The organism is Sorangium sp. So ce1153, from assembly GCF_051521595.1.
Lineage (GTDB): Bacteria > Myxococcota_A > Polyangia > Polyangiales > Polyangiaceae > Sorangium.
In genome coordinates this window covers 6501256-6558926 of the sequence record NZ_CP150361.1, presented here as the reverse complement: position 1 = coordinate 6558926, position 57671 = coordinate 6501256, and the positions used below count along the sequence as shown (strand labels likewise).

47 protein-coding genes and 1 tRNA gene (2 of these 48 only partly in view) are annotated in these 57671 nt (G+C 72.1%); 29 read left to right on the top strand and 19 right to left on the bottom strand.

The window, feature by feature from the left end:
* Together WME85_RS23520 and WME85_RS23515 are read left to right on the top strand one after the other, a co-directional pair.
* Window positions 1–1774 carry the 3' portion of a transglycosylase SLT domain-containing protein gene (locus WME85_RS23520; RefSeq protein ID WP_437841109.1) on the top strand. The gene continues 1007 nt to the left of window position 1, outside the view, so only the last 1774 of its 2781 coding nucleotides appear in the window; the start codon falls outside the window, past its left edge; its stop codon occupies window positions 1772–1774.
* Window positions 1775–2070: 296 nt separating this feature from the next.
* Window positions 2071–3330, top strand: a complete 1260-nt coding sequence (locus tag WME85_RS23515) for a hypothetical protein (RefSeq protein ID WP_437841107.1) — start codon at window positions 2071–2073, stop codon at window positions 3328–3330.
* An 81-nt stretch (window positions 3331–3411) separates the two neighbouring features.
* Here WME85_RS23515 and WME85_RS23510 read toward each other — a convergent pair whose 3' ends face one another.
* Complete coding sequence (locus tag WME85_RS23510) at window positions 3412–7836, bottom strand: protein kinase domain-containing protein (RefSeq protein ID WP_437841106.1); 4425 nt, start codon at window positions 7834–7836, stop codon at window positions 3412–3414.
* Between the two features lie 292 nt (window positions 7837–8128).
* On the opposite strand from WME85_RS23510, the gene WME85_RS23505 reads away from it, so the two are divergent.
* A complete protein-coding gene (locus WME85_RS23505; protein ID WP_437311671.1) occupies window positions 8129–8548 on the top strand; it encodes a response regulator in 420 nt (139 codons plus the stop codon).
* Between the two features lie 111 nt (window positions 8549–8659).
* Complete coding sequence (locus tag WME85_RS23500; protein WP_437841104.1) at window positions 8660–9427, top strand: carbon-nitrogen hydrolase family protein; 768 nt, start codon at window positions 8660–8662, stop codon at window positions 9425–9427.
* A 93-nt stretch (window positions 9428–9520) separates the two neighbouring features.
* On the opposite strand, the gene WME85_RS23495 is transcribed toward WME85_RS23500, so the two are convergent.
* Together WME85_RS23495 and hemW are read right to left on the bottom strand one after the other, a co-directional pair.
* Window positions 9521–10462: a pyridoxal-phosphate dependent enzyme gene (locus WME85_RS23495; protein ID WP_437841103.1), complete on the bottom strand. Its 942-nt coding sequence runs from the start codon at window positions 10460–10462 to the stop codon at window positions 9521–9523.
* A gap of 82 nt (window positions 10463–10544) precedes the next feature.
* Window positions 10545–11789, bottom strand: coding sequence for a radical SAM family heme chaperone HemW (gene hemW / locus WME85_RS23490; RefSeq protein WP_437841102.1), 1245 nt, complete (start codon window positions 11787–11789; stop codon window positions 10545–10547).
* A gap of 182 nt (window positions 11790–11971) precedes the next feature.
* Between hemW and WME85_RS23485 the strand changes: the two genes are divergently transcribed.
* On the top strand, window positions 11972–14146 hold the full coding sequence (locus WME85_RS23485) for a RelA/SpoT family protein (RefSeq protein WP_437841100.1): 2175 nt from the start codon (window positions 11972–11974) through the stop codon (window positions 14144–14146).
* 79 nt (window positions 14147–14225) lie between these two features.
* Here WME85_RS23485 and WME85_RS23480 read toward each other — a convergent pair whose 3' ends face one another.
* The gene (locus WME85_RS23480; protein WP_437841098.1) at window positions 14226–14816 is read right to left on the bottom strand and encodes a YkgJ family cysteine cluster protein; all 591 of its coding nucleotides are present in this window, start codon (window positions 14814–14816) and stop codon (window positions 14226–14228) included.
* Window positions 14817–15089: 273 nt separating this feature from the next.
* On the opposite strand from WME85_RS23480, the gene amrB reads away from it, so the two are divergent.
* Window positions 15090–16355 carry an AmmeMemoRadiSam system protein B gene (amrB, locus tag WME85_RS23475; protein ID WP_437841097.1) on the top strand — a complete coding sequence of 422 codons (1266 nt, stop codon included), beginning with the start codon at window positions 15090–15092 and terminating at the stop codon, window positions 16353–16355.
* A 115-nt stretch (window positions 16356–16470) separates the two neighbouring features.
* Here amrB and WME85_RS23470 read toward each other — a convergent pair whose 3' ends face one another.
* A complete protein-coding gene (locus WME85_RS23470; protein ID WP_437311664.1) occupies window positions 16471–17700 on the bottom strand; it encodes an FHA domain-containing protein in 1230 nt (409 codons plus the stop codon).
* A gap of 411 nt (window positions 17701–18111) precedes the next feature.
* Between WME85_RS23470 and WME85_RS23465 the strand changes: the two genes are divergently transcribed.
* Window positions 18112–18183 (top strand) — tRNA-Gly (locus WME85_RS23465).
* Window positions 18184–18364: 181 nt separating this feature from the next.
* Window positions 18365–19528: an AAA family ATPase gene (locus WME85_RS23460; RefSeq protein WP_061614937.1), complete on the top strand. Its 1164-nt coding sequence runs from the start codon at window positions 18365–18367 to the stop codon at window positions 19526–19528.
* Here WME85_RS23460 and WME85_RS23455 read toward each other — a convergent pair.
* From WME85_RS23455 to WME85_RS23445, 3 genes are all read right to left on the bottom strand, one after another.
* A complete protein-coding gene (locus tag WME85_RS23455; RefSeq protein WP_437841095.1) occupies window positions 19440–20639 on the bottom strand; it encodes a pseudouridine synthase in 1200 nt (399 codons plus the stop codon). The two genes, WME85_RS23460 and WME85_RS23455, sit on opposite strands and share 89 nt — an antisense overlap.
* A 232-nt stretch (window positions 20640–20871) precedes the next feature.
* The gene (locus tag WME85_RS23450; RefSeq protein WP_437841093.1) at window positions 20872–21648 is read right to left on the bottom strand and encodes a hypothetical protein; all 777 of its coding nucleotides are present in this window, start codon (window positions 21646–21648) and stop codon (window positions 20872–20874) included.
* Between the two features lies 1 nt (window position 21649).
* The gene (locus WME85_RS23445) at window positions 21650–22525 is read right to left on the bottom strand and encodes a hypothetical protein (RefSeq protein WP_437841091.1); all 876 of its coding nucleotides are present in this window, start codon (window positions 22523–22525) and stop codon (window positions 21650–21652) included.
* A gap of 310 nt (window positions 22526–22835) precedes the next feature.
* Between WME85_RS23445 and WME85_RS23440 the strand changes: the two genes are divergently transcribed.
* The 11 genes from WME85_RS23440 (at window position 22836) to WME85_RS23390 (ending at window position 36084) form a co-directional block, all read left to right on the top strand.
* Window positions 22836–23045, top strand: a complete 210-nt coding sequence (locus WME85_RS23440) for a ribbon-helix-helix domain-containing protein (RefSeq protein WP_437311660.1) — start codon at window positions 22836–22838, stop codon at window positions 23043–23045.
* Between the two features lie 311 nt (window positions 23046–23356).
* Complete coding sequence (lepA, locus tag WME85_RS23435) at window positions 23357–25159, top strand: translation elongation factor 4 (protein WP_437311659.1); 1803 nt, start codon at window positions 23357–23359, stop codon at window positions 25157–25159.
* 73 nt (window positions 25160–25232) lie between these two features.
* A complete protein-coding gene (locus WME85_RS23430) occupies window positions 25233–25871 on the top strand; it encodes a hypothetical protein (protein ID WP_437841089.1) in 639 nt (212 codons plus the stop codon).
* Window positions 25872–25894: 23 nt separating this feature from the next.
* On the top strand, window positions 25895–27340 hold the full coding sequence (locus WME85_RS23425) for a M16 family metallopeptidase (RefSeq protein ID WP_437841088.1): 1446 nt from the start codon (window positions 25895–25897) through the stop codon (window positions 27338–27340).
* Window positions 27337–28701, top strand: coding sequence for a M16 family metallopeptidase (locus WME85_RS23420; RefSeq protein ID WP_437841087.1), 1365 nt, complete (start codon window positions 27337–27339; stop codon window positions 28699–28701). The genes WME85_RS23425 and WME85_RS23420 overlap by 4 nt, the downstream gene beginning before the upstream one ends.
* Window positions 28702–29045: 344 nt before the next feature.
* A complete protein-coding gene (locus WME85_RS23415; RefSeq protein ID WP_437841085.1) occupies window positions 29046–30032 on the top strand; it encodes a collagen-like protein in 987 nt (328 codons plus the stop codon).
* Window positions 30033–30092: 60 nt separating this feature from the next.
* The gene (locus tag WME85_RS23410; RefSeq protein WP_437841083.1) at window positions 30093–30626 is read left to right on the top strand and encodes a hypothetical protein; all 534 of its coding nucleotides are present in this window, start codon (window positions 30093–30095) and stop codon (window positions 30624–30626) included.
* 72 nt (window positions 30627–30698) lie between these two features.
* Entirely contained in the window at window positions 30699–32081 is a 1383-nt protein-coding gene (locus WME85_RS23405) for a tetratricopeptide repeat protein (protein WP_437841081.1), read from the top strand.
* Between the two features lie 188 nt (window positions 32082–32269).
* Complete coding sequence (locus WME85_RS23400; RefSeq protein WP_437841080.1) at window positions 32270–33859, top strand: serine/threonine-protein kinase; 1590 nt, start codon at window positions 32270–32272, stop codon at window positions 33857–33859.
* A gap of 36 nt (window positions 33860–33895) precedes the next feature.
* Complete coding sequence (locus WME85_RS23395; RefSeq protein ID WP_437841078.1) at window positions 33896–34879, top strand: hypothetical protein; 984 nt, start codon at window positions 33896–33898, stop codon at window positions 34877–34879.
* 26 nt (window positions 34880–34905) lie between these two features.
* Window positions 34906–36084, top strand: a complete 1179-nt coding sequence (locus WME85_RS23390; RefSeq protein WP_437841076.1) for a lipoprotein receptor — start codon at window positions 34906–34908, stop codon at window positions 36082–36084.
* A gap of 45 nt (window positions 36085–36129) precedes the next feature.
* Here WME85_RS23390 and asnB read toward each other — a convergent pair whose 3' ends face one another.
* The 7 genes from asnB to WME85_RS23355 all read right to left on the bottom strand — a co-directional run bounded on the left by asnB (window position 36130) and on the right by WME85_RS23355 (window position 44759).
* On the bottom strand, window positions 36130–38145 hold the full coding sequence (gene asnB, locus WME85_RS23385) for an asparagine synthase (glutamine-hydrolyzing) (RefSeq protein WP_437841075.1): 2016 nt from the start codon (window positions 38143–38145) through the stop codon (window positions 36130–36132).
* Window position 38146: 1 nt separating this feature from the next.
* Window positions 38147–39736 carry a class I adenylate-forming enzyme family protein gene (locus WME85_RS23380; protein ID WP_437841073.1) on the bottom strand — a complete coding sequence of 530 codons (1590 nt, stop codon included), beginning with the start codon at window positions 39734–39736 and terminating at the stop codon, window positions 38147–38149.
* A gap of 19 nt (window positions 39737–39755) precedes the next feature.
* A complete protein-coding gene (locus tag WME85_RS23375; RefSeq protein WP_020736522.1) occupies window positions 39756–40016 on the bottom strand; it encodes an acyl carrier protein in 261 nt (86 codons plus the stop codon).
* Window positions 40017–40495: 479 nt separating this feature from the next.
* The gene (gene nadE, locus WME85_RS23370) at window positions 40496–41470 is read right to left on the bottom strand and encodes an NAD(+) synthase (RefSeq protein WP_437627550.1); all 975 of its coding nucleotides are present in this window, start codon (window positions 41468–41470) and stop codon (window positions 40496–40498) included.
* 260 nt (window positions 41471–41730) lie between these two features.
* Window positions 41731–42696 carry an aspartate carbamoyltransferase catalytic subunit gene (locus WME85_RS23365; RefSeq protein ID WP_437841071.1) on the bottom strand — a complete coding sequence of 322 codons (966 nt, stop codon included), beginning with the start codon at window positions 42694–42696 and terminating at the stop codon, window positions 41731–41733.
* Between the two features lie 8 nt (window positions 42697–42704).
* Window positions 42705–43268 (bottom strand): bifunctional pyr operon transcriptional regulator/uracil phosphoribosyltransferase PyrR, encoded by a 564-nt coding sequence (gene pyrR / locus WME85_RS23360; RefSeq protein WP_437841070.1) that lies wholly within the window; start codon window positions 43266–43268, stop codon window positions 42705–42707.
* Between the two features lie 156 nt (window positions 43269–43424).
* The gene (locus tag WME85_RS23355; protein ID WP_437841069.1) at window positions 43425–44759 is read right to left on the bottom strand and encodes a hypothetical protein; all 1335 of its coding nucleotides are present in this window, start codon (window positions 44757–44759) and stop codon (window positions 43425–43427) included.
* Window positions 44760–45014: 255 nt separating this feature from the next.
* Between WME85_RS23355 and WME85_RS23350 the strand changes: the two genes are divergently transcribed.
* From WME85_RS23350 to ribD, 9 genes are all read left to right on the top strand, one after another.
* The gene (locus WME85_RS23350; protein ID WP_437841067.1) at window positions 45015–45749 is read left to right on the top strand and encodes a YceD family protein; all 735 of its coding nucleotides are present in this window, start codon (window positions 45015–45017) and stop codon (window positions 45747–45749) included.
* A 4-nt stretch (window positions 45750–45753) separates the two neighbouring features.
* The gene (gene rpmF, locus WME85_RS23345; protein ID WP_020736516.1) at window positions 45754–45948 is read left to right on the top strand and encodes a 50S ribosomal protein L32; all 195 of its coding nucleotides are present in this window, start codon (window positions 45754–45756) and stop codon (window positions 45946–45948) included.
* A gap of 100 nt (window positions 45949–46048) precedes the next feature.
* Window positions 46049–47044 carry a beta-ketoacyl-ACP synthase III gene (locus tag WME85_RS23340; RefSeq protein WP_437841065.1) on the top strand — a complete coding sequence of 332 codons (996 nt, stop codon included), beginning with the start codon at window positions 46049–46051 and terminating at the stop codon, window positions 47042–47044.
* A gap of 163 nt (window positions 47045–47207) precedes the next feature.
* Complete coding sequence (gene fabD / locus WME85_RS23335) at window positions 47208–48149, top strand: ACP S-malonyltransferase (protein WP_437841063.1); 942 nt, start codon at window positions 47208–47210, stop codon at window positions 48147–48149.
* Between the two features lie 6 nt (window positions 48150–48155).
* On the top strand, window positions 48156–48902 hold the full coding sequence (locus WME85_RS23330; RefSeq protein WP_437311641.1) for a 3-oxoacyl-ACP reductase family protein: 747 nt from the start codon (window positions 48156–48158) through the stop codon (window positions 48900–48902).
* A 140-nt stretch (window positions 48903–49042) separates the two neighbouring features.
* Window positions 49043–49291, top strand: a complete 249-nt coding sequence (acpP, locus tag WME85_RS23325) for an acyl carrier protein (protein ID WP_437311640.1) — start codon at window positions 49043–49045, stop codon at window positions 49289–49291.
* Window positions 49292–49419: 128 nt separating this feature from the next.
* Complete coding sequence (gene fabF, locus WME85_RS23320; protein WP_437311639.1) at window positions 49420–50664, top strand: beta-ketoacyl-ACP synthase II; 1245 nt, start codon at window positions 49420–49422, stop codon at window positions 50662–50664.
* A 24-nt stretch (window positions 50665–50688) separates the two neighbouring features.
* Window positions 50689–51150, top strand: a complete 462-nt coding sequence (gene nrdR, locus WME85_RS23315) for a transcriptional regulator NrdR (RefSeq protein ID WP_437841061.1) — start codon at window positions 50689–50691, stop codon at window positions 51148–51150.
* A 16-nt stretch (window positions 51151–51166) separates the two neighbouring features.
* On the top strand, window positions 51167–52312 hold the full coding sequence (gene ribD / locus WME85_RS23310; protein WP_437841059.1) for a bifunctional diaminohydroxyphosphoribosylaminopyrimidine deaminase/5-amino-6-(5-phosphoribosylamino)uracil reductase RibD: 1146 nt from the start codon (window positions 51167–51169) through the stop codon (window positions 52310–52312).
* A gap of 69 nt (window positions 52313–52381) precedes the next feature.
* Here the strand turns inward: ribD and def are convergent, their stop codons facing one another.
* Both def and WME85_RS23300 read right to left on the bottom strand, forming a co-directional pair.
* On the bottom strand, window positions 52382–52894 hold the full coding sequence (gene def, locus WME85_RS23305; protein WP_437760375.1) for a peptide deformylase: 513 nt from the start codon (window positions 52892–52894) through the stop codon (window positions 52382–52384).
* Between the two features lie 51 nt (window positions 52895–52945).
* Entirely contained in the window at window positions 52946–55024 is a 2079-nt protein-coding gene (locus WME85_RS23300) for an ATPase, T2SS/T4P/T4SS family (RefSeq protein WP_437841057.1), read from the bottom strand.
* 990 nt (window positions 55025–56014) lie between these two features.
* Between WME85_RS23300 and WME85_RS23295 the strand changes: the two genes are divergently transcribed.
* Window positions 56015–56221 carry a cold-shock protein gene (locus WME85_RS23295; protein ID WP_061613859.1) on the top strand — a complete coding sequence of 69 codons (207 nt, stop codon included), beginning with the start codon at window positions 56015–56017 and terminating at the stop codon, window positions 56219–56221.
* Window positions 56222–56482: 261 nt separating this feature from the next.
* On the opposite strand, the gene WME85_RS23290 is transcribed toward WME85_RS23295, so the two are convergent.
* A complete protein-coding gene (locus WME85_RS23290; RefSeq protein WP_437841055.1) occupies window positions 56483–57415 on the bottom strand; it encodes a metallophosphoesterase family protein in 933 nt (310 codons plus the stop codon).
* A 68-nt stretch (window positions 57416–57483) separates the two neighbouring features.
* On the bottom strand, window positions 57484–57671 hold the 3' portion of the coding sequence (locus WME85_RS23285) for a formylglycine-generating enzyme family protein (protein ID WP_437841053.1). It continues 775 nt past the right edge of the window; 188 of the gene's 963 nt are visible here — the last part of the coding sequence; its start codon lies beyond the right edge, outside the window; it ends in the stop codon at window positions 57484–57486.

Here is a 57671-nt window from a genome sequence, read left to right as displayed (position 1 = left end):
CCCCGAGCTCCTGCGCGACCGCGTCCCGCCGGGCCGCGTCGACCATCTGGTCTCCCTGCCCGCCGATCGCGTCGCGCGCGCCATGGCCCTCTTCCCCGCCTACCTCGAGCACGAGGAGCTCGACGAGGGCGAGGCCGACGCGCCGTCCAGCGCGGCCGCCGCGCTGGGCGCCGCGCCGTCGCCGGGCGGCGCGCTGGCGCTGGACGGCGCGTCGCTGCCGCCCCGCCCCGTGTCGCTCGGCCGGAACCGGCTCCCGCTCTTCACCCCGCCCGGCCAGGCGCCCGCGCCGATGCCGCTCCTCGGCAACCCGGAGGCGCTGGAGGCGAAGCTGCCGATCGTGATGATCGGCGGCGGCGTCGGCTGGCGTCCTGCCTTCGAGGACGATCCGCTCGGCATCCGGAGCGGCCGCCTCGTCGGGGCATCGCCGTTCGACGGCGTCGACGGCGCCGACCTCGCCACGCGCCGCGCCCTCAAGGGGCGAGAGGCGGAGATCGAGAAGCAGATCAGCCTCCTCGCGGGGCTCGGCCGCGAGCAGGTGCAGCGCTTCCGCCTCCCGAACGGCATCGCGGTCGACCTCCGGGAGGATCCCGCGGCGCCGCTCGTCTCGATCAGCGCCGCCGTCGCGGTCCCGGCGCCGTCCGCGGGCGAGGCGTGGGCGGCAGGGCCCGCGCTGGCCAGCGAGGCGCGCGTCGCGATCACGGTCCCTCCGCGCGACCTCGAGGTCGGGATCGACCTCGTCGCGGCGCGGCTCCGGATGCTGCTCGGCGAGGCGAGCGCGTCGCGCGTGGCCGAGCTCCGGAGGCAAGCCAGCGAGGCCTCGCGGCGCGCGCTCGAGCGGACGCCCTACGGTCCTTCGTGGATCGCGCTCGGGGAGGCGCTGTTCCCCGTCGGCCACCCGCTCGAGGGCACGCTGATCGGGGCCCGCGGCGACGCGAGCGCGGCGAGCGAGCTCCTGCTCACCGAGTCGCTCCGACGCGAGCGCGGCGCGGCCCAGGCGACGATCGCGCTCTCCGGCGACGTCTCCCGCGCGGCGGTCGAGCCGGCGCTCGCGCGCGCGCTCCAGCGCGTCGCGGCGGAGCCCGAGCGGCCGGTCGGGCCGCACCCGCGCGAGGAGCGGCTCGTCGTCGAGGACGCGGTGCCGGCGCCGCGCCTGCTCTACGGCTGGCTCGCGCCGCCGGAGGGCGGCGCGGACGAGGCGTCGCTCCGGGTGGCGATGGAGATCCTCACCGGCCCGCGCGTCGCGCGGCTCGCGAAGGCCCTTGCGACCGAGGGGCAGCTCGCGGCCGAGGTGACGGGGCGGCTGTCGCTCGGCGCGCACGCGAGCGTGGCGGCGGTGGAGCTCACGCCTGCTCCCTCGCGCAGCGCCGCCGAGCTGGAGCAGCGCCTCGACGCCGAGCTCGCGTCGCTGGCGGCGTCCGGACCGACCTGGAAGGAGCTGTCCCTCGCGAAGGCCCTGCTCAGGGTCGACCTCGAGAAGGAGCTCGCGCGGCGCTCCGCCGTCGCTCCGCCGCCCGCGTCCGCCCGGCCGATCACGGATCTGCGGCTGCGCGCCGCGCTCGATCCGGGCAGCCTGCCGCGGCTGCTGCGCGCGCTGGAGGAGGTCGATCTGGCCGACGTCCGCGCCGTCGTCGCGCGGACCTTCGGCCGCGAGCGCCGGGTGGTCGTCACGACCTGGCCGCGCGGCGCGGCGGCAGGGAGCGGCCTCGCGACCGCAGCCCCCGCCTCGCCCGTGCCTTCAGCGCCCCCCCTGCTGCCCGCGCCGACTGCGCCCTGACGCCGGCGCGAACTGCGCGGACTTCACGACGGCGCTGCGCCCCCGCCGAAATCAAGGGGAGCCGCGCGTTCAGGAGATTTACAGGCACACCACGTGCCATTCCGGCTTTCTTACCATGGACTTATGGACAGGTATGGACAGCTGGCATCAGTTGGAGATAGCACGGGAGAATGACGACCCCTGCAAAGCCGCTGATGTCGGCGGCGCCAGCGAGCGAACATGCCGCACATTTCCAGGACACCGCCTATAGGAACTCGCGCTCGTTGCCGTCGGAGGGCGCCAAGCAGGCGCCTCCCATGACGCGAAGCGGCGTCGTGGACCGCTCGGCGCGGGCCGCCTCCAGGGCGACTTCCGCGGAGGTGCTCTTCGAGACATCCGAGCTGCCTTCGCTGCTCGACCATGTGCACGCGGTCATCGCGCTGCAGGATCAGCCGGTGCTGCGCAACCTGCTCATCACGCAGTGCTACCACGAGCTCTCCACGGAGCTCGTGCGGCTGCTGGGCGGGCGCAACGCCCACTGGTGCACCTTCGCCACGTGGGCGTCCAAGACTGCAGGGCGTTTCATCCGCAACGAGGAGGTGCCGGCCGTGCTCCGGCGCGTGATCCTCGCGGACGAGGACGAGCGGGAGAGCTTCCCGCCGCGCGTCAGCGGGGTGAGGCTGCGCGGCCAGGGCGAGCCCGAGCGGGAGGGCGCGCCGCGCATCAGCGCGCTCGACGCGCTCGCGCCGTGGTGGGGCCACGGGCTCGGGCTCATGGACATCCCGGAGCGGATCCTGGGCGAGCTGAGCGCGGACGTCGCCCTCGGCAACCTCAAGGTGTTCGCGGAGCTCGGGCCGCTGTTCGCCCGCATGATCCAGCTCTACCGGGACTGCCCGCGGCCCGGCGACGCGCAGCTCGCGGCCCTGATCGAGGGCCTGCAGCCGGGGTCGTCGCCGGAGGGCGGGCAGGGGCTGCTCCGCAGCGCCATGGCCCATTACCACGAGGCGATGCTCACGGAGGATCGCGACAAGAAGGCCGAGCTGATCCTCCTCGCCAACGCGCGCGTCGGGCTTCACGAGCAGGTGCGGCTCCAGCCGTACATCGCGCGGTCGCTCAACGCGCCCCTCCGCTGCATGCTCGACACGGTCGGCTCGCCCGGGCGGCGCCTGCCCGATGCGCTGCGGTCGATGATCCAGGACAAGATCGAGAAGGTGCACGCCATCTGGCGGCTCGTGGCGACGAAGGAGATGATGAACATGCGCCTCCCGGACGAGCTCCTGGAGCTCGGCCACGATCTGCCCGCGCCCCCCGGGTCGCCGCTCCACTGCCCGGAGCTCGCGACCATCGAGGACCGCGAGCTCTACGAGCTGCTGCGCGAGTACGACGCGCACGACCACACGACGTCCGGGTGCGGCGCCGAGGACTGGGCGTCGCTGCGCGAGCGCATGAGCTACATCCTCGAGCTGTTCCGCTCGCGGCAGTGCTGCCCGCGGCTCCTCGATCGGCCCTTCACCCGCGCTCAGCACGTCGAGATCGTCGCCTGGCGCGTGCCGGCGCCGATCCACGGCGATCTCTAGCCCCGCGCGTCGCTCACGCGCACCTGGCCGCCGCGCGTCGCTCGCGCGCCGCCCCTTCTCTTCCAGCGCGTCGCGCGCCCCCTACGCGCGCGCTCCGCGGCGCTCCGAGAGCTGCGCCACGAGGCCGAGCGCGCCCTGCCGCTCGGCGATCTCGCGCCCCTTCCGGAACGCCGCATCGGCCTGCGCGCGCGCCTCCGCGGCGGTCGGCGCGCCGCGCGCGAGGGCGAGCTCGCCCTCGAGCCGGTAGAGCTCGGGCTCGAAGTAGCGCTCGTCGCTCCGGTCGACGAAGGCCAGCGTGTCGGCGAGCAGCGCGCTCGCCTCGTCGACGTTGCCCGCGCCGAGCTCCGCCTCGATGAGCGCTGATCGCCAGTAGGTCAGCGACACGCGGCTGCCGATGCCCATCAGCAGGGTCAGGCCTCCGCGGATGCGCGCGGCGCCCTCCGCGTAGCGCGCGCGCGCCGCCTCGCCGGGCGGCCCCTGCGCGGCGCGCGCCGCCGCCGCCCAGCCGAGGTCGATCTGGCTGAGCGCCGCCCAGTGCGGCATCCCCACCTCCTCCGAGAGCTTGCTGAGCACGAGCGCGTGCGCCTCCGCGCCCGCGACGTCGCCGAGCAGGCAGCACAGCACCGCCGCGAAGTGCTCGACGAAGCCGCGGCTCACGGGCTGGTTCAGCTCCTCGCAGAGGGCGATCGCCTCGTCCACCGAGGCCTTGGCGCGCTCCGGCTCGCCGAGGTGGAACGCGATCCAGGCGAGGTGGGACAGCGAGAACGCCGCGGCGTCGTGGCCGAACAGGAAGGCGAGCGGCAGGTGGTGCGCGGGGTCGTAGATCGAGAGCACCTTGTTGAAGTGCTCGCGCGCCTCGCCGAGGCGCCCTCGCAGGAAGCGCGTGGCGCCGAGCGCCTGGTGAGCGCCCAGCGCGATGCCCGCGTCGCCCGTGCTCTCGGCGAGCGCGAGCAGCTGCTCGCCGTGCTGCTCCGCCAGCGCGTAGTCGCCGCGGACGTGGAAGAAGATCCAGAGCCCCCACAGCGCGGGGAAGAGCTGCGGCGATGAGCCCGCCTCGCGGCAGAGCGCGTGCGCGCGCACGTACGTCGCCTCGACCTCCGGGGCGGCGTAGCCGCGCGTGATCATCAGCGGGACGCCGAGCGTCGTCTGCAGCGTGATCTCGTCGCGCGCCCGCTCCTTCGTGTCCGGGAGCTGCTTGAGGAGCTCGAGCCCGCGGCGGAGCTGGCTGATCGCCTCGGCGTGCGCGGAGGAGATGAGCGACGCCTCCCCCGCGTGCTGCCAGGCGGCGATGGCCGGGCCGATCAGCGCGGCCTCGGTGTAGTGGCGCGCGAGCAGCTCGGGCGGGGTCTCGGGGAAGCGCTCGGCGAGGACGGCGGCGATGCGCGCGTGGTAGACCTGCCGGGTGCTGCGAAGCAGCGACTGGTAGGCGGCGTCCTGCACCAGCGCGTGCTTGAACGTGTACGTCGCGCGCGGGGGGCGCCCCCGCTGGAAGAGCAGCTCGGCGTCGACGAGCTGCGCGAGCGCCTCGCGCAGCGACGCGGGGCTCGACGCCATGAGGAGCGGCTCGCCGAGCGCGCCGCCGGCGCAGAGCTCGAGCGCCTCGTAGCCGAACGAGCGGCCGAAGACGGCGCCGAGCTGCGCGACCTCCTTGGCCGGGCCGAGGCGATCGAGGCGCGACGTCAGCGAGTGCTGGAGCGTGGTCGGGATCTCGAGCGCGCCCACCCACGCGGGCGAGGCGCTCGGCGAGCCGGCCGGCTCCCCTGCGGCCGCGTTGGCGGCGGCCGACTCGAGGACCATGCGCGTCAGCTCCTCGGCGAACAGCGGGACGCCGTCGCTGCGCTCGGCGAGCGTCCGGATCACCTCCTTCGGCAGCGGGGCCTGCGCGGCCGGGGCGCCGCTCGTCGCGTAGGCGCCGGCCAGCTGCTGGACGAGCGCCTCCATGCGCTCGGCGTTGAGCGGGGCGAGGTAGATCTGCGTGAAGTGCGAGCGCACCGGCCACGGCGGCGCGAACGTGGGGCGGCCGGTCAGGAGCAGCAGCAACGGCGACGGCCGCCCCTCGTCGATGAGCCGGCCGAGCAGCTCCAGGGTCGACGGGTCGGCCCAGTGCAGGTCCTCGGCCGTGAGCACGAGGGGCTGCCGATCGGCGAGCCCGAGGAAGAGCTGGAGGAGCGAGGCGATCGTCTCCTGCCGCTGGCGCTGCGGGCTGAGCGCCGGCGCCGCGTGGCGCCCCTCGGTCGGGATCGCCAGCAGCGAGGCGAGCAGCGGTACGGCGAGCGGCCCCGCCTCCGCCTCGGCGAGCAGCTGCTCCAGCCGATCGAGCCGATCTTCGACCTTCTCCAGCGCCGCGCCGCGCTCGCTCGGCGCCGCCGCGCCGGTCAGCGTGCTCGCGCGCTCGCGATCGCCCTCGAGCAGCGCGTTGAGCAGCTCGATCACCGGATAGAACGCGCTGTTCTGGAGCTGCGGCGAGCAGCGCGCCTCGAGCCAGCGGTGCGGCGTCCCGGCCAGCCGGCCGCGGAACGCGCGCACGCTCCGCGACTTCCCGATGCCGGCCTCGCCCGTCATCAGCACGACCTGCCCGGCGCCGCCCACGGCCAGCGCCCACCGGGCCGCGAGCTGGTCGAGCTCGCTCTCCCGTCCGACGAGCGGGGTGAGCCCCTGCTGCATCCGCGCGTCGAGCCGGTCCCGCGCGGTCGTGCGCCCCTGCACCGCGAAGACCTCGATCGGCTGGCGCGCGCCCTTCGGGCTGATCTCGCCGAGCGCGTCCACGTAGTAATAGCCCTCGATGAGCTTCTGCGTGGCGCGGCTGACGAGCACCGTGCCCGGCTCGGCGTGCGCCTTCAGCTGCGTCGCGGCGTTCAGCGTCGGCCCGGCGAGCGAGGGCACGGCGTCGCTGTCCGCGACGACGACGATCCCGGTGTGCACGCCGACCTGCACGGACAGCGGCAAGGACGTGATCTCCCGCGCGTTCAGGCGAGACATGTGCTCGACCAGATCGAGCGCCGCCTGCACGGCGCGGAGCGCGTCGTCCTCCCGCGCCACGGGGTGGCCGAAGTAGGCGACCGTCTCCTCCCCGGGGGAGCGGAGGAACACCCCCTCCTGCTCCCCGATCACCTGGGCGCACGCGGCCTGGTACATCTGGACGAGCTCGTGGAACGCCTCGCTGTCGACCGTGTCCGCGATGCGCTCGGCGCTGGCGAGCCCGCAGACCAGCACGGTGAGCTGGCGGCGCTCGCCGCGGCCGGTGGCGGACAGCTGGCGCGACGCCGGCGGGGTGCTCGGGCGGGACGTGAGCCTCGTGGCCACCGGCGTCTGCTGCCCGTCGGCGGGGCCGGGGTGGATGGACACGTTGCGCATCGGCCTCGCCGGCGGCTCGGCCTGCGCGATGTTGCGGCCGGCCATCGCGAGCGTCGGCGCCGCGCCGAGCCGCGCGTCTTGCTGCTGCTGCTCGATCGATCTCGGCTCCGGGGGCTGCGGAGGACCGAACTCCTCGGACGGCACGAGCACGGTCTCCTGGTTCGCCTCGGCCTGGTGCGCCGGCCGAGTCACGATGCCCCGCTGCTCCAGCCAGTTGCCGCGCTCCTTCGCGGCGGCGGCGCTGTCCGAGTCGCGGGGCAAGGGCCACGGGATCCCGGTCACGTCGCACGCCTCCAGCAGCTCGTAGGCGTCGCGGGCGGACCGGAAGCGGTGCGCCGGCGACTTGGCGGTCGCCTGCGCCAGCAGCGCGCCGAGGGGGTGGCCGCGGAGGGCGCGGGGGATGGGCACCGGCTCGGGGCTCAGCTGGCGGAAGATGACCTCGGCGACCGTCGCTTCGTGCATGACCGGCGCGCCCATCAGGCACTCGAGGAAGGTGAGCCCCCATGCGTAGATGTCCGCCGCTGTGGTCGGCGTGGACTGCACGAGCTGCTCCGGGGCCATGTAGGCCGGGGTCCCGTTGAACTCCCCGGTGGGCGTGAGCGCGCGGTAGTCGGCCGCGCGCGCGTCGCCGATGAGCGCGGCGATGCCGAAGTCGAGCACCTTGGCGTGCGTCCGCTTGCCGGACGCGGCGACCATGATGTTGTGCGGCTTGAGATCGCGGTGGATGACGCCGCGCTCGTGGGCGAAGCCGATGGCGTCGAGCACCTGCAGCATCAGCCGCTTCGCCTCGTTCGGCTCGATCCCCCTCGTGCGCTGGCAGCGCGCGGTCAGCGTCTCGCCGTCGACGTACTCCAGCGCCAGGTAGAGCTCGCCTTCGGGCAGGCGCCCGGCGTCGAGCAGCCGCACGATGTGCGGGTGGCTCAGCTGGGCGATGACCTGCATCTCCCGCTCGAAGCGCGCCTCTTGCGAGCCGGTCTCGCGGGAGCGACGCAGCGCCTCGGGCCGCAGCAGCTTGAGCGCCACGCGCTGCGTGGTCACGAGCTGGCGCGCCTCGTAGACGACGCTATGACCGCCGCTGCCGAGGTGGCCGAGCACCTGATACCGGCCGTCCACGAGCGCGCCGACCTCGAGCAATCCATCGCGAGCGGACATCTCCCTGATCTCTTACCGCCGAACGCCGCCGGAGTGGTCCGCGAACGCCGCGGCCGGCCCAGGTTGATCGCTCGCGGCGGCCCAGGGCTGCCCGGAGCGACAGCGGCGCCGGCGGACCCCGATCGGCTCACGAGGCGCCCACCTCCGCCCTGGCGCGGCGTGGCGTGGTCCGCGTTTCCTGCGCTGGCTTCCGGCTCAGGCGACCGGGATTACTTCGGCGGGAGCGCGTGGTACGCGGGGACGAGGTCTGATACCCTCGCGCTCGATGGGCAATGCCCCGCATTCCGGCAGCATGCCGCCACCTTCGAGTGGTCGGGGCCAAGGGACGCTCCTCTACGCCGTCGACGACGAGGAGAGCAACCTGGACCTCATGGAGCGGGCGCTCCGCTCGGGCTACCAGGTCCGCACCTTCGGCGATCCGCGCCGCGCGCTGGCGGCGGCGGTGAAGGAGCCGCCTGCCGTGGTCGTCGCGGACTACCGGATGCCTCACTTCAGCGGGCTCGCGCTGCTGCGCGAGCTGCGCCGGCAGGGGCTGAGCTACGTGCCGGTGCTCGTCTGCGCGCCGACGGACGTGGAGCAGATCCAGAAGATCTCCCGGGAGAGCGCGAGCTTCCGGATCATCACGAAGCCCTGGATCGCCTCGGATCTCCGCCGCCAGGTCGACCTGGCGGTGAGCCTGCACCAGCTTCAGGCGGCCCGGAACCTCCGCTGAGCCGGGGGCGCTCGGCGGCCTCGCGGCGCACTTCCCGCGTGGCGACGCGCCGGATCGCCGCCGAGCAGAGCGGGCTCATTGGTCGCGGCGCGGATGCGCTAAGCAGTCCTGGTGATCGCCCGCTCCCTTGACGTTGTCGCGCTCGAGCTGCCGCAGCGCTTCGGCGACCGGCGCGGCTCGCTCGCCGAGATCGATCGCCTCCTCGGCTCGCCCGCGGTGGAGGGCGCCGCGCTCGCGCTGCTGCCCGAGCTCATCGTCACGGGCTACGTGTCGCCGCGGGGCGACAGCGACCTGCGCCGCTTCGCGGAGCCTCTCGATGGAGAGTCGGCCCGGCGGCTCGCCGAGCTCGCGCGCGCGCACGGGATCGCCCTGGCAGGCCCGCTCGTCGAGGAGGACCAGGGTCGCTTCTACAACAGCCTGCTCGTCTTCGACCGCGACGGGCGGCGCGTCGGCCATTACCGCAAGCGTCATCCCTGGTTCCCGGAGCGCTGGGCGACGCCGGGCGATCTCGGGACCCCGGTCCTCGGTCTGCTCGGCGTGAAGGTGACCGCCGCGATCTGCTTCGACGTCCACTTCGTCTCCGCGGACGCGGGCGGCGCGCTCGACGAGGCCGACCTGCTGCTCTTTCCGACGGCCTGGGTCGATCCGCCCGGAGAGGACGACGCGCGCGCCGACCTGCTGCCGGCGCTGGCCCGGCGCCACCGCGTCGCGATCGTGAACGCGAACTGGGGGCCGTCCAGCCCCGCGCTCCACGGCCAGGGCGGCTCGCGCATCCTCGACGCGCGCGGGCGCACGGTCGCGGCGGCGTCGGCGGGCCCGGGGCCGCGCGTCGTGCGCGCCGCCTTGCGCCTCGAGAAGGACCAGCCGAGCGGCGCCTGAGTGAGCTCGGAGAGCGCGTGCGCGGCGTGGGAGGTGCGCGTGCGCCCGCGCGCACCTCCCACGCCGCGCGCGTTCAGGGAAGGGGAGGCGCGCTCAGGCGAAGGGGAGCGCGCTCAGGTCGACGTTTCCGCCGCTCAGGATGACGCCGATCCGCGCTCCCTGGACCTTGCGCAGGAGGACCGCTGCCACGGACACCGCCGCGCTCGGCTCGATGAGGATCTTCATCCGCTCCCAGACGAGGCGCATCGCCTTGACGGTGTCCTCCTCGCTCACGGTGACGATCTCGACCCCGCGCTCGCGCAGGACGGCGAAGGTGCGCTCGCACAGCGAGGCGCGGAGGCCGTCCGCGATCGTCTTCGGGTCGTTCGACGGGAGGATCTTGCCCTCGCGCAGCGATCGCGCGGCGTCGTCCGCCGCCTCGGGCTCCACGCCTACCGTGCGCGCGCGCGACAGCGCGCTGGTCGCGATGGCGGTGCCGGAGATCAGCCCGCCGCCGCTCACGGGCGCGACGACGGCGTCGAGGTCCTCCACCTGGCTGGCGAGCTCCAGCGCGGCCGTGCCCTGACCGGCGATGACGTGCGCGTCGTCGTACGGGTGGACGAGGATCGCGCCCGTCTCGGCCAGCACGCCGGCGATCGTCTCCTCGCGCGAGCGGAGCGTGGGGGCGCAGGCCACGACCCGGCCGCCATAGCCCTCCACGGCGGCGCGCTTCACGGCGGGCGCGTTCGAGGGCATGACGATGTGCGCGGGGATGCCGCGGATGCGGGCGGCGAGCGCGAGCGCGGCGGCGTGGTTCCCCGACGAGTGGGTCGCGACGCCGCGCCGCGCCTCCTCGTCCGGGAGGGCCAGGACCGCGTTGCACGCCCCGCGGAACTTGAACGCCCCGCCTCGCTGCAGGTTCTCGCACTTGAAGAAGACGCGCGCGCCCGCCATGCCGTCGATCGTCCGGCTGGTCAGGACAGGGGTCACGTGGGCGTGCGGCGCGATGCGCCCGGCGGCGCGGCGGATGTCCTCGATGCTGGGCAGAGCGCTCATGGCAAGCGCATCGGAGCGCGGTCTGCGCCCGACGTCCACTGCGAGCGCGCTGCGGGCTACCTGGTCGGCGCGCGACGGCGCCTCAGAAGAGATCGGCCGCGATGCCGTCGGCGAAGACCCAGGAGGCCCGCGGGACGCTGAGCCGCCCGCCGTTCATCGCCAGGCGGCCGGCGCGCCCGAGCCGCTCCGCGGCCCTCCGCCGCGCGGGGCTCCACGCGGGCACCCCGAGCGCCGCCGCGGCGGCCTCGAGATCGAACCCCTCGCGCAGCCTGAGCCCGAGCATGATGCGCTCGGACAGCCGCGTCTCCGGGGCGAGCCGCTCCTCGCTCTCCACGGGGATCGCCGGGCCGCCCTCGGCCATGGCGGCCATGTACCGCTCCGGGCTCGCGATGTTCCGGTACCGGACCGCGAACGCCTCGCCGCCGTCCTCCGCGCCGGCCGACCTCAGCCCCCAGCGCGGATCCGGGCGCGACACGGTCCCGAAGGCGGCGCAGCCGAGCCCGACATAATCGACGCCTTGCCAGTAACCGAGGTTATGGCGCGCCTCGTGCCCTGGCCTCGCGTAGTTCGAGACCTCGTAATGGGCGAGCCCTTCGGCCTCGAGCGCCTCGTCGATCGCGAAGAACGTGTCCGCCACCCCGTCGTCCGCCGCGAGCGGCAGGCGCCCGCGCCGCGCGAGCTCTCCGAACGACGTCCCGGGCTCGACGGTGAGGCTGTACGCAGAGATATGGCTGACGCCGGTCGCTGCTACTGCCCGCGCCTCGGCGGCGGCGTGCTCGGGGCGCTGCTCCCGCGCCTCATCGGCTGTCCCCACCGCGACTCCGTAGATGAGATCGCCGCTCACGCGCGGCATCCCGGACCGGAGGGCCGCCGCGAGCGCGCCGAGCCCGCCGTCTGGGTCGTGCAGGCGGCCGAGGAACCGGAGGCGCTCGGCGTCGAGCCCCTGCACGCCGACGCTCAGCCGGTTGACGCCGACCGCTCGGAACGCGCGGGCCCGCTGCTCATCGAGCGAGGTGGGGTTGCACTCGACGGTCACCTCGAGGTCCGGCGACAGCCGGCCGGCGGCCGAGGTGATCGCCGCGAGCACCCTGCCCAGCTCCTCCGGCTCCCACAGGGATGGCGTCCCGCCCCCGAAGAACACGCTTCGGAGCTCGCGCTCGCCCAGCGCATCCGCTCGCCTCCGGAGCTCGGCCAGCACGGCGTCGGCATAACCGCGGTGATCGATCGCTTCCCGTGCTTTCGCGAACGAAACGAAGTCGCAGTAGGGACACTTCTTGAGGCACCACGGGAAGTGGACGTAGACGGTGATCGGCTCCATGGAATTCATGAAAACGTACGAAACCAGGTACGAAACCAGGTACCAAACCAGGCACAAAACCACGCACGAAAACGGAGGCGGCGGAGCGCGCGCCCGGCGCCGAGCACGCGCATGGTGACACAATTGCGGGGTCTAGATCGCGGTGTTAGCGTGCGAAAGGGAGGGGGCGCATTGCGCCCGCCGAACTCTTCATGCTGACGTTGACGGAGCTTGTCGATCGCGTTCGGACCTATCAGCCCGCTGCAGACGTCGATCTCATCGCCCGGGCTTACGCCTATAGCTCCGACGCTCACAGGGGGCAGACCCGCAAGAGCGGCGACCCGTATTTCTCCCACCCGGCGAGCGTCGCCGCGATCATCACCGAGCTCAAGCTGGACACGGCGAGCGTCTGCGCCGGGCTCCTGCACGACGTCGTGGAGGACACCCTCGCGACGACCACCGACATCGAGAACAGCTTCGGCCAGGAGGTGGCTTTCCTCGTCGACGGCGTGACGAAGCTCTCGAAGATCAACTTCGCTTCCAAGGAAGATCGGCAGGCCGAGAACTTCCGCAAGATGCTGGTGGCGATGGCGCGCGACATCCGCGTGCTCCTCGTGAAGCTGTGCGACCGCCTCGACAACATGCGGACGCTCGAGTTCATGAAGCCCGACTCGCAGGACCGGATCGCGCGGGAGACGATGGAGATCTACGCCCCGCTCGCGAACCGCCTCGGCATCGCGCGCTTCAAGAGCGAGCTCGAGGACCTGTCGTTCCGGTACATCGAGCCGGAGGCGTGGTCGGATCTCTCGCAGAAGGTCAAGACGACCGCGAAGGAGCGCGACAGGTACATCCACGACGTCTCCAAGGTGCTCGCGGCCAAGCTCGCCGAGCAGGGCTTCGCGGTCGACGTCACCGGCCGCGCGAAGCACCTCTACTCGATCTGGCGCAAGATGCAGGCGCAGCAGTGCGACTTCGACCAGGTCTACGACGTCATCGCGTTCCGCGTGCTCGTCGAGTCGGTCGCCGACTGCTACGCGACGCTCGGCGTCATCCACTCGCAGTGGACCCCGGTCCCGGGCCGCTTCAAGGACTACGTCGCGCTGCCGAAGCCCAACATGTACCAGTCGCTGCACACGACGGTCATCGGGCCCGGGCGCGAGCGGATCGAGATCCAGATCCGCACCCACGAGATGCACCGCGTGGCGGAGCAGGGCATCGCGGCGCACTGGAAGTACAAGGAGAGGAACTCCGGCGGCATCGACCCGAAGGACGCGGCGCGGTTCGGCTGGCTCCGCCAGCTGATGGAGTTCCAGAAGGAGCTCAAGGATCCGGCCGAGTTCCTGGAGAGCGTCAAGGTCGACCTGTTCCAGGACGAGGTGTACGTCTTCACGCCGAAGGGCGACGTGCGCGTCTTCCCCCGCGGCTCGACGCCCATCGACTTCGCGTACGCGATCCACACGAAGGTCGGCGAGCACTGCTCGGGCGCGCGGGTCAACGGGGCCATCGTTCCGCTCCGCTCGAAGCTCCGGAACGGCGACGTTGTCGAGGTGATGACCAACCCGAGCCAGAACCCCTCGAAGGACTGGCTCGATTACGTCACCACCAGCCGCGCGCGCGCGAAGATCCGCAATTACCTGCGCACGGAGCAGCGGGAGAAGTCGCTCAAGCTCGGCCGTGAGCTCCTCGAAAAGGAGATGCACCAGCGGAGCATGAGCCTGAGCCGCCTCACCAAGAACGAGGCCGAGCTGCGCAAGGTCATGGAGCGCTTCGGCGTGGCCTCGGCCGACGAGCTGTTCATCGCGGTCGGCTACGGCAAGGTGAGCGTCCGGGCGGTGTGCGAGTTCCTCGCGCCTACCCCGAAGGAGAACGACAAGGGCACGCCGACGCCGCCGCCGGAGTCAATCAAGGAAGGGCGCATCGAGTCGCTCGTCCGCAAGGTCACAGGGCGCGACAGCCACGGCATCCGGCTGAACGGCATCGACGACGTCCTCGTTCGCTACACGAAGTGCTGTAACCCGCTCCCCGGCGACGAGATCGTCGGCTTCATCACGCGCGGCCGCGGCATCACGGTCCACCGCCGCAACTGCGCCAAGGCGTTCGACACGGATCCCGAGCGCCGCGTGGAGATCTCGTGGGACTCGCGCGCGAAGATCAACCGTCCGGTGCAGATCAAGGTGATGACCGCGAACCGTCCGGGCATCCTCGCGACGGTGGGCCATACGTTCCACGAGCAGGGCATCAACATCAGCGAGGCGACCTGTCGTGCGGGCGACGACGGCCGGGCGATGAACACGTTCACCTTCCTCTGCTCCGACCTCGCGCAGCTGAAGAGCGTCATCCGGCGTCTCCAGCGCATCCCTGGCGTCATGGCCGTCGAGCGGACCTGAGCCGGGCGCTCGGCGCCCGCGGCGAGGTCAGCGCCCGCGGCGAGGTCAGCGCCCGCGGCGAGGTCAGCGCCCGCGGCGACTAACGCCCGCGGCGAGCGCGCGCCCTGGACGGCGCACCGGCGGCGCCGGGGCTGGCGTCCGCCAGGGCGCGGGTGAGCGGACGGCCGAGGTCGCCGCTCGGCTCGTGGCGCGCCGCGATCTCCTGCACCTTGCGGACGAGCCGCGTCACGTCGTGGTGGCGCACCGGGGAGCCGGCGGAGGCGCGGTCGCAGAAGAACGTGCGGCACCCGAGCGGCCTCGCGGCGTAGATCGCGCAGCGGCCGGCGTCGGTGAGCATCGGGCACCGCCGCTCCGAGGCCTGCGGCAACGCGCGCCGCCGGCTCGAGTCGCCGCCGGACGCTGCCGGCTCGGGCGCCCCGGTCCCGCCGGCTCGCACGATGCCCTCGAGCGCGCGGGGCCCCCCCCGGGACGCGACCGCGCGCCGGATGGCAGCGAGCTCGATGGAGGTGACGTACGGCTCGCGGCCCGTGATGCCGAACCGACAGCATTCGGTCGAGGCCTGGCAGGTCCAGCCGTGAAAAGCGTCTTCCGCCTCGCGGTAGACGGCCGAGAGCTCGGCGAGCAGCTCGGCTTCGGGGACGGGGGGTCGAGGGGTCGCGGTTCGGCGCATTCGTCGAGAGATCTCTCGCGCTGGTTGCACGAGGTGCGGCCGGCACGAGGCGGCCGCGGCGCAGGGGTGTGGTCTGTGGTCCGGCGCGAGCAGCCTAGTGCCGCGCGCCTCCGCCGCGAAGCGGCGAGGAGGATCTTGCAGGGAGCTCTGACGCGCGGCACAAGCCCGGTCCGTTCTGGAGCGAGCTGCCCCTGCGACCGCGGAGTACGTCGGCGCCGTCGTGGACCCGCGCGGCGCTGGGCGGCGAGCGCGCACGCGCTATCCTCGCGATGGATGTCGGTTTTGCGCCCGAAGCTCCGAGCTCTAGAGGTCGTCGTCATCCAGGACGAGCACCACGGCCGCGCGCTGATGCTGCGCGACACCGAGGGCATCGCGCCGTCCGCCGTCATCGTGCCGGCCGCGAGCTCCGCGGTGCTGGCGCGCTTCGACGGGAGGCGCTCCGTCGACGAGATCGCGCGAGACGCCTCCCGCGCGAGAGGCCAGCACGTGGACGCCGCCCACGTGTCGCAGCTGGCAGACGAGCTGGAACGCGCGTGGATGCTCGACAGCCCGCGGTTCCACGCGCGCCGGCGGACCGTGGTGCAGTCGTTCGACGCGGCGCCGATCCGGGTGGCCGCCCACGCGGGCGGCGCGTACCACGGCGATCGACTGAGGCTCGCGGACTTCATCGAGCGCCAGTGCCTCCAGGCCGCGCGGCCGCAGGGCGGGCAGGCGCGCGCCGCGTCGCCAGGCGCGCCGCAGCGCATGGTCGGCCTCTGCGCGCCGCACATGGACCTCTGGCGCGCCGCGGTCGGCTACGGGCACGCCTACGCCGCGCTGGAGCAGGCGCTGGCCGCCCCGGGGCTGGAGAAGGTCGACACGTTCGTTCTGCTCGGGACGTCGCACGCCGCGATGCGCCGCCCGTACGCCGTCTGCGAGAAGACGTTCGCCACGCCGCTCGGCCCGCTCGATCCGGACCGCGAGATGATCGCGGAGCTCGCGGCGGCGAGCCGGTTCGACGTGCGCGAGGATCAGTACCTGCACAAGAACGAGCACTCGATCGAGTTCCAGGCCGTGTTCGTGCGGCACCTGCTCGGCGACCGCGCGGCGTCGATCGTGCCCATCCTCTGCGGTCTGTCGGAGTGCCAGGCGCGGCGCCGCGACCCGGCGCAGGACGACGGCGCCGAGTCGTTCCTGAAGGCGCTCGGCGATGCCCTGGCGAAGCGCCGCGATCGCGTCCTCGTGATCGCAGGAGCGGACCTCGCCCACGTCGGCCCGCGCTTCGGCGACCCTGCGCCGCTCGATCAGCGCCAGCGGAGGGCGCTGCGCGACCGCGATCTCGCCTCGATCGAGCGGGCGACGTCGATCGACCCGCCGGGCTTCTTCGCCGACGTCGCGCAGGACCTCGGCACGCGCCGCGTCTGCGGCCTCGGCCCCATCTACACGCTGCTCCGCGCGCTCCCGCCGTCGTCGCGGGGAGAGCTGCTGAACTACGAGCAGTGCGTCGACCCCGAGGAGGGGTCGATCGTCAGCCACACGTCGCTCGGATTTTACGGCTGAAGATCCGCACCTGGCGCCTGCCTGGCGCGCGCTCCCGCCTCGCCTGGAGGCGCGTCGAGAGCCCCTCGGCGCTGGCGCGCCGCGGGGCTCCCGTGGAGCGTGGCGTGGGGTCGGCTCAGCCGCGCGGGACCCTGCGGCGCGCGATGTCGAGGCCGAGCCGGTCGGCCTCCCGGTAGATCGCCTGCCGCGACATGCCGAGGGCGCGCGCCGCCGAGGCGACGGAGCCGTTGGCCCGGGCGAGGGCGTCCTCGAGGCGGGCGCGCGCGAGCGACGGATCCGTCGCCGGCGGGAGGTTCGGCTTCACGCGCGGCCCGCGCGAGAGCGACCCCGCGATCGGCGTGACGGAGAGCGGACCCTCCGGCGAGGCCTGCGCTGCGGTCACGATGGCCGACTCGAGCTGCGGGACGCCGCCCGGCCAGCCGGAGCGGACGAGCGCCTCGAGGAGCTGCGGGGTGAAGCGATCGAGGCCGATCGCGTTGCGCTCCGCGATGTCGCGCACGATGAGCGGCACGTCCTCCCGCCGCAGCTCGAGCGTCGGGATCGTGACCCGCTTGCCGGAGAAGAGCGACGCGAACCACGGCGCCACGCGGCCGTCCCCTGCGGCCCGATCGAGCGGCTGCCCGGTCGTGGCGATGATGCTCACGCCGTTCGAGCGGCCGACCGAGTGCGCGATCTCCAGCTGCTGCGGGCGCGGGAGGCGATCGGCGTCGAGCACGAGCCACGTCATCGGCCGCGCGCCGGGCGGGATGGACGGCTTCGTCTCGGCGCCGCCATCGACGATCAGCGTCTCGCCCAGCCCCTCGCGCACCGCGGCGGCGAGGCGAGCCAGCGTGCGCTTGCCGACGCCGGGCGCGCCCTCGATGCAGACGCTGGAGCCCGACTGCACGAGCTTCATCACCGGATCGATCCAGTCCTTGCGCTGCTTCGAGCCGAACACGAGCGACCCGAGCCGCGAGGGCGCGCCGTCGTAGAGCGCGAGGTGACGCTCGACGAAGACCGCGAGCTGCTGGCCGAGGCGGACCACGTCGCCGTGCATCACGCCGATGCGCCGGGCGCGGACGCCGTTCACCCACGTGCCGTCGTGGGTATCCATGTCCTCGATGTAACAACCGTCCGAGCGAACGCTGATCTTGGCGTGCTCCGGCGCGATCCCGTGCCCCTCGATGCGCCCGTCGCGCGCGGCGCTGCCGATCACGGCGCCGTCCATGAGGCTCACGATCCGCGGCGGAGCGTCGAGCCCGATCAGAACGAGCCCCCAGCCGCCATCGTCGTCCTGTCGCTTGGCGTGGACTCCGGACCGGTACTCCTTTTGAAGGACCGGCGCCGCCGTTTCTGCAACGTCCACTCGCAAAGCAGTCTGTTCGTTCATGCTCCCCCCAAGTCCAAAGGACCCGCCTGGTCGACCCAGGCCAACCAAGAGCGCGCCGAGCGGCGGGCACCCTTATGATGTAAGAGCCCGCCTCACGGTGCCGCTGTCACGAACGCGAAGGCTTTTGTGAGCCGCACCGAGAGCGGTGCTGCTTGGCGAGCCCCCTCGCTCGCAATGGCCACACAATACTCGACCAGAGCGGCCGTGCAACCTGCCGGCGACGGAAGATCCAAGGTTTTGTTTCTGAGTGCTTGACTATGGCCACGCCGATTGGTACTCATCCGCCACGCATCGACGGAGCCGCCCTCCGGTGATGACCTGGCGCGAATCAGGAATTCTCTGACAAGCGCCTTGAGACGGAGTTTCCCGAATAGTTGATTGACGTCTGCGGGAGTAACTCAGTGGTAGAGTGCAACCTTGCCAAGGTTGACGTCGCGGGTTCAAATCCCGTCTCCCGCTCCGCAACATAGGCTCTGCAACAGCGAGCAAACCTGAGAGGCCGGTGTGACCCACCGGCCTCTGGTGTTTTGTTCCGCCGCCTGGCGCGCGGTCACGCGATCGCGCGATCGCTGAAGAACGCACGGGGCGCTGCGGCGATCGATGCGCCGGGCGGCGGGCCTGTGATACGAGGATTCGCCTCATGTCGGCTCCGCTCCACGAGCGCCTGCGCCTGCTTGCCCACAGCCTCGAGCGGCAGTTCCTGGGCAAGGACGAGATCATCCGCCTGCTCATGATCGCGGTCGTCGCGGGCGAGCACTGCGTGCTCCTCGGCCCGCCCGGGACCGCGAAGAGCGCGCTCATCCGCACGCTCGCCGAGCTGATGCAGGCCCAGTACTTCGAGTACCTGCTCACGCGCTTCACCGAGCCGAACGAGATCTTCGGTCCCGTCGACATCGGCGCCTTCCGCGAGGGCGTCTACCGCCGGAACACCGCGGGGATGCTCCCCGAGGCGGAGATCGTCTTCCTCGACGAGGTCTTCAAGTCGAACAGCGCCATCCTGAACGCGCTGCTCACGCTGCTGAACGAGCGCAAGTTCTCGAGCGGCGGCCAGGTGATCCGCTGCCCGCTCATCAGCGTCTTCGCGGCGTCGAACGAGGTGCCGGGCGACGAGACGCTGACGGCGATCTTCGATCGCTTCCTGTTGCGGGTGCAGTCCGACAACCTCGACGCTTATCACTTCAGCGAGCTGCTCCAGCGCGGCATCCAGCAGGAGATCCGGCACATGGCCGGCGAGCCGCTCCGACCGCTCGTGGCGGCCCGCGAGCTCGCGGAGCTCGGCCGGGGGTTCGGCGCGCGGATGAACTTCGGCGACGCGTTCCTTTCAGCCTACAAGGGGCTGGTGTTCCAGATCCGCGCCGAGGGGATCTCGCTCTCGGACCGCCGGGTCGTGAAAATGCTCAAGCTCTTCGCCGCGAGCGCGTACCTCGACGGACGGCAGGTGACGGACGCGAGCGATTTCTTCGTTCTCAAGCACATCTGGAACAACCAGGATCAGGCCGCGATCCTCGAGGGCATCGTGCAGCCGGTGCTCGAGGCGTTCTTCCGCGAGCACCCGGATCGCCGTCGCGTCGGCGCGCTCGGCGTCGGCGTGGAGGCGCTCGCCGCGGAGATCGATCGCATTCGACAGATCCTCACGGGCGGCGCCGCGCTCGGCGACGTCCAGCTGTTCAGTCAGCTCAAGGCGCTCGGCGAGATCAAGCAGGCGCTCGCCGGCATCAACGACGCCCGGGCCCGCGAGCTCGAGGCCCGCGTGTCTCAGCTGCTCGAGGCGTCGTTTCGGAGCGGGCGTTTCGCGCAGATCTAGCCGGGCCGGGCGCGTTCGCCGGGGCGATGTTGGCCCTGGAGCGCGCCCGCGGCTGGGCCGGGCCGGGGCCGGGCGCGTTCGCCGGGGCGATGTTGGCCCTGGAGCGCGCCCGCGGCTGGGCCGGGCTGGGGCCGGGCGCGTTCGCCGGGGCGATGTTGGCCCTGGAGCGCGCCCGCGGCTGGGCCGGGCCGGGGCCGGGCGCCCCCGGGCCCTCGACGTCCGTCCTGGTGCGAGCCCTCGACGGCGCGGGCGCCCGGTTGCGCGCGGACGGACCGGCCGACTCCGGCGCGGGCCGAGGTGACGCCTTCGCGCTCGACCGGACGGTTCCGGCGGCGCGGCGGTGATCCACAGGTCCAGATGACGCGCCCATCATCGCGCCGCGGATCCGCTTGGGAACGCCGAACGCCTCGCGGATGTGGAGGAGCTCGTCCACCGTCAGCGCGCGCCATTCCCCGGGCCGGAGCCCCTCCGAGGTGACGCCGGCGAACGTCGTCCGGGCCAGGCGCATGACGGGCCAGCCGCTCGCCTCGCCCATGCGCCGGATCTGCTGGTTGCGCCCCTCGCGGAGGGTCACTTCGAGCCACGTCTTGTCCCCCTCGTGGCGGAGCACCCGCGCTTCCGCCGGCAGGGTGACGCCATCCTCGAGGCGGATCCCCTCGCGCCACGGCGTGAGGTCGTCGTCGCTCATGACGCCCTGCACCTTGAGCACGTACGTCTTCGGCACGCCGCCGCGCGGGTGGAGCAGCGCGTTGGCGAAGTCGCCGTCATTCGTCATGAGGAGGATCCCGCTCGTCGCGAAATCGAGCCGACCCACGGGGTAGAGCCGCGCGCCCGTGCCCTTCACGTAGTCGGCGACGGTCGGGCGCCCCTCGGGATCGCGCAAGGTCGAGACGACATTCCGCGGCTTGTGCAGGGCCAGGTAGACAGGAACCTCGGAGACAAGGCGCTTGCCGTCCACCTCGATCCGGTCCTTCTGCCGGTCGGCCTTCAACCCGAGCTCGGTGACGACACGGCCGTTCACGCGCACCCGTCCGGCCAGGATGAGCTCCTCGGAGGCCCGGCGTGAAGCGACCCCGGCGCGCGCGATGATCTTCTGGAGACGTTCTTCCATTGTGTTTTCAGGACCTGCGCGGACGCTGCGCTGCCGGTCGACGGCTCTGATAAGCACGCCCCTCGCGCGGCGTCGACCGACCTGGACAGCGCGCTGCGCTCCTCGGGGCCGCGGCCGAGGCCGATCTCGACGCCGGCGCGCCGGCCGGCTCTGGCGAGCACCCGCCCCGGCAGGAGCACCACCGCGCGCGACGCCGCGGGACCGGACGGGCGCGACGGGCCCGCAGCAGGCGTTATTTCTTGTTGCCGGGCGGCTCCGCGCCACCGCCGCCGTCCGCGGCCTCGTTCGCCTTGTCCGCGGCGCTCTGGTCCTCCGCGGCCTTCTTCGCGGCCGCGGCAGCGGCCTCCTCTTCCTTCTTGCGCTCGTCGTCCTCGACGCGGCGGCGCACCTCGCTGTCGTGATCCCACCGGTCGACCCGCTCGTCGGCGTCGATGTCGACGCCCATCCGCTCGAGCCGGCCCATGCGGTAGATCTCCCAGACGTCCGGCTTGCCGTCGCGGTTCGTGTCCCGCTTGATGCGGGCGAGCTTGCCGCCGCTGTAGTACTTCCACTCGTCGGGGTTGCCGTCGCGATCGGAGTCGATCCGCACCTCCGCGAGCCTGCCGCTGGCGAAGGTGAGCCAGGTGTCGATCCGGCCGTCGTAGTTCGCGTCCGACTCCTCGTGCAGGCTCTCGCCCTTGTCGTTGTAGCGGCGGACGACGTCCTTCACGCCGTCGAAGTTCGTGTCGATCTCGCGGCAGACGAGCGCCTTGTGGCGGTCCTCGCCGGTGCCCACGATCTGCCAGACGCGCCGCACGTTGGGCTGGATCGCCCCCGGCCCGGCGGTCTCGCTCGCCTCGCGATCGCCTCTGCCCTTCCATTCGCACATCGAGCGATCGTCGATGCTGCCGTCGGGGTTGCGAGCCGCCTCGACCTTCGGCGCCTTCGTGCCTTCGAACCCTGGATCCGAGCCGCAGGCGGCGCCGAGCAGGCCGAGCGCGGCCAGCGCGATGAGCGCTTCTCTCCTCATGTCATGGTCCCTTCCTGACGGCCGGCTGGCTCGCGGAGCCCGCCGGCGGGGTGCTCGCGGGTGCGGCGCTCGCCGCCGGGGCCGCGCCGGCCGGGGCCGAGGCGGACGCGGCGTTCGCGGGCGCGGCGCTCGCCGCCGGCGTCGAGCCGGTCGCGGCGCCTTGCGGCGCGCCGCCCGCAGGCTGCCCTGCGGCGCTCGCGCTGCCCGCGGGAGGCGCCGCGCTGCCCGGCGGCGGCGCGATCGGCTTGGGCGCGCCGTACGACTCGGCGCAGAGATCCACCACGCTGGCGGGATCGGGCTTGCCGTCGGCGTTCTGATCCGTGGTCACGACCGCGCACTTTGCGTCGTTCGGGTTGTTGAACTGCCACCACTGGTCGATGACCTGATCGCCGTCGGAGTCGCGCTCGCGGCGGACGAGGCGCGCCCCCTCGTAGTAGTCCCAGGTGTCGAGCTTGTCGTCGAAGTTGGTCTCGCGCTCCTTCAGCACGACGACGCCGCGCTCGAGGTGAGCGATCTCGTCGGCGCGCCCGTCGCGATCGAAGTCGGACTCGCGGCGGCGCTCAGCCCCCTTGGCGTCGTAGTAGATGAAGGCGTCGATCGACCCGTCCAGGTTCAGGTCGACGACCCGGCAGACCTCCCGGCCGTCCTTCTTCACGTGGATGATGTCGGGCATCCGGTCGCCGTTCACATCGACCTTCTCCGCAGCGGCGGAGTCCTTCTCGCAGGGCTCATGGACGATCGCGGTGTCCCGCTCGCCGGTGGCGCTCTTCGCGCCGGTCGGCGCCGGCGTCGATGAGGCGCAGGAGGCAACGAAGACGGTCATCAAGGCCACGAGCGAGCACCTGGGCGACGGCCAGGTGAGCGGGAATCGCGTCATCAAGAGATTCCTCCGGCGGGCCCTGGACTTTCGGGACGGAAGCTCGTCGCGCCGGGCGAGCCGTCCCGACGCGGACCAGCTTCGGGCGCAGTCTAGACCGCGGTTCATCCGCACATCAAGAAGCCCACGGGAGGCGGCGCTCTCGACGGCTTCCCGCGCGCGGCATCCGACCCCATGCAGGGAGCGAGGGAGCGAGGCGAGGCGGGAGAGCGTAGCGCCATTCCGATTGACAACACACGTACCGGCATCTAGGGTAACGTCTTGTCAGTCGTACCTTTCGAGACTGGCGGGTTACCCTCCCGGGCGTGACATGTCGCGGAAGAAAGTCTCGACGACCATCTACATCACGCCCGAGCAGGCCGAGCGGCTGAAGATCCTGCACGAACGCACCAAGGTCCCGATCGCTGTCTACATCCGCGAGGGGATAGACCTGGTCCTCAAGCACTACGAGCACGTGCTGCCTGGGCAGATGTCGCTGGAGAGCACACCGGCCCCTCCGCCGTCGACCCCGAAGAAGTGACCAGGCGTCGGCGGCCGCGACAGCCGGCCGCGAGCCGCGGGCTCCCGGGGAGAGCGCGAGCGCCAGGGGGCCGGAGCGGCCGGAGCAACTGGACGCCGCGCGCTGTCCGGGCGAATAGCTTCGCGGCGCGGGTCGCGCTAGGAGCAAGCGCGCCGCGGTCCACCACGTCCCCGCGGCGCTCGCAGAGCCGCGCGCTGCGGTTCGTTCCCCAGAGGGGGCGCGGACGTGTGGTCCGCTCCTTCGCAATCTCGGTCGAGGCCGCGCGCTGCGGCCGCTAACGGTGGTCAGGGCGCCGCGCCCCGAAGCTCGCTATGCCTGTTGATTCCAAGCTCATCCGCAACTTCTCGATCATCGCCCACATCGACCACGGCAAGTCCACGCTCGCCGACCGCATCCTCGACGCGACCGGGGCGCTCACCGCCCGCGAGCAGAAGGAGCAGTTCCTCGACAAGATGGACATCGAGCGCGAGCGGGGGATCACGATCAAGGCCCAGACCGTGCGGCTCGACTACGCCGCGAAGGACGGGCAGACATACCGGCTGCACCTCATCGATACGCCCGGGCACGTCGACTTCAACTACGAGGTCTCGCGCAGCCTCCAGGCGTGCGAGGGCGCGCTGCTCGTCGTCGACGCGACCCAGGGCGTGGAGGCGCAGACCCTCGCGAACGTCTTCCTCGCGCTCGACAACAACCTCGCGATCGTCCCGGTCCTCAACAAGATCGACCTCCCCTCGGCCGACGTCGACCGGACGACGCGCGAGATCGAGGACGTCATCGGCCTCGACTGCTCCGGCGCCATCCCGGCCAGCGCCAAGACCGGGATCGGCATCGCGGAGATCCTCGAGGCGGTGGTCTCGCGCGTCCCGGCGCCGAAGGGCGATCTGAACGCGGCGCCCCGCGCGCTCATCTTCGACAGCTGGTACGACAGCTACCGCGGCGCGGTCGTGATGGTGCGCGTCGTCGACGGCATCCTCAGGAAGGGGCAGAAGGTCCGCTTCATGGCGACCGGCCGCGACTACGAGCTCACGGAGATGGGCGTGTTCACGCCCCACGCGACCGCCATCACCGAGCTCGGGCCAGGGGAGGTAGGCTTCCTCGTCGGCAACATCAAGAGCGTGGTCGACACGAAGATCGGCGACACGGTGACGGACGCGGTCCACCCCGCGACGACGCCGCTGCCCGGCTTCAAGGAGGTCAAGCCGATGGTCTTCGCCGGGATCTTCCCGACGGACTCGGCCCAGTACGAGGACCTCCGCGACGCGCTGTCGAAGCTCCACATGAACGACGCCGCGTTCGTCTTCGAGCCCGACACGTCGGAGGCGCTCGGGTTCGGCTTCCGCTGCGGCTTCCTCGGCCTGCTCCACATGGAGATCATCCAGGAGCGGCTCGAGCGCGAGTACAACCTCGACCTCATCACGACGGCGCCGAGCGTCGTTTACCACTGCTTCCTGAACGACGGCTCGATGAAGTCGATCGAGAACCCCGCGAAGCTCCCGCCGCCGAACCTCATCGATCGCATCGAGGAGCCGATCTTCCGGATGACCGTCCACGTGCCGTCGACGTACGTCGGCGCGGTCCTCGCCCTGTGCCAGGAGCGGCGCGGGGAGCAGAAATCCATCCAGTACGCCTCGTCCGACCGCGTCATCATCACCTACGACATGCCGCTCAGCGAGGTGCTCTTCGACTTTCACGACAAGCTGAAGAGCGTGTCGCGCGGCTACGCGTCGATGGACTACGAGCTCGTCGGGTACCGTGCCGACGACCTCATCAAGCTGGACATGATGGTGAACGGCGACCCGCTCGACGCCCTGAGTGTCATCGTGCACCGGGACAAGGCGTACGCCCGGGGCCGGGACCTCGCCGTGAAGCTCAAGGACATCGTGCCGCGCCAGCAGTACGAGGTCGCCATCCAGGCGGCGATCGGGTCGAAGGTCATCGCGCGGACGACCGTGAAGGCGATGCGCAAGGACGTGACCGCCAAGTGCTACGGCGGCGACATCAGCCGCAAGCGCAAGCTCCTCGAGAAGCAGAAAGAGGGCAAGAAGCGGATGAAGATGGTCGGGAGCGTCGAGATCCCGCAGGAGGCGTTCCTCGCCATCCTGAAGATCGACTGAGGCGCGGCGGCGCTGTTCGCCGGGCGGGCACGCGAGCGTGGCGGCGCGCGTCCGCCGCCCGTATAAGCGGCCCATGGAGCCCGCCCCCGTCCGGCCGCGCGTCCGCCGCGCGGCGAACCCTGTCCTCGCCCTTGCCCTCGGCCTCGCCGTCCTCGCGTGCGACGACGCGCGCGCCCCGGCGCCGGGAGCGCCCCCTTCGGCCTCCGCGCCGCCGGCCGCGGAGAGCGCCGCGCCGGCGCCGAGCGCCGCAGCGGCCCCGGCGGCCGCCCGGCGGGAGATGCCGCCGCGGCCCGTCCCGATCGGGTCGAGCGGGCCGATCCAGCCGAGCGCCCCGCCGGAGCAGCAGATGATGGCGATCCAGTACACGCTCGCCATGGTGTCGCCGCAGTCGACCGACCCGCTGGTCGACAAGGCCTACCTCGACGCCATCGTGCCGAAGCTCGCCGCGGCGGTGCGCACCGCGGACAAAGGCAAGACCCCGCCCAACCCCGCGAAGGCGACCAAGGGGAACCGGAAGATCGAGGTCGACATGGGCAAGGGCTGCAACGAGCGCACCCCGTCGAACCTGCTCGCGCAGCGGGCAGGCTCTTCGCTCCGGGAGGCGTACGACGCGGGCGTCCTCGTCGTCTCCTGTCACGACGACCTGTGGGAGTGCCACCAGTCGACACGGGATCCGTCCGACGTCCTGTGCCACGCAGCGCCGCGGCGCTGAGCGTGGTATGGGCTGCGTCTGCCATGCAGGAGACGCTTGCCTACTCGCTCCCCGGCGCCGCCAACGCGCTCCCTCGAACCGACCCGCTCGCCGAGATGCTCGCCGAGCTGAACCGCGGGCGCCCGCCGCTCGCCAGGCTGCACCACGACGCCACCATCGCGTTCGGCCCCGCCATGCGCGTCGAGCGCTTCGTCCTCGGCAACGGGCTCAAGGTGCTCGTGCTCGTCGACGGCTCGGCGCCCGTGGTCTGCCTGCAGACCTGGTTCGGCGTCGGGTCGCGCCACGAGCGCATCGGCAAGACCGGCATCGCCCACCTCTTCGAGCACCTCATGTTCGGCGAGACGGAGAGCGTCGCCCACGGCGCGTTCGACAGGATGCTCGAGGAGGCCGGCGCCGAGACGAACGCGGCGACGTTCCTCGACTGGACCTACTACCACACGAACCTGCCGAAGGACGCGCTCGAGCTGACCCTCCGCCTCGAGGCCGAGCGCATGGCGCGGCTCGTCCTCCGCGACCCCCAGGTGTCCAGCGAGAAGGAGGTCGTCGCCAACGAGCGGCGGCAGCGGGTCGATGACGACGTCGACGGGTCGGTGAGCGAGCTCCTCTACAAAGAGGCGTTCCGCAAGCACGCCTACGGGTGGCCGACCATCGGCTGGATGGAGGACATCAAGGGCTTCACGACCGAGGACTGCGTCGAGTTCTACCGGACGTACTACGCCCCCAACAACGCGGCGCTCGTCCTCGTGGGCGACGTCGCGCTCGATCAGGCGCTGCGGGCGGTGCAGGACCATTACGGCGCCCAGGAGCCGTCGAGGGTCCCGGTCGAGGACGTGTCCCCCGAGCCGCCGCAGACGGAGGAGCGCCGCGCCGAGGTGGCGAAGCCGACCGCCACGCACAAGGTCGCGATCGGCTACCGCTCGCCGGCGCTCGGGGACTTCGACCACGCGCCGCTGGTGCTGCTGAACGAGATCCTCTTCGGCGGGCGGTCGTCGCGCGTGCACCGCGCGCTCGTGCAGGAGCAGGAGATCGCGAGCGAGGTCCGCGGCTGGGTCGGCTCGTTCCGCGACCCCGCGCTCTACGACATCTACCTCTCGGCCCGCGGCGAGCACACCGGCCAGGCGCTCCTCGACGCACTCGAGCCGCTGCTGGATGCGGTGCGCCGCGCTCCGGTCACCGAGGCGGAGCTCGACCGCGCGAAGGCGCGCATCGAGCTCTCCGTCCTGCAGGGTCTCGAGACGGTCGCCGGCAAGGCCGAGCAGATCGGCTTCTACGAGACGGTGCTCGGCGACCCCGCGGCCCTGTTCGAGCGGCTCGCCGCGTACCGGCGGGTGACCGTGGGGGACCTGCTGCGCGCGGCGCGGCGGTACCTCGTGAGCTCGGCGCGGACCGTGATCCACGTGATCCCGGACGGGTCGAGCGACGAGGACGACGCGGAAGAGACGGACGCGGAGAGCGAGGAGGCATCGTGAGCCAGAGCGTGAAGAGCGGCCTCGCCTGGGGCGCCGAGGGGCAGGGCAGGGGGGCGCCGGGCGGGCGCGTGGCGCCGCGGGAGGGCGCGGTGCTCGTGGAGACGAGCCACGCGCTCCCCATCGTCAGCATCGTGGTCGCGTTCCGCTCCGGCTCGGCGTACGACCCGGTCGGGCGCGAAGGGCTCGCCCGGATCACGGCGCGCATGCTCCGCCGCGGCGCCGAGGGCTACAGCGCGAACGAGATCGAGGAGACGATCGACGCGCTCGGCGGGGAGTTCGGCGCCGACGTGGCGACGAGCGCGACGACGGTGCACTTCGAGGTGATCAAGCGATCGCTCGACCGGTTCATCGAGCTCGGGGCCACGCTGCTCGCGCGCCCGACGTTCGCGCCGCCCGAGCTCGCGCGGCTCCTGCGCGAGGCCGAGGCCGAGCTCATCGAGGCGCGCGACAGTGATCGGTCGCTCTGCAGCCGCGCCTTCCGGCGGACGCTGTTCGCGGGGCACCCCTACGGCCGCCGCATCGCGGGCACCATCCCGACGCTGCGGGAGATCACGCGCGACGACGTCGCGGCCTTCTACGCGCGGCACTACACCCGGCGCAACGCGATCGTGGCCATCTCGGGCGACATCGAGGCCGCCGAGGCGCACGCGGTCGCGGAGCGGCTCCTGGCCGGCCTGCCCGAGGGCGAGCCGGTCCCTGATCCGGTGCCGGATCCCGAGGGCCGGCGGGGGCGGTGCCTCGTGTTCGTCGACAAGCCCGAGCGGACGCAGACGCAGATGGTCATCGGCGGGCTCGGCACCGACGCCCACGACCCCGATCACATGGCGCTCGTCGTCGCGAACACCGCCTTCGGGGGCACCTTCTCGTCGCGGCTGATGCAGGAAGTGCGCGCCAAGCGCGGCTGGTCCTACGGCGCCTCGTCGCGGGCGGGCTTCGACCGGCACCGCGACGCCTTCACGATGTGGACCGCGCCCGCGGCGTCGGACGCCGCCGCCTGCCTCTCCCTGCAGCTCGGGCTGCTCGAGGCGCTGCGGCGCGACGGGATCACGGAGGACGAGCTCACGTTCGTGAAGCGCTACCTCGTCCGCTCCCATGCGTTCGAGATCGACACCGCGCGGAAGCGCGTGCACCAGCGGCTCGAGGAGATCCTGTACGACCTGCCCGAGGGCTACCACGACGGCTACCTGCAGCGGGTCGAGGCGGTGACGCTCGACGAGGCGAACGCCGCCGTGCGCCGCCGGATCTCGGAGGAAGATCTCGTGATCGGCGTCGTCGGGACGCACGAGGAGATCGGCGCGGTCGTCGCCGCGGCCGTCCCGAAGCTCGCCGAGGTGAAGGTCGAGCCGTACGACCTCGAGTAACCCGGGCGCGGCGCTGGAGGGCGAGGCGCGAGCGGCGCGGGGCGAGAGCGTCCACGACGCCGGAAGCGAGCCCGTCGTGGACGCTCTCGTCCCGTGGACGAGCGGCCCCGGGGCTGTCCGCGAGGCCGAGCCGCATGTCCGCGCCGCGGGGGCAGCGCCGCGCGCGCAACGCCCTTCGGGGGCTGGCATCGAAGGCGCTGCTCCCTCGCGAGATCGAGGCAGGGCTCGCGCTGCGCCTCTGGACTTCCGGCGCCATCGGCCGCGATCGCTCCGCTGGCGACGTGCGGCCGTCGCCCCGGCGCTCCCCGGCGCTGGCTCGCGAGGGCGAACCACGGGAGCTTGCGATGAAGGCACGAATTCTCCACGCGCCGATCCTGGCGGCGGTGACCGCGCTCGCCGGTCCCGCTGCGGCGGCGGTCCCCCTCACGATCACCCATCAGGGGCGCCTGTTCAACGCGGCAGGTCAGCCCGTCAACGACACGCTCGACGTGGTGTTCGCGCTCTACGAGGCGCTCGACGCGCCCGTGCCCATCTGGAGCGAGGTCCACACGATCACGTTCGACGACGGCTATTTCTCGGTCGATCTCGGCGAGCTCGCGCCCGTCGACAAGCCCGTCCGCGACGGCACGGCGCGCTACCTGGGGATCACCGTCGGGAACGATCCCCAGATGATCCCGCGCGCCCGGGTGGCGAGCGTCCCGTATGCGCTCCAGGCCAGCAATGTCGCCGGTGACATCACGCCGAACTCCGTGTCCATCGCCGGACGTCTCGTCATCGACAGCAGCGGGCTGTGGGTCGGCGAGCCGGTCGGCCTGCAGGGCGCGCCGGGGCCGTCCGGTCCGCCGGGGCCGTCCGGCCCGATCGGTCCCGCCGGGCCGCCTGGCGCAGCGGGGCCGCCTGGTGCGCAAGGGAACGCCGGTCCACCGGGACCGCCCGGCGTCGTCTCGAGCACCTCCGTCTCCGGCGCCGGCGCCGATCCGCGGCCGTCACTGCAGTTCCTCGCGGCTCCCGCGACAGTGAGCGTGACCGCGCTCGGGCAGCGCGTCGTCGTCGTGTCCAACAAGGTGCTCGGCGCCGAGGAGTCCCCTGCGGACGGGCTCTTTCTCTGGATCTGCTCCCAGCAGATCGCGCCGCTCGGGGACATCAGCAGCGCCGGGACCGGCGTCTACGCGCTGCGGGTCCCGGCGAACACGAGCGTCGTCATGGGGCTGAACGCCGTGCTCTCGCTGTCTCCGGGCCAGTACAACGTCGGTCTCTGCGGAAAGTCGGAGAGCCGCAACTGGACCAACAACGACTATTCCTACACGTCCGCGGTCGTCACCATGGAGTAAGGTCGGGCTGGGCGCGCGCGCACGTTGAAGATGCGCGGCGCCTGCCACGGCGATGCCACCATGCAGAAGGAGCTGATGACCCCGGCGGCGATCCTGCTCGGCAGCCTCATCATCGCCGCGGGCCTCTACTTCGGTCTCCAGCAGCCGGCGCCCTCCGGTGCGCCTCCTCCGGCCAGCGCGGAGGCCCGGGCTGCGTCGGCGCCGGCAGCACCGGCGGAGACGCCAGCATCGGCAGGGGCGCCGTCGCAGCCGCTGCCTCGCCCCCCGGCGGCGGTGACCTCGTCCGCCCCGCCGAGCGAGCTCTACGAACGCGTCGCGGCGGACGCCACCAGCGCGCTCGAGGCGCGGCGGCCGCTCTTCGTGAAGCAGTGCTGGGAGCCCTCGCTCAAGAAGAACCCCGCGCCCGCGCGCGCCAGGTACCTCTTCAACATGACCTTCGACGAGTCCGGGAAGGAGATCGCCCGCGGCATCAGCGAGGTGCGAGGGATGGACCGCCCCGACGCCGCGCATTGCCTCCGGATGATCCCGCTCGGGATCGGCGTGCCGCCGCCCGGAGCGCGCGTCGCCGTCGAGGTCGAGCTGACCCTTCCGTGAGCGCGCCCGCGCCGCAGCCGCGTTCCGACGCCGCCGTTTGGTCCGCGATGGGCGCTGGGCTAAGGTCACCCCGTGTCTTGGCTTGCTGAGCTCGCCCTGCACCTGATCCGCGCGCTGCACCTCGTCGCCCTCACGGTCGCGCCGACGTGGCTCTCGCCCGAGCCGCTGCCGCCGCGCGCGCTCGCCCTCTGGGGCTCGCTCTCGGCGATCGCGCTCGCCGCGGCGCTCGGCCTCTCCGCGTGGTTCGCGGCGCGGCTGGAGACGCGCCTCGCCAGGAACGGGGCGGCGCTGCTGTGGGTCGCGATGGCCACGGCGCTCGCGGCCACGCTCTACTACCGCGGGCCCCGCGCGCCGCTCGCGCAGGGCGTCTTCGTCGTCGCCGTGCCGCTGTGGGCGGCGCTCGCGACGCTCGCCGCGGCCGCCGCGGAGCACTGGCTCGGCTCGAGCTTCAAGCACCGGCGGATGGGGGCCGCGATCCTCATGATCGGCCTCGGCTCCGTCCAGGTGCTCGGGGCGTCGTCCCTGCTCGGGTCGCGCGAGCGGATGTGGTGGGCGGCGCTGCGCCGCGACGGAGCGCACCTGCGCGCGATCGACGAGCTCACGACGCCGCTCCTCGCGCAGCGCAAGCTGGATGAGCTCGACGGCGTCGCCGCGCGCTGCCTGAAGATGCACCCGCTCGCCGCCGAGCCTGCCGGTTCCGCCGCGCCCGCCACGTGCGCGTGCCTGGCGCTGCGGGCCGAGGCGAGGCTCCACGCCCGCAACGCCGGCGCCGCGCTCCGCGACGCGGAGGCGGCGCGCGAGCGATGCCCGGAGCAGAAGGGCGCGCGCGCCGTCCTGGCCGAGGCGCTCGCCGTCGCGGGCCGCACCGAGCGCGCGGAGGCGGAGGCGCGGGCCGCGCTGGAGCAGGGGGGCGAGCCGTCGCGGCTCCTCTACGCGCTCGCGCTCGCGCACGAGCGCGCGGGCCGCCTGGCGGAGGCCAGGGCCGAGGCAGAGCGCGCGATCGAGGCTGGCGCCGGCCGGAAGGCGCAGCTCCTCGCGGGGGCGCTCGCGATCCTGGCCGGGGATCTCGACGGGGCGCAGGCGCGCCTCACGCCGCTGGCCCAGCAGGACCCGTCCGACGCCGAGGTGCTCTACAACCTCGCGCTCATCGCCGACAAACGCGGCGACTACAACGGCGCGCGCCAGGGCTACCTCGCCGCCCTGAAGGCCGATCCGAGGAACGCGGAGGCGCGCTACAACCTGGCGCTCCTGACGTTCCGCGCCGGCATCGTCGAGGAGTCGCGCCACCACGCGCGCAAGTTCCTCGAGATCTTCCCGGACGATCCGCGCGGCAGCCAGCTCGCGCGCACGACGGGCACGCCGCTCGGCGCCGCGAGCAGCGGCGGCTCGCCCCCGGCCCGGTCCGGCGCGCGGCGGCCTGCGCAGGAGCCCGCCGCGAGCTCGGGCGCTCGCTAGATCCGCGCGTCAGCGAGCCCCGCCAGGGATTCGTGATGCGCGAAACCATCGGCGCGCAACGCGCGAGCCGCGCGCCGGCCGGTCAACGCGCTGACGACGCGACGACGCGACGACGCGGATGACGCGGATGACGCGGATGACGCCAACGAACTGCGCCAGCCGGCCGTTCACTTTTGCCAGGCGCGAACGTGACCCTGGACGGCGACCTGTGGTATTCCGAAGGTCTGGGAGGCTGCGTGACACCCGCCGCGGGGACCACCGTTGCCGATCGCTTTCGCCTGGTGCGTCCGCTGAGGCAAGGCGGGATGGGTTCGGTGTGGCTCGCCCAGCACATCGGCCTCGACATCCCCTGCGCGATCAAGTTCATGCACGCGCAGGGCGTCTCGAAGGAGGTGCGGCACCGCTTCGAGCGAGAGGCGAAGGTCGCGGCGCAGATCCGCAGCCCGCACGTCGTGCAGATCCTCGACCACGGTGTGTGGAAGGGTACGCCGTATATCGCGATGGAGTACCTCGAGGGGGAGGACCTCGACCATCGCATCCAGCGCGTCGGGCGGCTCGACCCGCACGACACGATGGCGATCACCGCGCAGGTGGCGCGCGCCCTCACGAAGGCGCACGCGGCCGGCCTGGTCCACCGCGACCTCAAGCCGGCCAACATCTTCCTCGTCCGGGACGACGACCGGGAGATCGCCAAGGTCCTCGACTTCGGCATCGCCAAGGACAGCACGCCGAAGGTCACCTCCAACACGAAGACCGGCTCGCTGCTCGGGACGCCCGCGTACATGAGCCCTGAGCAGGCGCAGGGGACCAAGAGCATCGATCATCGCTCGGACCTGTGGTCGCTCGCCGTCGTCGTGTTCGAGTGCCTGACCGGCAAGCTCCCGTTCGACAGCCAGGCCTTCGGCGATCTGCTCCTCAAGATCATGGTCAAGCCGCTGCCCGTGCCGTCGCAGTTCGCCCCGGTGCCGCCCGGCTTCGACGCCTGGTGGGCCCGCGCCGCGTCGCGCGAGCCGGAGGCCCGCTTCCAGAGCGCGAGGGAGTTCTGCGACGCGCTCGCGCTCGCCCTCGACATCGCGAGCGACAGCATCGAGCCGAGGACGAGCCTGACCGGCATGTTCCGCGCGCCTGGCGACCGCGTCTCCGTGGAGCTCGGGTTCACCCCGCGCTCGCAGGAGGGCGCGACGCTCCTCGACGCGGGGCCGGACAGCGCGGCGCCGTCGCTCGGCGACGCGGCCACGCTGGTCGCGTCGTCGGACGCCGAGGTCGAGCGGCTCTCGCCGAGCCCGGGCCGCACGGTGGCCTCGCCCGGCGAGCCGGCGGGCGCGTCGGCGCTGGCGGGCGCGTCGGGCCGACTGATGCGCTCGCAGACCGCCAGCGCCCTGGTGTCGGTCGTGTCTCCTCCGACCAAGCGACCCATCGTCGGGCGCGTGGTCGCCGCGGCGGCCGCCGCGGCCGTCCTCGTCGCCGCTGGGGTCTTCTTCCTGAGCGGCGCCGGGTCTGGCGTCCCGGCTCAGCCGCTCGCGCAGCCGGAGGCCACGGCGTCAGCGTCCGGCGCGCCGCAGGCCCCCGACCCCGTTGTGTCGGCTGCCGCACCGGTGAGCGAGCCCGAGCCGCCTGCCTCGGCGGCGCCGCCCGCCGCGCCAGCGGCCTCGGCGGTGGTCGCGCCGGGCGGCCCGCGCGCGCCGTCGGCGCAGCCTGCGTATCAGGTGAAGCCGCGTTCCCCCGCGCCGTCGGGTACCGTACGCCGCAAGCCGAAGCCGACCGACTTCGGCATCTGACGTTCACCCGCAGCACCTCGCTCGGATCTCGCTCGTATGGCTCGTCGACTCGGAATCGCTTCCTTGCTGTTCGCGCTGACGTGCGCGCCCGCCGCCCTCGCCCAGGTCTCTGACGCCGATCGCGCCACCGCGCGCTCGCTCGCCGTGGAGGGGCAGGAGGCCCTCGACAGGAAAGATTTCTCCGCCGCGCTCGACCGTTTCCGCCGCGCGGACGCCATCATCCATGCGCCGACGCTGCTGCTCGGCGTCGCCCGCGCCCAGGTGGGCATGGGCCAGTGGATCGCCGCCCAGGAGTCGTACAACCGCATCCTCCGCGAAGGGGCGCCGGAGCGCTCGCCAGAGCCGTTCTTCGAGGCGATCGCGGCCGCTCAGCGGGAGCTCGACGCGCTCGCGCCGCGGATCCCGCAGGTGCTGATCTCGGTGCGCGGGACGGACACGGCTGACGTCACGATCGACGGCGAGCCCGTGCCGCGCGCCGCGCTTGGCGTCAGGCGCCCGGTCGATCCGGGAGAGCACACCTTCCGCGCATCGGCCGCGGGGTTCGCTCCGGTCGAGGCGAAGCTCACGCTGGTGGAGCGCGCCAGCGAGACCGTCGCGCTGGACCTCAAGCCGATCGCGCCGCCGCCCTCGATCGCGCCGCCTGCGCCGGCCGCACCTGCGCCCGACCGGGGCACCGTCGCTCCGAGCGGCAGCAGCCGCACGGTGCTGGGGATCGCGGCGCTGGGTCTCGGAGGGGTCGGCCTCGCGGCCGGCGCCGTGGGCGGTGTGCTCGCGATCGGCAAGCACAGCGACCTCTCGGAGCGTTGCCCTGGCGGCCAGTGCGACGCCTCGCTGCAGGGCGACGTCGACAGCTACCGCGCGATGGGCACCCTCTCGACGATCGGGTTCGTTGTCGGCGCCGTGGGCGTCGGCGCGGGGGCGTTCCTCATCCTCACAGCGCCGAGGTCACCGCAGCGCGCCGGGATCTGGATCACGCCCGTGATCGGGCTCGGCTCCGCGGGAGCAAAGGGGAGTTTCTGATGCGCCAGGCGTTCGGAGTCAGCTTGATGCTCAGCGTTGTCCTGACCTGCGCCGCGTGCACCACCGTGCTCGGCGACTTCACGGTGGGCGAGGCCGGCGCAGGCTCGGCGGGCGGGTCATCCGGGTGCCAGGCCGACACGGCCGACTGCGACGGCGACGGCATGAGCTGCGAGGTGGACCTGACCAGCGACGCGCAGAACTGCGGCGTCTGCGGCGCGGTGTGCGTGGACGGCACCTGCAAGGCGAGCGTCTGCAGGGGGGTCACCGAGATCGCGCGGGGGTATCCGACGCCTCCGCAATCCTCGAACGCGCAGTTTCTCGCCATCTACGACGACGAGGTCTACTGGACGGCCGGCGAGGGCGAGGGCGGCAGCGTGCAGAAGGTGTCGATCCTCGGCGGGCCGGTCACGCCGCTCGCCGTCGAGCAGAACGCGCCGTACGGGATCGCCGTCAATCAGTACGGCGTCTTCTGGTCCAACCTCAACGACACGAACATCATGTGGGTGGACCGCAACGGCGCGGAGCAGCCGACGTTGGTCTTCAACTCGAGCAACGCGACGCTCGGCGTGGCGGCGGACGAGAGCGAGGTGTTCTGGGCGCAGCGCGCTGCCGGCATCGGCATACCAGGCAAGGGGAGCCTCATCGGCCAGATCACGATGCCCGACGGCCGGCCGAACACCAAGTTCCACGAGGAAGACAACACGTCGCCGCACCTCATCGCGCTCGACGAGCAGTACGTGTACTGGGTCGATCGAAGCGAGCGCGGCACGGTGAACAGGACGTCGCGACGCACCGGCGACTCGATGCAGCTGGCGAAAGACCAGCCCTTTCCGTACGCGATCGCCGTCGATCGGGACTACGTCTACTGGACCAACAGCCCGCGCACGGCAGAGCGCATCGAGCCGGGCGCCGTGATGATGGCGCCGAAGGCCGGCGCGCGGGACGCGACGCGCCTGTGGACGCCCGTCGAGGACGACGAGGTGGCGAACCCGTCTCCCGATTGCATCGCCGTGGACGACATCGACGCGTACGTCTACTGGACCGATCAGGGGTCGAGCCGAGTCATGCGCAAGCGCAAGGACCGCAGCGAGCCGCAAGAGGTGCTCTACAAGGGCGGGACGCCGCGCGGGATCGCGCTGCACGGCGAGTACGTGTACTGGGTGGACGAGAAGAACGACGGCGCGGTGCGCAAGCTGCGCCGCTGACCGGCGGCGCGCCCGGCGCTCCGCGCAGCGTGGTCGAGCGCGCGCTCAGCCCGCGGCGGCGTCGCGCAGCCGATCGACGTCGACGCCGAGCCTGCCCGACGCGTCGTCGGCGGCCGAGACGACCCGCGCCCCCTGGATGATGTCGCGCGCGATGAGCTGCGTGGAGAGGATCGCGCAGAACGCCATGTCGTCGGTGTTGCTCATCGACTTGCCGCCGGTCCTGCGGCACTTCGCGATGAGCCCCGCGACAGGCTGCGCCTGCCAGATGCCCGCGTCCTTGATGGCGTCCGGCGACAGGCAGGCCTCCACGTAGTCCGGCGTCCCGCTCCCGAAGAACGGCTGCACCACGGGGGCGCGGTACGGCTGCTTCTTGCGCTCGAGCACCCCCGGCGGCAGGAGATCGCCCATCGCGCGCTTCAGCACGTGCTTCTCGTCGAGGGTGCGCAGCTTGAGCGCGTCTGGCAGCGCGTCCGCCACGTCCATCACGTTGGGATCGAGGAACGGGAAGCGGCCCTCGACCGAGTTCGCCATCATCATGCGCTCGCCCTGCGAGGAGAGCAGGTAGCCGGAGAGCAGCGTCGTGATCTCCAGGTACTGCGCGCGCGCGAGCGGCGTCCAGCGCATGAAGTCGCCGGGCAGCTGCTCCCTCAGGCGATCGGCGGCCGCTGTCTCGCCGACGCCCTCGCGCATCGCGGGGTCGAGCATCAGCTTGATCCGGCTCGTCGCGTCCCACCGCGGGCGGTGGGAGTAGAACGGATCGTCGGTGTTCGCGAGGTTCCGCCCGAAGAAGGCCTTCGCCATCTCGACCTGCGCGACCGGCGACCGCTGGAGGTACGGGTAGAGCCGGAGGAGGAGCTGGGGCCGGAGCTTGCTCTCCGGGTGGCGCGCCCAGAAGCGGCGGACCCGGTCCTCGCGGAAGATGTCGTAGCCGGCGAAGAACTCGTCGGCGCCCTCGCCGGTCAGCACCACGCGGTAGCCGCTCTGCCGCACGAGGCGCGCCAGGATGAAGAGCGGCGCCGGGGCGGTGCGCAGGAGCGGGGCCTCGGCGTGATAGACGACGTCCGGGAAGACGCCGGCGATGTCGGCGTCGCCGCACTGGATCGAGGCGTGGGACGTGCCGAGGTGCGCGACGGCGGCGCGCTGGTACTGCGCCTCGTCGAACTCGCGCTCGGCGAACTCGACCGAGAACGTGCGCAGCGGGACGTCGCGGTTCGAGGCGATCAGCGCCGCGACGATCGTGGAGTCGAGGCCGCCGCTCAGGTAGCTGCCGACAGGGACGTCGGCGCGCAGGCGGATCGTCGAGCCGCCGCGGACCGCCTCGCGCACGCTGGCGACGAGCGGCGCCTCGTCGCCGGCCGGCGCGCGCCCGACCGGGAACTCGGGGCGGAAGCGCACCGAGACGCGCGGCGCCACGTCGCGATCGAGGTCGAGCGTCGCCACCGCGCCCGGCGGGATCTGCTGGATGGCCTCGTACGGCGTCAGCGGGGCGACCGGCGCCCAGAAGGTCAGGGCCTCGTCGAGGCCGTCGCGGGAGATCGCGCGCGGGATCGTCGGGTCCTGGAAGAGCGACTTCACCTCGCTGGCGAACCGGAGGACGCCGCGGTGGACCGTCCAGAAGAGCGGGTTGATGCCGACGCGGTCGCGCGAGAAGAACGCGCGCCTCCGCTTGACGTCCCAGAGGACGAACGCCCACTGGCCGTTCAGCCGGTCGACCATCGCCTCGCCGTACTCGGCGTAGGCGTGGATCAGCGCCTCGGTGTCGCTCTTCGTCCGGAAGTGGTGGCCCTTCGCCGTGAGCTCCTCGCGGAGCTCGATGTAGTTGAAGATCTCGCCGTTGAAGCAGACCCAGAGAGTCTCCTCGGCGTTGGCCATCGGCTGCCAGCCGCCGTCGAGGTCGATGATCGACAGGCGGGCGTGGGCGAGCGCGACGTGGCGATCGCGGTAGATGCCGAAGCCGTCAGGGCCCCGGTGGCGGAGCGCCCGCGCCATCCGGAGGGCGAGCTCGCGATCGGGGTTCGGCGCGTCGGTGCGTAGGTTGATGAGGCCGGCGATACCGCACATATCAGATGAGCTCGCTCTTCTTGACTTTGCCGCTCGCCGTCTTGGGGAGCGTGTCCATGAACTCGACGAACTTGGGCACGGCGACCTCGTCGAGCTCGGACCGCACCTTCTTGCGGATGTCGTCGGCGGTCACCGCGGCGTCGGGGGCCTTCACGACGGCGGCCTTCACCGCGACGCCGAGCACCTGATCCGGCACGCCGACGACCGCCGCCTCGACGACGCCGGGCACCTTGCAGATCACGGACTCGACCTCGAGGGGGCTCACCTTCTCGCCGCGGGTCTTGATGATGTCGTCCTTGCGCGCGACGAAGTAGAGGTACCGGTCCTCGTCCATCTTGAAGAGGTCCCCGGTGTGAAGCACCACCTCGCCGGGGAGGGGCCCCGGCCGGAGCGCGCGCGCGGTGGCGTCGGGGTTCTTCCAGTAGCCGCGCATCACGTTCGGCCCGCGCACGACGAGCTCGCCCACCTCGCCCGGCTCGGCCCGCGTGCCGTCCTCTCGCTCGATCCAGAGCTCCTCGTTGGGCATCGCGATGCCGACGGAGGACGGCCGCTCGAGCGCCAGGGAGGGCGGCAGGTAGCAGACGCGCGTGCACTCGGTCTGGCCGTACATCGCGAAGAAGGCGACGTTGGGCAGGAGCTCGCGCAGGCGCAGGAGCTGCGGCCCCGGGAGCCCGTAGGCGGCGTTCGTCATGTACCGGAGGGCCGAGAGATCGGCCTTCGCGAAGTTCTTGAGCGAGAGCATCGAGGCGAAGATCGTCGGCACGCCGGCGAAGCCGGTGGCGCGCTCGTCGGCCAGCTTCTGGACGATGGGCCAGGGCATGGAGAAGCCCTTCTCGAGCACGACGGTCCCGCCGAACGCGTGCGTCACGAGCAGCTGGAAGAGCCCGTAGGTGTGCGACAGGGGCAGCACGCAGAGGATCACGTCGTCCGCCGTGTGCTCGAGGTACGCGCCGATCGCCGCGGTGCTGTTGCGGAGGTTCTGGTGGGTCAGCATGACCCCCTTCGACTCGCCCGTGCTGCCGCTCGTCCAGCAGAGCGTCGCCAGATCGAGCTCGATCGCGCGGCGCTCGGGGGCCCCTCCGGGCGCGCTGGCCAGCGACTCCTGGAAGTCGCGCCCCTCGGGCGGGGCGCCCGTCGCGGCCGGGGGCGCGGCGCCGCTCAGGAACGTCGCCGAAGGCCTCGCGCCCGGCGGGAGCTCGGCCACGGCGGCGAGGCTGTCGCGCATGCCGCGCGCCGCCACGAGCACGCGCGGCTCGGCGAGCTCCATGACCTGGCCGAGGCGCCGCGGCCGCATCGCGGTGCCGAGCAGCGACGGCACGCCGTCGGCGCGGAGCGTGCCGTAGTAGGCGACGACCGCGTCGACGCCGTTGTCGAGCGCGATCATCACGCGGTCGCCGCGGTGGACGCCCGCCTCGCGGAAGAGCGCGGCGCAGCGGTCGGCGAGCGCGTCGAGCTCGCGGTACGTGATCCGTCGCCCTTCCGAGACCAGCGCGACGTGGTCGGGGCGCGAAGCGGCGAACGATCGCAGCCCCGAGTCGATGAGGAAGCGATCCGAGCGCGGATCGCGACGAGCGGTGTGCTGCGTGCTCATGCGCCCCCCGGTGTCCGGGCTAGTTGCTGCTCTTCTTGCCGTTGACGTAGGTCACGAGCCGGGCGATCGAGCCGAAATTCTCCGGCACCATCTCCTCGTCGGCGACCTGGATGCCGAGGTCCTGCTCGAGGAACTGAACGATCTCGAGGACGGCCGTCGAATCCAGGATTCCCTGATCGAGCAAAGGGACCTCGGCCCCGAGATCGGCGGTGGCGCCCCTGTATCCGAACGAGGTGACCAGGAAGTTGCGAATCGTCGATTCGATGCTGGAAGTGCTCATGGAGTTAATTCCTACGTCTATCACCCTCCAGGCTTTCCTGTCGAGGGTGCTCGGCGGAGCGAACTGTCACGGTTGGCGCGACTTGCGCGATTTGTGCTGTGGCGCGCGTGGTGACCGCCGGAACGCCGCAGGGCGCCGTCCGTCGCGCTGATCGCGCCACGTACGACGCGCGGGACGGGGAGCGCGCCGTGGAGGGTAAGTTCACGACTCGCGATCTTCCCGTCCGCGCCGTCTTCACTGCTCGGCGCGGTATTCACCGCTCGGCGTGAGCTCCGAATCTCGGCGCGAGCTCCTTCCGAGTCCGTCGTGGTCGTGATGCGCTCTCGCGGAAGCGCCTCCTTCCCTTCGCGTCCTCATCGCCGCTTCGCCGCTGGCGCGAGGACGCAAAGGAAGCTGCGCTGTTTCCGCTCGGTTTCGCGCGGGGAGAGTCGGCGTCGCCGGCTGTCGCTGCCGCCGACGGGGGTTCCCCGCGCGGCGCCTCAGGCGTGGCCCTGGTCGCGGACGAGCAGCGGCTGGGCGTGGAGGTACTGCGCCACCCGGCGCTTCGCCTCGATGTCCTTGAACACGCGCTCTACCTGCGCCGGCGTGATGCCGACGGCGGACGCCGCCTCCGCGGCCGGGACCTTGTTGTTGTAGGCGTAGAGGCAGAGGTCCATCTTGTCGTAGGGGAGCGCGAAGTAGAACTCGTCCTGCCCCTGCGGCAGCGAGAAGGTGTCGGTCGTGGGCGCGCGCCCGCGGATGTCGGCCGGGACGCCGATGTACTCGGCGAGCGCGTAGACCTGGCTCTTGTACAGGTGCGCGATCGGCTTGAAATCCGCGGCGCCGTCGCCCTGCTTCACGAAGAAGCCCTGATCGTACTCGAGCAGGTTGGGCGTGCCGGCGACGGCGTAGTTGAGCCTGTCCGCGTGGTAGTACTCCATCATCTTGCGGATGCGCTGCTTGAAGTTCGTCGCGGCGACGAGCTGCAGGTAGGCGTTCAAGGGCATCCGCTTCACGCGCGGCTCCTCGCCGGGCGGCTGCGCGGTCAGCTGCGAGACGTTGAGCCTGTCGCTCTCGAGGATCGAGGGCAGCGTGATCTTGAACTTCCAGCTCTCGTTGTAGTCCGGGTAGACCATCCGGATCGCCTCATCCTGCCGCTCGTAGCAGCGGAGGCCGGTCAACGCGGGCTTGATGTTCTCGATGACCGCCTCGATGCCCAGCCCCTCGGCGAGCAGCTTGCCGAGCCGGAGCGCGTCGTCCGAGGTGTCGCGCTCGGGCATGAACAGGCCGAGCACCTTGTCCTTGCCGAGCGCGCGGACGCACAGCGTCGAGACAACGGAGCTGTCGATCCCGCCCGAGATCCCGACCACTGCCCCGCGCCGCCGCAGCGCGCCGAACACCTGATCCCGGATGGCCTGCTCGATCTCTTGCGCTACTGCCGGGGCATCGATCCTGAGGACGTCTCGCGAAAACATGGTTGGCATCCACCCTTTCAAGAAGATGGACCAGCCTATTAAAACCGAGCGCGACAGGGAACCCCGTTCGCTGCGAGCCGCCCCGGGCCGGGCGAGATGTCTGGCGACGTCCGGCGTGAAGCCCCGAGGAAACAAGCTGTTACGCGGAAGCTGCGCCTCGCCTGGTCAGGGGCGGAGGCAGCGGCGGAGGCTCGCGCAGACCGTCCTCCACCCGGCGCGGGCCTGGCCGCCGCGCGGGGTGGAGCGCCAGCGCGGCCGCGTCAGGGCGCGGGGCGCGGCTCGCCGGTCGCGGAGAACTCGTTGGCCTCCGCGGCGAGCACCCAGAGCACGGCCATCCGGACCGCGACGCCTGCCTCGACCTGGTCGAGGATCACGCTCTGCTTGCCGTCCGCGACGCGCGGATCGATCTCCACGCCGCGGTTCATCGGCCCCGGGTGCATCACGATCGCGTCCGGCTTGGCGAGCGCGAGCCGGGCCGGGTTGAGCCCGAAGGTGCGGCTGTACTCGCGCGTGCTCGGGAGGAAGCTGCCGCTCAGCCGCTCGCGCTGCACCCGCAGCATCATCACCACGTCGGCCCCCTCGAGGGCGGGCTCGATCCGGTCGTAGAGGGTCGCGCCGAGCGACTCGCCCGCGACCGGCAGGAGCGTGCGCGGGCCGGCGAAGCGCACCCGCGCGCCCATCGTCGTGAGCAGGTGCGCGTTCGACCGCGCCACGCGGCTGTGGACGATGTCGCCGCAGATCGCGACCTCCAGCCCCTCCAGCCGGCCCTTGGCGCGCCGGATCGTGAACGCGTCGAGCAGCGCCTGCGTCGGGTGCTCGTGCGTGCCGTCCCCCGCGTTGATCACCGCGGCGCGCGTGCGCGCGGCGACGTGGTGCGGCGCGCCCGACGCGCTGTGCCGGATCACGAGGACGTCCGGCTGCATCGCCTGGAGGTTCTGCACCGTGTCGAGGAGCGACTCCCCCTTCACGGCGCTCGAGGTGGAGACGCTGATGTTGATGACGTCGGCGCTGAGCCGCTTGCCGGCGAGCTCGAACGACGTCCGCGTGCGCGTCGAGGGCTCGTAGAACAGGTTCACGACCGTCTTGCCGCGGAGCGTGGGCACCTTGCGCACGCTCCGTCGCGAGACGTCGAAGAGCGACTCGGCCGCGTCCAGGAGGGCCACGATCTCGGGTCGCGAGAGCCCCTCGATGCCGAGCAGGTGTCGGTGCGGGTAGATCCTCCTCATGCGCTGGCTTACGTCCCTTCCGGGGGAGAGGGTGGCTCCGAGATCTTCGCGCCGGCGGGGGTGACGAGAGCCCAGAGCTCTCCCGCGCGCTCCACGACATCGACGCGCTGCCCAGGGGCGAGCTCGACCGCGCGGACGACGTAATCAGGGTGAATCGGCAGCTCCCTGCCGCCGCGATCGACCAGCGCGACCAGCTCGATCCGCTGCGGTCGCCCGTAATCGAGCACCGCGTCGACCGCCGCGCGGATGGTGCGGCCGGTGTAGATCACATCGTCGATCAGCACGATGCGACGGCCGTCGACGGGGAACGAGATGTGGCTGGGGCCGATGCGCGGGTTCGGCAGGGCGGTCGCGGCGTCGTCGCGGTACAGCGTGATGTCGACGGCGCCGACCGGCGGCGTGTGCCCCTCGATCTCGAGGAGCAGCGCGGCGAGCCGCTTGGCCAGCGGTTCGCCGCCCCGCCGGATCCCGATGAGCGCCAGATCGTCCACGCCGCGGCCGCGCTCGGCGATCTGGAGAGCGACGCGCCGCAGGCCGCGCCCGATGGCGGCCGGGTCGAGCAGAGCTTCCATGGCGCGGCGAGGGCTAGCACAGCGAGCGCCCTGCACCCAAGGGCCGCGTGCGCCGCCCGCCGGATCGCCGCTCTGCCCGCGGGTGCGCGCCGCGCTTTCGCTCGCCGCGCGCCGCTGCGGAGGGCGCGCGGCGGCCGAGCGGCGGCGCCGGCGCGCTCAGTCGGGCTGGTGGAGGACGCGCTGGGTGCGCTCGAGGAAATAGAACCGCTCGAAGCCCGTGCGCTGGAACGTGAGCGCGCCGAAGCCGTTCACGGCGATCGCGGCCGCGGCGAGGGCGTAGAACGGCGCGCCGAAGCGGCGGCTCCCGACGGCGATCATGGCGAAGAGGAACGGCGCGAAGTCGTTGGAGAAGCGGTAGCCGAACTGGATCCAGCCGCTGTTCTGGTAGAAGAGGCTCGGCAGCGCGACCGCGGCCGCCGTGGCGGCGAGCGCCCAGAACACGGGCGGCGTGCGGCGCGGCCACAGCGCCCACGCGTAGATCGGCGTCGTCGCCCAGAGCGCGAGCCCGTGGGCGTTGATCTGGAACGGCGCGCCCTGCACGTGGGTGTACGGCAAGCTCGTGAGCACCACCGCGAGGTTGCGCGGCAGGTAGTGGTACGAGAAGAGCCCCCACTTCTCGATCCGCGCGCGCCACGCGATATGGAGGTAGCGGTGACCGAACTCGGCCGCGTCGCCGAACCGCGCGTGGTTGTGCCAGAGGAGCACGGACAGCACGAGCGCGGCAGGCGCGGCGAACAGCGCGAGCCGGCGCAGCAGGGCGCGCGGGGTGGAGCCGCCCGCGCGGATCGCCTCGTAGAGGAACAGCGGCGCGGCGAAGCCGAGCGGCGTGCGCGTCGCGAAGCCGAGGCCGAGGGCGAGGCCCGCCGCGATCGGGTGGGCGGCGTCGAGCGCGCAGTGGAGATAGATGCAGGCGAGCGCGACGCCGACGACGTGCGCGGCGAACCACACCGTGCCTTGCACCGCGCTGAACCAGTAGACGCTCCCGAGCGCGAAGAGCAGCGCGAGCGCGACGTTCTCGGCCTCCGTGCGGCGGCTGCGCCGCGAGGCCGAGAGCTTCTCCAGGGCGAGGAAGAGGACGGCCGGGCCGACGCCGGCGAACGCGAGGAAGAACTGCCCGTCGCGCACGCGCTCGGCGCTGCCGGCGAGCTTGACGAGCGGCGCGATGAGGACCGCGGGGAAGGGGGGGAAGCTGACGTAGTAGCGATCGCCGAGCACGGCGAAGTCGTTGCCGCCGGCGTAGGCAGGCGGCGGCCCGCCGAGATCGAGGCGGCCGTTGAGCCACGCCTCGGCGAGCAGCGCGTAGTGGTTGTAGGGCGTGTGGGCCGAGAAGATCTCGCGGGAGGAGCTGAGCGCGTAGACGAGCGTCACGAGCGCGTAGAGGGCGAGCGCGATCCTCGCGCGCCGGCTCGCTCGCGGTGCTTCTCCCGACGACTCCTGCCGCCCTTCGGCGGCGCCCGCGGCGGAGGCCCCGGGCGTGGCGCTGCGGTCCATGCGCCGGCGACGCTACCACGCGGCCCCGAGCCGACGGCGTCCGGGAGCGCGGCGACCCGGCCCCGAGGCCCAGCCGCTCCGGCCGCGAGCGGCCGAGCAGCGGAGGCCGCCGTCCGCAGCGCGCGTGGCGCGCGCGCGCCGAGGAGCAAGGGCAAGGGAGGAGTGGAGGAGAAAAGCGGCCGCCGCCGTCGTCGCTCGGTCTTGCGAGCCAACGCACCCCGCGCTAAACGCTCCGCTTTCACTGGCCCGGAACCCATGTCCCAGTTTGCCGTCTCCGCCAATGACATCGACATCTCCGGCCTCTCGCTGGACGTGTCGGTCCCGACTGACTGGCTGAACGCAGAGCTCGTTGACGCTGACGTCACCGGGCGCGCGCCAGGCCACCTCTCCGCCCGCCTCTCGCGGACGGGGAACGAGATCGTCGTGCGCGGCCGCGTCAAGGCGCCTGTCGCCACGCCGTGCGCGCGGTGCCTCTCGCCCGCGCCGCTGGACATCGACGCCGAGCTCTCGCTCCTCCTGCGCCCGGCCCCGAAGGCCGAGACCCACGGGCCGGGGCACCGGCACCGGCGTGACGACGGGGGGCGAAACGGGGCGGCGAAGGCAGAGCCCAAGGTCAAGGAGGCCGAGTACGAGTTCACGGCCGAGGAGGCCGACGTCGACACGTACGACGGCGAGACGGTGGTGCTCGATCCCTTCATCCGGGAGGCCATTCTCCTCGAGATGCCGAACTTCCCCTTGTGCTCGGAAGCTTGCCCGGGTATCGGTCCTGCCGCGTCCCGAGAGGACCGCGAAGGCGGCTCCTCGACCCCCGTCGGCGGGGCGGCGGAGGAGGACGAGGCCGCTCCCGGCCTCGACCCGCGGCTCGCGCCGCTCAGCGCGCTCCGAGAGAAGCTCGGACAGAAGCCCAGCGCCTCTGACAAGCGCGAGCAACCTGCCTCAGCCTCCCCGGCCAACGCCGGGACATCGAAGAAGAAGACCAAGAAGGAGTAGCTCCGTGGCCGTCCCCAAGAGGAAAACCACCCCCAGCAAGCGCGACATGCGGCGCGCCAACCACGACAAGGTGACCCCCGTCCAGCTCGTCTCCTGCGAGAACTGCGGGGAAGCCCGGCTCCCGCACCGCGCCTGTGGCGCCTGCGGGCACTACAACGGGCGCAAGGCGAAGGCGACCAAGGCGACCGCGGCCACATGACCGGGACGGGTGCGCGGACGCCGACGCGGGCGAACGCTGCGCCCGCGCACCCGGGCGCGACGCCGGCGCGCGCGAACGCCGTCGCGCGAGGGCCTGTCGCATGATCGACGCGCGGCCGAGGAGCCGCATCCTCGGGACGGGCAGCTACGCGCCCGCCCGCGTCCTGCACAACACCGATCTCGAGAAGATCGTCGACACCTCCGACAGCTGGATCAGCGAGCGGACGGGCATCCGCCGCCGTCATATCGCCGCCGAGGGGGAGCTCACGAGCGACATGGCGTCCGCCGCCGGCCGCTCGGCGCTGGAGGCAGCGGGGCTCTCCGCGGCTGACCTCGACATGATCATCGTCGGGACGATCAGCGGCGACACCCCGGTGCCCGCGTGCGCGGTGCACGTGCAGCAGAAGCTCGGAGCCGAGGAGATCCCCTCGTTCGACATCTCGGCGGCCTGCGCCGGCTTCGTCTACGGGCTCACGATCGCCGATCAGTTCATCTCCAACGGCGTCGCCCGGCACGTCCTCGTGATCGGCGTCGAGCTGCTCTCCCGCATCCTGAACTGGAAGGATCGCACGACGTGCGTCCTGTTCGGCGACGGAGCGGGCGCGGTCGTGCTCGGGCCTGCGTCCGACGACGGCAGGGGCATCGTCTCGACGCGTATCTTCAGCGACGGCGGGCTCGCGAACTCGCTTGTCATCCCGGGCGGCGGCACGGCCGAGCCGCTCACCCCCGAGGGCCTCGAGCAGAACCGCAACAAGGTCCACATGGTGGGGCAGGACATCTTCAAGGTCGCCGTGAAGAACCTCTCCAGCGCCTCGCTGATCGCGCTCGACACGGCGGGAATGACGGCAGCCGATCTCGACTGGGTCGTCGCCCACCAGGCGAACCTGCGGATCATCAGCCAGGTCGCCGGGCGGCTCAACCTCCCCCTGGAGAGGTTCGTGCTCAACATCGAGGAGTACGGCAACACCTCGAGCGCCTCCATCCCCATCGCCCTCGACGAGGCGGTCCGCGACGGGCGCATCAAGCCGGGTCACAACGTCCTGTTCTGCGCGCTCGGCGCCGGCATCTCCTGGGGCGCGTCCGTCGTCCGGATGTGAGCGGGCCATGCGGTCGCGTCGGCGTTGGGTCGAGATCTGCGCGTCGCGGCGGCTGAGCTCGCCGGGCGCTCCTGCAGGGGCGAGGCTCGGCGGCGCGCCCGCCTCGTGACGTAGCTCGAGGACGGACGACGTCCGCTTCCTCCGCTTGGAAGTGAGGGCAAACGTGAAAATCGCTTGGCTGTTTCCAGGGCAAGGGGCGCAAGAGGTGGGGATGGGCAAGTCCCTCGCGGAGGTCTCGCCGGCGGCGCGCGGCGCGTTCGAGCGAGCGGACGCCGCGCTCGGCGAGCCGATCTCCCGGCTCTGCTTCGAGGGGCCGATCGAGGAGCTCACGCGCACGAGCAACACCCAGCCCGCCATCGTCGCCACGAGCTGTGCGGTGGCCGCGGCGCTGCTCGAGCAGCTCCCCGACCTCGAGCCGCCGCTCTACGCGGCCGGCCACTCGCTCGGCGAGTACAGCGCGCTCGTCGCAGCCGGCGCGCTCGAGATCGAAGAGGCGGTGAAGCTCTGCCGGATCCGCGGCGCCGCGATGCAGGAGGCCGTGCCGGCGGGCGAGGGGGCCATGGCGGCCGTCGTCGCGCTCGATCAGGACGTGGTGCTCGCGATCTGCGCGGAGGCGGCGCAGGGCGACGTGGTCGCGCCGGCGAACTACAACGGTCCGGGGCAGACCGTGATCGCCGGCCACAGCCGCGCGGTCGCGCGGGCTGGCGAGCTCGCCGTCGCCCGCGGGGGCAAGGCCATCCCCCTCAAGGTGAGCGCTCCCTTCCACTGCGCGCTGATGCGGCCGGCGGCCGAGCGCCTGCGCCCCGAGCTCGAGCGCACACAGCTGAGGCCGCTCGCCTTCCCGGTGATCGCGAACGTCGACGCTGCGCCGAACTCCGACCCGGAGCGGGTGCGCTCGCTCCTCCTGCGGCAGGTGGACGGGACCGTTCAGTGGATGCGCACGATCGAGCGCATGGCGGAGGACGGCGTCACGCACGCCCTGGAGATCGGCCCTGGCAAGGTGCTCGCCGGGCTGGTCAAGCGGATCACGAAGCAGATCAAGGTGCTCAGCGTGAGCGACATGGCGGGGATAGAGCGCGTGAGCGCGTTCCTTTCGGAGGCATAGGCATCGATGTTCGACCTTACGGGCAAAGTCGCGATCGTCACGGGCGGATCGCGAGGGATCGGGCGGGCTGCGTCGGAGGCCCTGGCGGCGCAGGGCGCGCACGTCGTCGTCAACTACGTGCGTGGGGAGGCCGAGGCGCGCTCGCTCGTCGAGGCGATCACCGCGCGCGGCGGCAAGGCCGAGGCGCTCGGCTTCGACGTCGCCGACATGCAGGCGACGGAGGGCGCCATCGCCGACGTCGCCAAGCGGCTCGGCCGGCTCGACATCCTGGTCGCGAACGCGGGGATCGCGATCGACGGCCTGCTCCTGCGGATCAAGGAGGAGGACCTCGATCGCCTCTTCGCCGTGAACGTGAAGGGCTCGCTGGCGTGCGCCCGGGCGGCGACCAAGGTCATGATGCGCGCGCGCACGGGCCGTATCGTCTTCCTCTCCAGCGTCGTGGGGGAGATGGGCAACGTGGGCCAGGCGGCGTACGCCGCGACGAAGGCGGCCCTGCTCGGCGTGACGAAGACGCTCGCCCGCGAGTACGCGGGGCGGGGCATCACCGTCAACGCCGTGGCGCCCGGCTTCATCGACACCGACATGACCACGACGATCAGCGCTGAGATGAAAGAGGGGCTGACCAAGATGGTCCCGCTCGGGCGTACGGGGCGACCGGAGGAGGTCGCCTCGGCGATCGCATTCCTATGCTCCGACGAGGCGGGCTACGTGACGGGCCAGACGCTGCGCGTCAACGGCGGCATGTACGTCTGAGCGCGCTGGCCTGCGCACCCCGGCATCCGGGCGTCGGCGGCAAACGCGGCGCACATGAAAAAAGCGGCCGCCGGTAATTCGATGATGCAACGCTGGTGGCGATGGGCTACTAGGGGGTCCGTTTTCCCGGGAGGAATACCATGGCTGAAGGTCGCGACATCACGGCCGAAGTAAAGCGAATCATCAAGGAGCAGCTCGACGTCGACGAGAAGGACATCAAGCCTGAAGCGACGTTCATCGACGATCTGGGCGCCGATTCGCTGGGCCTGGTGGAGCTTGTCCTCGCGTTCGAGGAGGCGTTCGAGATCGACATTCCGGACGAGGACACGGAGAAGATCCGGTCTGTCCAGGATGCGATCAGCTACATCGAAGGACATACCAAGAAGTAGCGTCCCTACCGCCCTAACCGGACGCGGCGTCACCATGGAGGTGTGATGGCGCGTGGGCCAGCGAAGGGCCTGCTCTTCGTTGAATCACGTGTTCTCACCTCTGTGGTGGCGCTAGGGCAAGAAGAGCCATGGAACGCGTTGTCATTACCGGCATCGGGCTCGTCACGCCCAACGGCATCGGGACGCAGGCCACCTGGCAATCTTTGCTGGATGGCCAGTCCGGTATCGGACCGATCACCCTCTTCGACGCGAGCACCTTTCCCACCCGCTTCGCCGGCGAGGTGAAGGGCTTCGCCGCGGAGGAGTACATCGCCAAGAAGAGGGTAAAGGAGATGGGCCGCTTCGCCCATCTGTCTGTCGCCGCTTCGCAGATGTGCATCAAGGACGCGGGGATCGAGCTCACCGAGGAGGACCGCGATCAGTGCGGCACGTTCATCGGTGTCGGCCTCGGCGGCCTCGAGTTCCTGTACCAGCACTCGATCACGCTGCACGAGAAGGGCCCCCACAAGGTCAGCCCCTACTTCATCCCGACGGTCATCGCCAACCTCGCCGCGGGGCAGGTGGCGCTGTCGCTCGACCTGCGGGGCCCGAGCTACTGCAACACGAGCGCGTGCTCGTCGAGCGCGCACTCGCTCGGCGAGGCGTTCGAGTGGATCCGCCGTGGGCGCTCGCACATCATGCTCACGGGCGGCGCGGAGGCGACGATCACCGGCCTCGGCATCGGCGGGTTCTGCGCGATGTTCGCGCTCTCGCGGCGCAACGAGGAGCCGCAGCGGGCGAGCCGCCCGTGGGACAAGGGGCGAGACGGCTTCGTCTGCTCCGAGGGCGCCGGGTCGCTGCTGCTCGAGTCGCTCTCCCACGCGAAGAAGCGCGGCGCGAAGATCTACGCCGAGGTCGTGGGGTACGGCGCCTCGTGCGACGCGTACCACATCACGAAGCCAGCGCCCGAGGGCGCCGGGGCGCAGCGCGCGATGAAGATGGCGCTCGAGGACGCGAGGCTCGCGCCGGACGCGATCGACTACATCAACGCGCACGGCACCTCGACGCCGCAGGGCGACATCGAGGAGACCCGCGCGATCCTCAAGATCTTCGGCGACCACGCGGCGTCGAAGCGCCTCTGGGTGAGCTCCACCAAGTCGGCGATGGGCCACCTCCTCGGGGGCGCCGGCGGGGTCGAGGCGGCGATCTGCGCCCTCGCGCTGCGCGACGGCGCGGTGCCCCCGACGCTCAACCTGGACGATCCCGATCCCGAGTGCACCCTCGACTACGTGCCGTTCACCTCGCGCAAGCGCCCCTTGAAGCACGTGATGTCGAACTCCTTCGGCTTCGGCGGGACGAACGTGTCGCTCGTGCTCTCCAAGTTCGAGGACTGATCGCGCGCCGCGCCGGATGGCTCGATGAAGTGCCCATTTTGCGGCCACCTTGAAGACCGGGTCATCGACTCCCGCGCTGGCGGCGCGGGCGAGGTGATCCGGCGCCGGCGCGAGTGCGCCTCGTGCGAGCGGAGGTTCACGACCTACGAGCGCGTCGAGGACATCCTGCCGACCGTCGTCAAGAAGGACGGCCGGCGCGAGTCGTTCGATCGCCAGAAGCTCGTGCGGGGGCTCCGGATCGCCTGCAACAAGCGGCCCGTGTCCACCGACCAGATCGAGGCTATCGCCGACGCGATCGAGCGGGAGGCACAGGAGTCCGAGCGGCGGGAGATCTTGTCGACCGAGCTCGGCGAGCGGGTGATGAACCATCTGCGCAGCCTCGATGAGGTCGCCTATGTCCGGTTCGCCAGCGTCTATCGCTCCTTTCGGGATATCGACCAGTTCATGGCCGAGCTTGGTAAGCTTGTGAAGGCCAAGGCGCCCTAGTAGATCCGGCACTTCGATGTCCGCGAAGCTCCCCAGCCCCGATCCCGAGTTCGACGCCGCGATGATGCGCCTCGCCATCGAGGAGGCGCACAAGGCGATGCCGTCGCCGAACCCCCCGGTCGGCGCGGTGGTGGTGAACACCGCGGGCGAGGTCGTCGCCGTCGCGCACCACGCGCGCGCGGGCGAGGAGCACGCCGAGGGGCTGGCGCTCGCGATGGCGGGGGACGTGGCGCGCGGCGGGACGCTCTACGTGACGCTCGAGCCCTGCAACCACGAGGGGCGCACGCCGCCCTGCGTGGACGCGGTGCTGAACGCCGGCATCAAGCGGGTCGTCATCGGCGCGCCGGATCCGAACCCGTCGGTCGTCGGCGGCGGGGCGCAGCGCCTCAGCGACGCCGGGCTCGCCGTCGAGATCGGCGTCGGCGGCGCCGAGGCGCGCGCGCTGATCGGGCCCTGGACCAAGTTCGTCACGACCGGCATCCCCCACATCGCGCTCAAGCTGGCCCTTTCGCTCGACGGCCGCATCGCGACCCGCACGGGTGCCTCGAAGTGGGTCACCGGCCCGGAGGCGCGCGCGAAGGTGCAGGAGTTGCGCTCGCGGCACGACGCGGTGGCGATCGGCATCGGCACCGCGCTCGCCGACGACCCCCGGCTCACGCTGCGCGAGCCCGGGCTCACGCCGGGGGGGCGGACGCCCATCCGGCTCGTCTTCGACACGAGGCTCCGGCTGCCGCTCCACACGCGCCTGGTGCAGACGGCGCGGGAGGTGCCGACCTGGGTGCTCACGGGCGCCGACGCGCCCGAGGCGGCAGAGCAGCTGCTCGTCGACGCCGGCTGCGTCGTCCTGCGCGCGCCGACCTCCGCGGAGGGGCGGGTCGACGTGACCGCCGCGATGCGCCTCTGCGCCTCCCAGGGGATCGTCTCCATCCTCGTGGAGGGCGGCGCCGAGCTCGCCGGCAGCCTGCTCGCGTCGCGGCTGCCCGACGAGCTGCACGCCTTCGTCGCCCCGATCCTGCTCGGCCCCCGCGGCCGTCCGGGCGCGGTCGACTGGGCCGGCCCGGACACCCCCGGGGACGCGCCCCGGATCGTCGATCCCCGCTGGGAGCTCTGCGGCCGCGACGCGTACGTCAGCGGCTCGCTCGCCTTCCCGGCGCGCAGCTGACCGGTCTGTCCACGTGGACCGGGCCCGCGCGGAGCGGGCCCGCGCCGCGCGGGCCGGGAGCCGCGCGACTCAGCCCGCCGCCTCGGCGCCGCGCTTCTGCATCTTCCGCTGGACGATGCGCTTCTTCAGCGTGCCCATCCGGTCGATCATCAGCACGCCGTCGAGGTGATCGAGCTCGTGCTGGATGGCCACGGCGAGCAGGCCGTCGGCGGCGATCTCGAACGTCGCGCCGTCTCGCCCGCGGGCGCGGACGTTGACGCGCCCGGCGCGCTTGATGTCCTCGCTGATGCCGGGGAACGACAGGCACCCTTCGGGGCCGGTCTGCTGCCCCTCTTGCCGCACGATCTCCGGGTTGATGAACACGAGGAGGTTGCTCGGCTCGTTGTCGGCGGCGATGTCAACGAGGAAGATGCGGTGTGGCTCCCCGATCTGCGTGGCCGCCAGGCCGACGCCGGGCGCGGCGTACATGGTCTCGGCCATGTCGTCGATAAGCTTCACGATCTCGGGCGTGATGTCCCCGACCGGCTGCGCCTTCTGTCGCAGGCGCGGATCGGGATAGTGGAGGATGGTGCGGATGGCCATGGCTGCTCAACAGCATAACCTCCGTTCCAGGCCGGCGCCCGTCAAGACGTGCTAGCGGTTGCGCCGGAACGAGGTCGAGGTGTCGACCGTGACCCCGCGGGACTGAAGATCTTCCACGATGTCCGGCACCAGCCCGGAAGGGTGGAAGGTCCCCTCGAGCGCGCCGCCCGCGGCCGTCCGCTCGACCACGAACGTGAAGACGTCGCGAATGGCGATCTGCCCGTTCTCGACGGCGAGCTCCGCGATGCGGAGCACCCGGTGGCGGCCGTCGCGGAGCAGCGCGATCTCGATCGCCAGATCGAACGACGACGCCAGCCACTCGCGCGCGGTCTCCGGCGTGATGCCCGGGCGGGTCGCGGCGATGTCGGCGGGGAGCCGCGTCACGGCCTGCCGCAGCGTCGGCGCCCGCGCGGCCGCGAGCACGCCGTCCATGCCGCCGCCGATGGCGTCCACCACCTCGGCCGCCACATGGCCAGCGAACGAGCTCACCACGAGCCGCTCCGGCCGGATGCGCGCGGCCGACTGCACCGCCCGCGTCCGCTCGGCCGTCGTGCTGCCGAGCGCGATCGACAGGGTGTTGGGCTGATCGAGGGCCAGCTCGTCCTCGTCCTGGAGCACGACGAACCGGTCGTCGGGCTGCGCCGCGGCCGCGAGCGCCCCGAGCAGCCAGCTCGTCCCCGCGTCGCGCGTCCCCGTGACGAGGAGGTTGCCGCGCCCGAGCACGCACTGGGTGAGAAGGCCGGCCATCGCGCGCGAGATCGTCCCGTTGCGCACCAGGTCTTCCAGCGTGACGTCGGGGCGCTGCGGCTTGCGGATCACCAGCGTGGACGTCGCGGCCGGCGGCAGCACGGCGAAGAGCCGCCGCCCCGTCGGCAGGAGCCGCTCGACGAAGCTCGCGCCCTCCTCGAGCGGCTGCCGGGCCATCCTGCACAGCCGGCGGATCACCCGGTCGACCGCCCGCTCGCTGCTGAACCCGACCTCCGCGATGACGCGACGGCGCCCGTGCATCGCGATCACGTGGTCGTGGCGGAACACCTGGATCTCGCTCACCTCGGTGTCGTCGAGCAGGCGATCGAGCGGGCCCAGCGTGAAGAGCTCCCGCTGCGCGTCGGCGACGAGCGCCTCGGCGTCCACCTCGGGGGGAAGCTCGCCCGTCGCCCGCGTCGCCTCCGCGCTCTCGGCGAGGGCGTGCTCGAGCCGCTGGGCGAGCGCGGCGTCCGGCGGCGCGCCGCTGTCGAGCGGCGAGAGGTCGATCTTGTCGGCGAGCCGCTCCAGGACGCGCCCGAGCGCCCTGCGGTGCGCCACGGCCTGCGCCGAGTCGCCCTGTCCGCGGTCGACCCGATCCGAGACGGGCGGGATCGCTCGCCGGCTGGGGATCGGGACCACGCTCGGGTGGACCCCCGGCAGCGGGGTCGCGGTCGGGGACGGGCGCGCCATCTGCGTGGTCGGATTGCCCGGGGGAGCGCCGCGCGCATCGCGCGGCGGCGGCGCGTTGGGCGTCGCCGGCGGCGGGATCGGCAGCGGCGGGACGGGCGTGCCGCTCGCCCCCGGCGCGATGGGCGGGCGAGGCGAGGGGATGCGCGGCGGACCGGGGACCAGCGCGCCCGCGTCGACGGACTCGTCCGGATCGTTCTCGAGAGGGAAGTGGCTGATCACGCCCTGGCTGGTGCGCGACGGCTCGCCCTTCTCGTTGATCAGCGGCAGCGGCGCCGACCGGTGCAGCCCCTTCTCGGCGGACGGCGGGGCCCGATCGGGCAGGTGCGCCGGGTCGCCGCCGGTGGGCATGTCCTCCGCCGCGCGCACCGGGGGCGCCGTGCTGTCCGGGGGCGCGGTCCCCGCCGCGGCCGTCTCGATCCGCAGCACGAAGTCGCCGATGTAGATCTTGTCACCCTCGCGGACGATCGTCGCCTGGGCGATCTTCCGGCCGTTGACGTACGTGCCGTTCGTGCTCTTGAGATCGGTGACGATGAAGCGCCCATCGCGGAAGAGCAGCCGTGCGTGCCGCTTCGAGACGTTGCCCTTCGGCAGCATCAGGTCGTTGCCCTGCACGCGACCGACGTTGATCTCTGTCCGGTCGAAGGTTTCGCGGCGCTCCGCGCCCCCTTTCTCGCTGATGATCACCGAGAACATCTCGTCGCCTCGCGGGGCCAGGGCGGAGGTGAGACCCGATGCCCTCGCCACGCCATACGAGCAAGCTCGAACAGACATGTCAACGAGATGCCTTCGTTTCTGCTGCCGGGCGGCGAGCGGGCCGAGCCAACGCCTGCGCCGGCCGCGCTCAGGAGGCGCGGCGCACGGCGAGCGCGCCGCGTCGATCCCGGAGATCGAGCCGCCGAGCTGTGATGCCGGCGGCACGTCGGCGCGCGTCGGCGGGTCGTGCGTCGCCGGGCAGGCTGGGCGCCTCCCGCAGGGGCGCGGCGTCCCGGGCTGGCCGCCCGCTCTGCTGCAGCCCGCTGCGGCGCTCGATCCAGGCGGTCGCCGAGCCCCCTGAGCGCGCCGCGTCGATCGGCGCTCGGGCGAGCCGCGCGCGGCGCGTGATGAGCAGCGCGCGAGTCATGCGCGCTGTCGTGGTGGCCGCGACGGCGTCGCCGCCCCAGGCGCGAGGTCCGCAGCGTGAGGTGACGAGGCCACCATGGAGAGCGCGGCGCCAGGCGCGGACCGACGCACAGGGCTCTTCGATAAGAGCGCAAATCTTGACGTCTGCGCGAATTGTGCTTCGCAGCGCGCCGTTCCGCGCCCTTCAACGATGGTCCTCGCGTGCTCACCGTCAGGAGCTTCTGTACGGCGGAGCCACTCGCGTCGGGATCTGCTCCAAGGCGGGACTGCCGGTGAGGCGGGTACTGCCTCGAGCAAGCTCCGATCGAACCATCATCGCTTGACCTTGGCGCGTCGGGCCGTTTACGTTGGCGCCCGCTCGGACCGGGGAGAATCGTCGAAGTTACCGCGCACGCACATCAACCAGCGGCTGAGCAGCCGCCCGGCGCAAGTCGGATTTGTCCACGAGGGGGGTTTGCTGGAAGCAGTGAAGCCCGCATCGGAATGAGGGACCGCAGCGGCGGTCTCCTCCCGAATCCCAGCCTGCGCGCCTCGGGTATCGACGAGCTCTGAAGTGGAGGAAATATGGCAGTTGGCAAGGTAAAGTGGTTCAACGATGAGAAGGGTTGGGGCTTCATCAAGCAGGAGACTGGCCCTGACGTCTTCGTGCACTATTCGCAGATCAACGGGGAGGGTCGCCGCCGTCTGTTCGAGGACGAGACCGTTGAATTTGAGATCAAAGAAGGTCCCAAAGGTCTCCAGGCGGTCAACGTGATGCGCGCCACCGCCTGATTCGCCTCCTGACCAGCGCCCCACCGGACTGCCCGCGCAGCGCTCCCGCTGCGCTCGATCCACCTTACTTCCGAGCTCGATCTCACCGCGCGCCCGCGAGGCGGGTCCTGCGCGTGCCGGATTGTCTGCGCGTCGATCCGGTGGGGCGCTCGGCGTTCCGCCGAGCGTTCCTCTTTCTTCTGACAGGGCGCTCCGCAGAGCGCCGAGCGTTCCTCTTCCGGCAAGGCGCGCTTCCGTTTCCGTTAACGCGCCCGGGCGGGCTCACCGCTCGGGGACCGGCACCTCGCGAAACGCCTCTTGACCCGGGACGAAGCGGTGGGACGTGATGCCCTTGATCGCCCCCGCGTCGTCGACCTCGTAGACGTTGAACCCGGCCATCCGCTCGTCGCTGTCGTGAAGGAGCGAGGCGCTGGCGGCGCCCACGGCGTCGATGTGACCGCGCTCGGTGTGCAGCTTCCGGTGGATGCGCCGGTGCAGGTGCCCGTGCAGCAGCAGGCCGCGGCTGACCTGCCGGAGCAGCCGCCCCTCCGCCGCCGCGTCTCCGAGGCCCTCCAGCAAGGTCTTCGCCCGGCTCGCCGGGTTGTGGAAGGGGTGGTGCTGGAGCACGATCGGCGTCCGCCGCCGCACCTCCGGGTGCGCGAGCACGCGCTCCAGCGCGCGCAGCTGCGCCGCGCCGAGCCGCCCCGAGGCCACCAGCGGCGGACGCGGCCACGCGGTCGAGAGGCCGATGAACGCCACCGGCCCGCGCAGGTGCACGAAGGGGAAAGCCGAGCCCACGGCGCCGCCTCGGTCGCCCGCCTCCGGCGCTTCGAGGGGGAGGTCGGAGCGCAGGTAGGGCGCGAAGTACTGAGTGAACCGCTGGGAGCGGTGCGCGCCCTTGGTGTACGCGTCGTGGTTCCCCGGGACGACGCTCACCCGGTCGGGAGGAAGCCCGAGGTCGCGCTGCAAGAAGTCGCGGACGAGGACGAACTCCCGCTCGAGCGCGAGGTTCGAGACGTCGCCGGTGATCACGACGTGGTCCACGCCGAGCCGCCGGATCTCCTTCGCCGCCGCGTGCACCGCGTGCGGCTTGTGGATGGCGCGGCGCCGGAAGCGGAGGTTGATGTAGCCCGTGAGCCGCTTGTTCAGCAGCCGGAACGGGATGGCCCCCTCGAGGGACAGCAGGTGCAAGTCAGAGAGGTGCGCGATCCTCACGGGCGCCAGTATGGGCTCTTCCCGCGCCGCGGCCAACCGCCGCGCGGGCTCGACGCCCGCGGCTCCGCTCAGCCGTCGCGCGCGCAGCGGAAGCCGCGCCACGCGCGTCGGCTGGTCGGCAGGTCGTGCCCCCGCGCCGCGCCGCGCAGCCAGGGCCGACCCTGGATGTAGCTCCCGCCGCGCAGCACGCGCTCCTCGCCCATGTCGGGACCCCGCGGGTTCATGGCGCTGCCGCCTGGATACTCGGGATGGTAGT

Bases quoted from the DNA above. Each gene is read 5' to 3' on its own strand.
- asnB (WP_437841075.1), bottom strand. From the start codon at position 38,145: ATGTGCGGTATCGCCGGCCTCATCAACCTACGCACCGACGCGCCGAAC.
- WME85_RS23410 (WP_437841083.1), top strand. From the start codon at position 30,093: ATGCAGAAGGAGCTGATGACCCCGGCGGCGATCCTGCTCGGCAGCCTC.
- WME85_RS23340 (WP_437841065.1), top strand. From the start codon at position 46,049: ATGATCGACGCGCGGCCGAGGAGCCGCATCCTCGGGACGGGCAGCTAC.
- fabF (WP_437311639.1), top strand. From the start codon at position 49,420: ATGGAACGCGTTGTCATTACCGGCATCGGGCTCGTCACGCCCAACGGC.
- WME85_RS23425 (WP_437841088.1), top strand. From the start codon at position 25,895: ATGCAGGAGACGCTTGCCTACTCGCTCCCCGGCGCCGCCAACGCGCTC.
- WME85_RS23515 (WP_437841107.1), top strand. From the start codon at position 2,071: ATGACGCGAAGCGGCGTCGTGGACCGCTCGGCGCGGGCCGCCTCCAGG.
- WME85_RS23450 (WP_437841093.1), bottom strand. From the start codon at position 21,648: ATGAGGAGAGAAGCGCTCATCGCGCTGGCCGCGCTCGGCCTGCTCGGC.
- WME85_RS23390 (WP_437841076.1), top strand. From the start codon at position 34,906: ATGCTCAGCGTTGTCCTGACCTGCGCCGCGTGCACCACCGTGCTCGGC.
- WME85_RS23380 (WP_437841073.1), bottom strand. From the start codon at position 39,736: ATGAGCACGCAGCACACCGCTCGTCGCGATCCGCGCTCGGATCGCTTC.
- WME85_RS23505 (WP_437311671.1), top strand. From the start codon at position 8,129: ATGCCGCCACCTTCGAGTGGTCGGGGCCAAGGGACGCTCCTCTACGCC.
- WME85_RS23415 (WP_437841085.1), top strand. From the start codon at position 29,046: ATGAAGGCACGAATTCTCCACGCGCCGATCCTGGCGGCGGTGACCGCG.
- def (WP_437760375.1), bottom strand. From the start codon at position 52,894: ATGGCCATCCGCACCATCCTCCACTATCCCGATCCGCGCCTGCGACAG.
- WME85_RS23440 (WP_437311660.1), top strand. From the start codon at position 22,836: ATGTCGCGGAAGAAAGTCTCGACGACCATCTACATCACGCCCGAGCAG.
- pyrR (WP_437841070.1), bottom strand. From the start codon at position 43,268: ATGGAAGCTCTGCTCGACCCGGCCGCCATCGGGCGCGGCCTGCGGCGC.
- acpP (WP_437311640.1), top strand. From the start codon at position 49,043: ATGGCTGAAGGTCGCGACATCACGGCCGAAGTAAAGCGAATCATCAAG.
- WME85_RS23510 (WP_437841106.1), bottom strand. From the start codon at position 7,836: ATGTCCGCTCGCGATGGATTGCTCGAGGTCGGCGCGCTCGTGGACGGC.
- ribD (WP_437841059.1), top strand. From the start codon at position 51,167: ATGTCCGCGAAGCTCCCCAGCCCCGATCCCGAGTTCGACGCCGCGATG.
- WME85_RS23445 (WP_437841091.1), bottom strand. From the start codon at position 22,525: ATGACGCGATTCCCGCTCACCTGGCCGTCGCCCAGGTGCTCGCTCGTG.
- WME85_RS23395 (WP_437841078.1), top strand. From the start codon at position 33,896: ATGGCTCGTCGACTCGGAATCGCTTCCTTGCTGTTCGCGCTGACGTGC.
- WME85_RS23430 (WP_437841089.1), top strand. From the start codon at position 25,233: ATGGAGCCCGCCCCCGTCCGGCCGCGCGTCCGCCGCGCGGCGAACCCT.
- amrB (WP_437841097.1), top strand. From the start codon at position 15,090: ATGTCGGTTTTGCGCCCGAAGCTCCGAGCTCTAGAGGTCGTCGTCATC.
- WME85_RS23350 (WP_437841067.1), top strand. From the start codon at position 45,015: ATGTCCCAGTTTGCCGTCTCCGCCAATGACATCGACATCTCCGGCCTC.
- WME85_RS23295 (WP_061613859.1), top strand. From the start codon at position 56,015: ATGGCAGTTGGCAAGGTAAAGTGGTTCAACGATGAGAAGGGTTGGGGC.
- lepA (WP_437311659.1), top strand. From the start codon at position 23,357: ATGCCTGTTGATTCCAAGCTCATCCGCAACTTCTCGATCATCGCCCAC.
- nadE (WP_437627550.1), bottom strand. From the start codon at position 41,470: ATGTTTTCGCGAGACGTCCTCAGGATCGATGCCCCGGCAGTAGCGCAA.
- WME85_RS23460 (WP_061614937.1), top strand. From the start codon at position 18,365: ATGTCGGCTCCGCTCCACGAGCGCCTGCGCCTGCTTGCCCACAGCCTC.
- WME85_RS23480 (WP_437841098.1), bottom strand. From the start codon at position 14,816: ATGCGCCGAACCGCGACCCCTCGACCCCCCGTCCCCGAAGCCGAGCTG.
- WME85_RS23355 (WP_437841069.1), bottom strand. From the start codon at position 44,759: ATGGACCGCAGCGCCACGCCCGGGGCCTCCGCCGCGGGCGCCGCCGAA.
- WME85_RS23365 (WP_437841071.1), bottom strand. From the start codon at position 42,696: ATGAGGAGGATCTACCCGCACCGACACCTGCTCGGCATCGAGGGGCTC.
- WME85_RS23375 (WP_020736522.1), bottom strand. From the start codon at position 40,016: ATGAGCACTTCCAGCATCGAATCGACGATTCGCAACTTCCTGGTCACC.
- nrdR (WP_437841061.1), top strand. From the start codon at position 50,689: ATGAAGTGCCCATTTTGCGGCCACCTTGAAGACCGGGTCATCGACTCC.
- WME85_RS23300 (WP_437841057.1), bottom strand. From the start codon at position 55,024: ATGTTCTCGGTGATCATCAGCGAGAAAGGGGGCGCGGAGCGCCGCGAA.
- hemW (WP_437841102.1), bottom strand. From the start codon at position 11,789: ATGAATTCCATGGAGCCGATCACCGTCTACGTCCACTTCCCGTGGTGC.
- WME85_RS23495 (WP_437841103.1), bottom strand. From the start codon at position 10,462: ATGAGCGCTCTGCCCAGCATCGAGGACATCCGCCGCGCCGCCGGGCGC.
- WME85_RS23485 (WP_437841100.1), top strand. From the start codon at position 11,972: ATGCTGACGTTGACGGAGCTTGTCGATCGCGTTCGGACCTATCAGCCC.
- WME85_RS23455 (WP_437841095.1), bottom strand. From the start codon at position 20,639: ATGGAAGAACGTCTCCAGAAGATCATCGCGCGCGCCGGGGTCGCTTCA.
- WME85_RS23330 (WP_437311641.1), top strand. From the start codon at position 48,156: ATGTTCGACCTTACGGGCAAAGTCGCGATCGTCACGGGCGGATCGCGA.